This window comes from Gulosibacter chungangensis (assembly GCF_008831155.1).
GTDB classification, from domain to species: Bacteria; Actinomycetota; Actinomycetes; order Actinomycetales; family Microbacteriaceae; genus Gulosibacter; species Gulosibacter chungangensis.
The window spans coordinates 287,008-344,678 of sequence record NZ_WBKB01000001.1 but is presented as its reverse complement, the minus strand read 5'-3'; the positions used below and the strand labels follow the sequence as shown (position 1 = coordinate 344,678).

Sequence of the window (57,671 nt, the reverse complement as noted above, 5' to 3'; positions counted from 1 at the left end):
ATGTCGGGGATGCGACCGGTCGTTGAGATGCAGTTTGACGCGTTCAGCTATCCGGCGCTGGAGCAGGTGTTTTCGCACCTCGCGAAGATGCGTAACCGTACGCGGGGGCGCGTGGAGCTGCCGCTGGTGATCCGGATTCCGTATGGCGGTGGGATCGGCGGGGTCGAGCACCACTCCGACTCTTCGGAAGCGTACTGGGCGCACACTCCGGGGCTCACGGTGGTTACGCCCTCGAACGCACAGGATGCGTACCACCTGATGCGCGGGGCGATCGATTCGGATGACCCGGTGATCGTGTTTGAACCCAAGCGTCGCTACTGGGCCAAGTGCGAGGTGGATCGTGCGGAAGCTGCGGCTCCGATGAACCGGGCCCGCGTGCTGGTCGAAGGGACCGACGCGACGCTGCTCGCCTATGGCCCGACCGTGGATGTCGCGCTTGAAGCTGCTCAGCTCGGTGCCGAAGAAGAGCTCTCGCTCGAGGTGATTGACCTGCGCACACTCTCGCCCTTTGACGATGAGACGGTGTCGGAATCGGTGCGGAAGACTTCGCGTGCGGCCGTGATTCACGAGGCGCAGCAGTTCGGTGGCTACGGCGCCGAGGTCGCCGCGCGGGTGACCGAGCGGAACTTCTACTACCTGGATGCGCCGATTCTACGCGTGACCGGCTTCGATGTGCCCTATCCGGCACCGAAGCTCGAAGAGTATTTCTTGCCGACCGCCGAGCGTGTGCTCGCGGCGATGGATCGATGGGAGTGGTGATGGCCGAGGTACAAGAGTTCATCCTGCCCGACCTCGGGGAAGGCCTCGTGGAGGCCACCATCGTCGAGTGGAAGGTTGCCGTCGGCGACGAGGTCGCGATCGACCAGCTCGTGGTTGAGGTGGAATCGGCGAAGTCGGTCGTGGAGCTCCCGACCCCGTACGCGGGGCGCGTGGTCTCGCTCGGCGCTTCCGAAGGGGAAGTGCTGCATGCAGGGCAAGTGCTACTGGGGGTTGCGCCGGTTGGTGCTGAGGTGCCTGCTGAGGCTGTCACTTCGTCGGCTGAGCCCGCTACCTCATCGGCTGAGCCTGTCGAAGCCCCCGCCGGAGCATCCGGTGCCGTGCTGATCGGCTACGGCACCCAAGAATCGACTGCTCGCCTGCGTCGCCCCGAGGGAGGCCGTTTCAAACAGCGCCGCAAACAACATGCTGCCGAGACTCGCACTGAAATTCGCGATGCAGGCCTGCAAACCCCAGTCGCCGCGAGCGTGGCGCTCATCGATGAGCGCCGCAACTCACCGGTGATGTCGCCGCTCGTGCGCCGTGAAGCGCAGGCGGCAGGCTTTGACGCCCGACACCTGCGGGGGAGTGGTCCCGGCGGACTCGTTTTGCGCGCCGATGTGCAGCAAGCTGCGGCGACGCTACAGGGCACTCGTGCACTCGCAACGCAGTCCGGCTCTATCGTTGCGCCGGTCACACAGATTGGCAGCACGCGGACCGCGAAACCTGGGGCGACCGGCTCGGGTGCGGCCGCCGGGGGTGCCAATGCCCCCGGAACACAAACCGCCGCCGAACCATCGAGCCGAGCCGTGCATCCGGCTGGCCAAGGAGCCGACTTGGGCGTTGGCCCGACAAGCGGCCAAGCGACCGCCAGCGAGACTGCCACCGACCAAGCTGCTGCCGACCGGCGTATCCCCGTCGAAGGAATGCGTGGAATCGTCGCCGAGCATATGGCGCAGTCGCACGCGCAGGTGCCGAAGGCGACCATCTGGCTCGATGTCGATGTGACGCCGCTGCTCGACCTGCGCGCTCAACTGCAGGCGAGCACCGGCGAGCGGTTTAGCCTCACCACGCTCATCGCGCGGATCGTGGTGGCGGGGCTGCAGCAGCATCCGCGACTGAACGCATCCTTTGACGCGGCGACAAATGAGATTGTCGAATACGGGCGCGTGAATCTCGGGATCGCGGCGCAGACCCCGCGCGGCCTGTCCGTGCCGGTGGTGCACGGCGCGAGCGAAATGAATCTGCGGCAGCTGCGTGACGGTATCGGTGAACTCGTGGCGGAAGCGCCGCGCGGCAAATACTCGCCGAGCCAGCTGCAGGGCGGCACCTTCACGCTAAATAACTACGGTGCCTTCGGCGTCGATGGCTCGAGCCCGATCATCAACCTGCCGCAGGCGGCGATGCTGGGGATCGGTCGGCTGAAGGAACGCCCGTGGGTGGTCGATGGTGAACTCGCAGTGCGCACCGTGATGACGGTCAGCTTCGTGTTCGACCACCGGGTTTGCGATGGCGATGCGGCCAGCGCATTCCTGACCTACGTCACCGATCGCATGGAGAAACCGGCACTGCTCTTCGCCGACCTCTAATTGCTGTGCAGTTTCGGCCCCGGGCTGAGTCCCCGGGGCCGAAATGCGGCGCAGAGCGCGGCACCGATCGCGCTGCTTTTACCGTTCCATGCATTTCCGAGGCCTCGAGGTCCTTATTAGCGGTCCGGCCCTCAAATTCTGCATGGAAACGTAAAAACCTCGAGTCTTCACCGACTCTGATAGTCACTCATTTGGCACCTTCGCTGCGCAATGAAGCGCGGAGTACCCTCATAGGGTGCCAATTACGCGGGCAAAACCCGCTCTGGAAGGAGCGCGATGACACAAACATCGCAGCAACAAGTAACTGAAATCACCCAAGCCGAGGGCCTCAAGCGCTCACTTACTGGCCGACAGCTCTCAATGATCGGCCTCGGCGGCGCAATCGGCGCGGGCCTATTCGTCGGCTCCGGCGAAGCCATCGCGGTTGCTGGTCCGGCGGTGCTGATTTCGTTCATCGTCGCCGGCATCATCGTCATCTTCCTGATGTGGATGCTCGGCGAACTCGTCGCGGAGGACCCGCAGTCCGGTGCGTTCTCGGTCTTCGCTGCGAAGGCGTTCGGCCCGGTCACCGGCGGCACTGTCGGCGTGCTCTATTGGTTCCAACTGGTCGTCGTGATCGCAGCCGAAGCTACCGCGGCTGCCGCCATCGCCTGGTCGTGGATCCCGCAGGTACACCAGGGCGTCTGGGCGCTCGGCTTCCTCGTCGTGCTCACCGCGGTGAACCTCTTCGGCGTGCGCAACTACGGCCGCTTCGAATACTGGTTCGCGATCATCAAGGTCGCGGCGATCATCATCTTCCTCGGCGTTGGGTTCGCGTTCCTCGTCGGCTGGTTCCCGGACATCCAGTCCCCGGGCCTTGCGAACTGGACTGAGAACGACGGCTTCCTCCCCGGCGGACTGACCGGTATCTCGGCAGCCCTACTGATCGTGATTTTCTCCTTTGGCGGCACCGAGGTCGTCGCGATCGCAGCCGCCGAGAGCGAGAACCCGGCCAAGAACATCCGCAAGGCCGTGCGCTCGGTGATGTGGCGCATCCTCGTGTTCTACATCGGTTCGGTGTTCGTGATCATCTCGATCCTGCCGTGGAACGCGGAAGGTGTGGCCGATGGCCCCTTCGTGAGCGTGCTGCAGCACCTGCGCATCCCGGGTGCGGATGTGCTGATGTCGATCCTCATTGTGATTGCGCTGCTCTCGGCTCTCAACGCGAACCTCTACGGTTCTTCCCGCATGGCCTTCTCGCTTGCCGAGCGCGGCTTCGCCCCGAAGCAGCTGCTGCGGCTCTCGGGGAACGGCGTACCTCGCTGGGCTGTGCTCGCGTCGGTCGCGGTCGGTTTCATCACCGTGGTCTTCAACTTCATCGCGGCGGATGCGGTGCTCCCGATCCTGCTCAACCTCGTCGGCTCCACGGTGCTGATGGTCTGGTTGTCGGTGCTCGCCTCGTATTACATGCTGCGGGTGCGCGGCCGAGGCGCGCGGGATGCGTCGGGTCAGCTCGAGCTGCGGCCCGCGATCCTGACGCTCAGTGCGGCGGTGTTGCTTGGTGCTGTGTTTGTGCTGGCGCTCTTGACACCCGGCCCGCGCGAGCAGCTGCTCGCCACGGTCGGCCTTACCGTCGCAATCGCGGTCGGCCTCTGGATCGCGCAGCGACGCCGGTCGCGAATCAGCAAGTAGCTGCCCATCCCGCTCCGCCCATCCCGCTCCGCGAGTAGCGTCCCCTCACGCTCCCCGAGTAGCGGAGCGTATCGAGGGGCACCGGCTGCCTGCTTCCAAAATTGTGCACGCGATTACCGGCTAGCCGCGGAATTCCGTGGATTCTGCGCCAACTGACGGCGTGTTGCCGAAATCCATGCACAATTTTGACCACCGGGGACGGGGACGGGGACGGGGCAGGGATGAGGATGAGGTTGGTGGCTTAGCCCGGGGTACAGCGGCCGGTACCCTCGACTGGGTGAACACTTCATCCATCGACCAGACGCGCACAGGCAGCCGCCGCGCGACGAAGCCGCGCTGGCTGGCGAGGGAAGAACCCCGGCAGTGGATTGCGACTTTGCCGGGGTTCGCCGCGATCATCTGGGCGCTGACCTGGAGCGTGGACCAGGATGGCGAGCGGGACTGGTCCGTGCTGTTCTCCGAAAAGTCGGTGCAACTGATCGTGTTGCTGGGCGTCATGCTGCTGTTGAACGCGCTGCTGTACTTTGTGCTGACGGCCTACGCATTTCGTGGGGCGAAGGGTAAAGACCTGGCCTTCATCGCCAGAGCGTCTGCGCCGCGCACCCGCGCAGAAGCGAAGCGGCTCAAGCAGAACGGGCTTGACGAGGTGTACGTAGCGATCGGCGCGGGAGCGCTTTCGCTCGCGACGCTGGTACTGCTGCTGACCGGACCCGGGGTGCGGGACTCACCCGCCGCAACTCTCGGCACCCTCGCCGCGGTGATCGGTGCGTGGCTGTTGATCATTCTCGGATTTGCGGTGCGATACCTCCGCGAATGGGCGGTTCGCGGGGCGATCTCGTTCCCGGACAACCTCGATCCTCCGACGCTGAGCGACTTCGGGCTGGTGGCCGTGCAAATGTCCACCGCCTACGGATTCGGACACGCAACGATGCGAGCATCGTCCGTGCGCCGTGCTGCACTTACCCACAATGTGCTCGGCTACGTCTTCAACACCGTGATCATCGCGCTCGTGATCTCGGTCGCGCTGCCGGCCGTCTTCTAGTACTCGACCACGGGGCTCCCGCGCCGGGTCCATAACGCAGCGAACCGGGTCCTCAACGCAGCGAGCCGGGGTCCGTAACGCGCCGAGCCGGGGCTTTAACGCAGCGAGCCGTGGTCGTAAGGCACCGAACCGGGGTCGCAACACAGCGAGTCGGGGTCGTAAGGCAGCGAGCCGTGGTGGTTGCTCTGAGACAGGGTGGTTAAACACCCCGGCTCAGCGCAACCACCACGGCTCGGTGAAGTGGGCTGCCCTACGGCTGCAGGCGGTTGGGGCCGCGGAACAGGTAGGTGACCTCGCGCAGGTTCGGCTGGTGCAGCATCAGCATCAACATGCGCGACAGGCCCATGCCGAAGCCGCCGTGCGGGGGAGCGCCGTAGCGGAAGAAGTCGAGGTAGAAGTCGAGCGCCTTCGCATCCATTCCCTTGTCAGCGATCTGCGCGGTGAGTTGCTCGATGCGGTGCTCACGCTGGGCACCGGTGGAGATCTCGACACCGTTCCAGACGAGGTCGTAGGACTTCGTGAGCGACGCGTCGTTCTCGTGACGCATGTGATAGAACGGGCGGATCGACGCGGGGTAGTCGGTGAGGAACACGAACTCGCTGCCGTGTTCTTCCAGCGCCCAGCGGCCGATTTCGCGCTCGCCCTCAGGATCCATGTCGAGGTCCTGGCGCTCAAACTTGTGACCGCGTGACTCGACGATTTCGCGAGCCTCGAGCAGCGGCACCCGCGGGAACGGGTTCTCGGGCAGGTTGATCTCCACGTCGAAGACGCGCTTGATGTCCTCGCCGAAGCGCTCCTTCACTGCGCCCAGCGCGGTGCGGATGAGTTCTTCCTGCATGTCCATGACGTCGGCGTGCGATTCAATCCACGAAATCTCAGCATCCACCGAGGTGAATTCGGTCGCGTGGCGCGAGGTGAACGAGGGATCGGCACGGAAAGCCGGGCCGATTTCGAAGGCCTTACCGAAACCAGCCGACTGCGCCATCTGCTTGAAGAACTGCGGCGACTGCGCGAGGTAGGCGACACCGTCGAAGTACTCGACCTTGAACAGCTCCGCGTTCGACTCCGAGGCGGTGGCCATGAACTTCGGGGTGAAGATTTCGATGTAGTCGCGGTCGTACCAGTAGTTGCGCATCGCGTGCGTCATGGTGGTCTGGGCGCGGAACATCAGGTTGTTGCGCTCGGTGCGCAGATCGAGGAAGCGCCAGTCGAGGCGCTTGTCGATCGAGGAGTCGTCGGCGATCGGGGTCTCGGGGTTGGCCTCCGACTCGACCTTGATCGAGGAAATCTTGACCTCAAGGCCGCCGAGCTTGACCCGCTCATCCATCTTGAGGTCACCCTCGATGGTGAGCATCGTGCCCTGCGCGAGGTTGGAGATGGTGTCGCTGATTTCTTCGCGACCCTCGCTGCGTGGATTCACGAGCTGGCAGGCGCCAGTCTCATCGCGAAGCACGACGAACTGCACCTTCTTCTGGTCACGGACGGTGTCGACCCATCCCTGGATCTTGACGGGGCCGTTTTCGAGAGCGGCGAGTGCGTTAATAAGGGTACGTTCAGTCACCCGACTACCTTAGCCGCAGGAGCAAGCCTCTCGCGAGATCGACGACGCCCATTCAGCCCGGCAAACGTAGACTTGAGTGCATGATGACCCAGCGTATTCACCTCGTTCGTCACGGCGAAGTGTTCAACCCCGATGGGGTGCTGTACGGCCGCCTCCCGAACTTCGGTCTCAGCGAGAAGGGTCACCGCATGGCGAAGCTCGCGGCGGATGACCTGGCCGAGCGCCAGGTGCCGGCCACGAGGCTCGTGGTCTCGCCGCTGCAGCGCACGCGCGAGTCGGCGCAGCCGATTGCGGATGCGCTGGGCCTGGAGATGATCATCGACGAGCGGGTGATCGAGCCGTGGAATGACTTTGAGGGGCATCGGATGCGCGGCAAGGATTCGGTCTTGAAGCGTCCCTCGAGCTGGCCGCTGTTTTTGCGCCCCTGGGTTCCGAGCTGGGGGGAGCCGTTCAGCGAGATTGTGGCGCGGATGCGCGAGGCACTTCTTGAGCACGCGCTGGCCGCAAAGGAAGAGGCAACTTCAACCGCGACAAAATCAGACGCTGGGAGGATTGACGGCGAGCATTCGCATCCAGGTGCGGATGTTATTGTGGTGTCTCATCAGCTGCCGATCTGGATGGTGCATCGGGCGGTTACCCATCAACCGCTGCCGCATAACCCGGCGAAGCGCCGCTGCTCGCTTTCGAGCATTACGGCGCTCGAGTACCACCCCGCAACCGGTTTCACCGAGGCCGCGTACCGCGAACCGGCGCTGAGTGAACTCGCTTCTGCGACCGATCAGGGAGCCGTGTGACCAACCTCATTCGCCGCCACCGCCGTGGCCTTGCCGCCACATTAAGCATCGCAGCGGCATTCGCGCTTTCAGGCTGCGCGAACGACAGTTTTGCCGAGCAGTACGCCGCCGACGCCGAACAGGGCTATGTCGCCGGCGACGGTTCTTGGGAAGTGTTCTCTCCCTCCGAGCGTGCCGAACCCGTGAGCTACGAGGGCGAAATCGAATCCGGCGACACCGTCTCCAGCGCTGACTATGCGGGCGAAGTCGTCGTGATGAACTTCTGGTACGCGGCGTGCCCGCCGTGCCGCATCGAAGCTCCGGACCTCGAGCAGGTCAATCAGGACTTCGCCGATGAGGGTGTCAACTTCCTCGGCGTGAACGTCTACGACCAGGCACCGACAGCCGAGTCCTTCAACGCCGAGTTCGGCATCACCTATCCGTCGATTCTTGACGTGGACAGCGCATCCGTCCGCCTCGCGTTCTCCGACAACGTGCCGCCGCAGGCGATCCCCTCGACCCTCGTGATCGACCAGAACGGTTCGGTGGCTGCGGTGATCCGCGGCATCGCGGACCCTTCGGTACTCACGGAAATGATTAATACGGTCCTCGAAGAGCAGGCCGCGTGATCGAGCCCTTCCTTGCCAGCGCGACGCTAGCGGCGAGTCAAACCCTCGCCGCCACGCAGACGCTCGCGGCGAGCCCCGGCGAAACGATCATGACCGGGCAGCTGCTCGTCGCGATGCCGCTGGCGCTCCTCGCAGGCTTCGTCTCCTTCGCATCCCCCTGCGTGCTGCCGGTCATTCCCGGGTATGTGGGGATGCTCGGCTCGGTATCGGCGCCCGCGGCCGGTCAGAAGACGACCGGCTCGAAAACGGTGGTGGATGCATCCACAGCCGACTCTCCCGCCACGGGGGCCAGTACCCTCACCAAGACTCAAGCTCCCGCGCGCGGTCGCGTGGCACTCGGGGCGACCCTGTTCGTCCTCGGCTTCTCGGTGATTTACGTCCTCACCGGCGCCGTGTTTGGCCAACTCGGCGTGTGGTTCATGCGCTTTCAGGACCCAATTATTCGAGTGCTCGGGATTGTGGTCATCCTGATGGGGCTGATTTTTGTGGGCCTTTCGGGGCCCTGGCAGCGCACCATGAAATTCAAGAATGCACCCGTGGGGCTCGTCGGTGCGCCGGTCCTCGGTGCGATTTTCGCGCTCGGATGGGCCCCGTGTCTGGGCCCCACGCTCGTGGCGATCCAGACGCTGTCCTTTGACACTGCATCCCCCGGCCGGGGTGCCCTGTTGGCCTTTATCTACTGCCTTGGCCTCGGCATCCCGTTCATTATTGCCGCGGTTGGGTGGAATGCCGCGACGAACTGGGTGGGCTGGCTCAAGCGCAATATCCGCACCATCAACCTGATCGGTGGCGGCATCATCATCCTCATCGGACTGCTCATGGTGCTCGGCATCTGGCAGCAGTTCCTCTCGACGATCGCAGCAACGCTCCCCGGATATGTCTCGCCCATCTGATCACATTGACGCCGGCAAACCGGGATTCGAAGACCGCGACAATCGGCCGAAACCAAAAAAGCCAGGCGCGAAGAAAAAGACCAACCCCGTAGTGACCGCACTGCGGGGCCTTTGGGCGTGGCTGACGAGCATGCGCACCGCGATCATCCTGTTGCTGATGCTCGCGCTCGCCGCGGTGCCCGGGTCGCTCTTTCCACAGCGCTCGAGTGACCCGAACGGCGTCACGATCTACTTCAACGAGAACCCGGACCTCGCGCCGACGCTCGACGACTGGGGCCTGTTCGACGTCTATTCGACGTGGTGGTTCTCATCGATCTACATCTTGCTGTTCATCTCGCTGGTCGGCTGCATCCTGCCCCGCACGGCGCACCATCTGAAGGCGCTTCGCTCCAAGCCGCCGCGCACGCCCGCGCGTCTTTCTCGATTGGATGCATACGCCAAGCTGCAGCTCGACGACAAGTGGGTCGGCCGCGAGGGCGAGATCATCGACAGCGCCCGCGAGACGCTGCGAAAGAGCCGCTATCGGACCGAAATTTACGATGGCGGCAAGCGCGGCGGGCTCTCGGTCTCGGCTGAGCGCGGTTACCTGCGCGAGACCGGCAACCTGATCTTCCACATCGCGATGCTCGGCGTGATTCTCTCGGTGGGTTTCCTCTCGGGGTTCAACTGGCACGGCCAGCGCGTCCTCGTCGAAGGCCAGACCTTCGTGAACGGCCTCGTGAGCTACTCATCCTTCAACCCGGGGCGGTTTTTCACGCCCGACCAGCTGCCGCCGTACTCGATGCAGCTGACCGACCTTGATGTCACCTACGAGACCGAAAACCCGAACGCGATCGGTATCCCGCTCGACTATTCGGCGCACGTCACGGTGCAGCATCCTGGTGACGAACCCTTCGACAAAACCGTGCGGGTGAACGACCCGCTGCGTCTCGACGGCACCGACACGTACCTCCTTGCGAACGGTTACGCCCCGACCGTCACGGTGCGGGATGCGGAGGGCAACGAAGTCTTCCGAGACTCGGTCGCCTTCATCCCGCAGGACAATTACCTCACCTCGACCGGTGTCGTGAAGGTTCCGGATGGGCTCGATGAGCAGGTCGGCTTCCTCGGCTTCTTCTATCCGACCGCGGTGCAACTGGAATCGGGTGCGCTCACCTCCGGCCACCAGGATCTGCAAAACCCGGTGCTGAGCTTCAACGTCTACGTCGGCGACCTCGGCCTCGACACCGGCATGCCCGTGTCGGTGTACAGCCTCGACACCACCGATCTCACGCAGATCGCCGGTGGCGACACTGACAATGATGCGCTGATCCTTGCGCCCGGCGACACGCTGGAACTCCCGAACGGCCTCGGCACGATCTCGCTGGATAAAGATATCCCGCGGTATGCATCCTTCGACGTGCACCGCGACTACACGCGCGTGCCGGTCGCGACCTTCGTCTTCCTCGCCATCGCGGGACTCGTGGTGTCGCTGCTGGTGCCGCGCCGCCGCGTGTGGATCAAGGTGACGAAGCAGGAAGACGGCCTGCTGCTCGAATTCGCGGGGCTCGCCCGCGGGGAGGACCCACAGCTGGCGCGCGCAGTCAATGAACTGGTCGACACGCAGACCCAGAAGCTCGTATCGTTGAGGGCAACCCCGGCATCCGCCGGAGACGCCGGAAACGGAAAGTCAGGACAATGACCGAAACGCTCTCGAACTGGTCGAATACCTCGCTGTACATCGCGATTGTGATCTACGCAGCGGCGTTCATTTTCTTCACCTTCGACCTCGCTACCCGCGGCACGAAGAAGCAGGATGCGGTGGCCAAGTCATCCGCGGCCGGCTCGACTTCGCGTTCGAAGCAGCTGGTCGGCGCCGGTGGCGTCGAGGCCGGCGCGGGGGACGGCGTTGCCGGTTCGGCAGCGGATGCGGGGATTGTCTCGTCGAGCTCGGCCGCGAGTTCCGGGTCGGGTGGTGTTACCGGTAAGGCGAAGAAGCACGAGCCCCGCTGGCGTGACCAGCGGGCGACTGTGTCGCTGAAGATTGCGATGGTACTGACCGTGGTGGCCTTCGCCGGCCATCTTTTGGCGACCGTCCTGCGCGGTATCGCCGCGGAACGAGTGCCCTGGTCGAATATGTTCGAGTACTCGATGACCTCCTCGCTGCTGATCGTGGCGGTGTTCCTCGGGGTGCAGTTCTGGAATGACCTGCGCTTCCTCGGTACCTTCATTGCGGGTTTCACGGTGCTCACGCTCGGGATCGCGACCATCGGGTTCTATGTCGACGTCGTGCCGCTGCAGCCGGCGCTGCAGTCCTGGTGGCTGGTGATCCACGTGTTCGTGGCCTCGCTCGGTACCGGCTTCCTGGCGCTTGGCTTCGGGCTGTCGCTGCTGCAGCTGTTGCAGCAGGGCCGCGAAACGAAGATTCGCGCGGGCGAAGCGAAACGCGGCGGCTGGCTAGCCGCGATGCCCAACTCGGAGCGCCTCGAAGATCTCGCCTTCCGCGTCAACGTGATCGGCTTCATTTTCTGGACCTTCACCCTCGTTGCCGGTGCCATCTGGGCCGAGCGCGCCTGGGGTCGCTACTGGGGCTGGGACACCAAGGAAGTCTGGACCTTCATCATTTGGGTGGTCTACGCCGGCTACCTGCACGCCCGCGGCACCCGCGGCTGGCGCGGTGCGCCTTCGGCTTGGCTGTCGATGGTGGGTTTCGCGACGGTGATCTTCAACTTCGGCATCGTCAACGTCTTCTTCGACGGTCTCCACGCCTACTCCGGCCTCTAACCCGAATCGCTCCCTGAGTAGCTAAGCGTATCGAAGGGCACCGGACCGTCAAGAGTAGCCAACATCCAAATATCCGGCCTCATCATGTGACTGTAGCGATATCGGACGTGCACGCAGCTCGGTTTTAAGCCAGACTGCAAACCTCCGATGCGTCGACGCTTCGGATCGGATGCACATCCGGCTCCAGCTCGCCGACGACTGTACATATTGAAAGGCGCCATGACTCAGAACCCCACTGGTAGCACCCCTGCGAGCCCCGTTCAGATTGGGCTTGACGAAATCTTCAACTCGCACCTGGGTGGCAAGCTCTCGGTCACGGTCGACCGACCACTTGAAACCAAGCGAGACCTTTCCATCGCATACACCCCCGGCGTTGCTCAGGTGAGCCGCGCGATCGCGCAGGATGTCACTGCTGCTGAGGACTACACCTGGTCCTCGCGACTGGTTGCGGTGATCTCCGACGGCAGCGCGGTTCTCGGCCTCGGCAATATCGGTGCGAAGGCATCGCTGCCGGTCATGGAAGGCAAGAGTGCGCTGTTCAAGAAGTTTGCCGGGCTGAACTCGATTCCGATTGTCCTCGACACCGGCGACGTGGACGAAATGATCGAGACGATCATCCGCATTGCACCGACCTTCGGGGCCGTGAACCTCGAAGATATTTCGGCACCGCGCTGCTTTGAAATCGAGGACCGCCTCATCGAGGCGCTCGACATGCCCGTGATGCACGACGACCAGCACGGTACTGCGGTGGTGACGCTGGCTGCGCTCAAGAACGCTGCGAAGGTGGTGGGTAAGGACCTCGCTGATCTGCGAATCGTCATCACGGGTGCCGGTGCGGCGGGCGTTGCCGTGACGAGAATTTTGCTGGCTGCGGGCGTGACCGACATCATCATCACCGACTCGCGCGGCATCATCTACGAGGGCCGGGATGCTGTGACCGGCAAGAAGCTCGAACTTGCGAAGGTCACGAACCCGCGGGGTCTCACCGGCGGTACTGGCGAAGCCCTCGAAGGCGCGGATGTGTTCATCGGTGTTTCGGCCGCCAAGATTCCCGAAGAGGAAGTTGCCGCGATGGCTGACGGCGCGATCGTGTTTGCGCTGTCGAACCCCGACCCGGAGATCCTCCCCGAGGTGGCAGCACGCCACGCCAAGGTCGTGGCAACCGGACGTAGTGACTTCCCGAACCAGATCAACAACGTGCTCGCATTCCCCGGAATCTTCCGCGGTGCGCTCGACGCGGATGCGAAGAAGATCACGGAAGCGATGAAGCTCGCCGCTGCCGATGCGATCGCCGACCTCGTTGGCGACCAGCTCGCCGCCGACTACATCGTGCCCAGCGCACTCGACCCCCGCGTCGGCCCCGCCGTTGCAGCGGCTGTTGCCGCCGCGGTCACCGAGTAGCTTTCCCGAGAATGCAGCACCCGTTCCCCGAGTAGGCCGTAGGCCGTATCGAGGGCGTTCCCTGAGCAGGCGTAGCCGTATCGAGGGCGTTCCCTGAGCAGGCGTAGCCGTATCGAAGGGCACCTACCCCGCGCGTGCCACGAGAATTTCGTGGCACGCGCGGATGCGTTCGTGCCACCAGGCTTCTCGCTCGGCGGACGCTCGATGCTCTCGCAGCAGCGACTCACGGGGTAGCGCCGGTTCGAGCGAAACCTCACCGTTCTTCGGCCTGCGCGGCTCGATCACCACATCCGCCGCAAACAACGACACCGTGCCGAGCCCCGCCGCGAAGCGCGGCTCCGGAAGCCTGGCGGCAAGCTGCGCGCCCATGACAATCCCGACCGAGGTATCAAGCGCGCTCGACACGGTCGCCGTGAGCCCCGCATCCTGCACGACCTGCAGGGCATTGCGGATGCCCCCGAGCGGCTGCACCTTCACGATCACGTGATCGGCGGCGCCGGCCCGCGCGACTTCGAGCGGATCGGTGGCCTTGCGAACCGACTCGTCGGCCGCGATCGGTGTGCCGAGGTCACGGATGCGCTGCCGCAGTTCCGCAAGTTCCGGCACGGTAGGAACCGGCTGTTCCGCATATTCGAGCTGGATGCCAAGTTTTGCGATCTCGCGGAGTGCGGTTTCAGCCTCCTCCAGTTGCCAGCCAGCGTTCGCGTCAATGCGAATCGCGGCCCCGGGGGCTGTCGCGACGACCGCTTCGAGGCGAGCGAGATCATCCGCGAGCGTCTGCCCGCGCTCGGCAACCTTCACCTTGATGGTGCGACAGCCATCAAACCGAGCGAGGACCCCCGGAACTTCCTCGGGACGAACCGCGGGGACCGTCGCGTTGACTGCCACCGAACCGTGACAAACACGTTCCAGTAGCGGGTCAAAGCCGTATTCGAGTGCGGCCGCGAGCCACTGTGAGGCTTCTTCGGGCTCGTATTCGAGGAAGGGTGAGAACTCGGTCCAAGCCTCCGGACCTTCGATGATCGCTGCCTCGCGCGTGGTCACCCCGCGAAACTTTGTGTTCAGCGGGAGCGAGACAATGCGAGTGCGCTCGAGGATGTCTGACAGCGAGGGAAGCATGACTTCCATGATGCCCGACGCGAATCTGTGCCCGACTGGAGGCCCTCGCATTTGCGCGACTCCTGCGCTGTGGATAACCCCAACTCGCGTTTGCAGAATCGGTTAGGTTCTCGACATTGGCCGAGAATTGCCGCGATTGCGGCAGATGGGGAGGCAGGATGCGCGGGATGCGTGGAGTACGCAGGCTGCAGCGGATGGACGCGACGCCCGGAGCGCACAGGACGCAGAAGCTGTCCAGGATGCCGAGGACGGGTCGCGGAGCGTTGAGCGCGCTGGGCATCGTGTTATTGGGCGGGATGCTCGCCGGCTGCACAGACGGTGGCGCGGATCCGGCGCTGACCGAGATCGCCACCGATGCCGCGACGTCGAACGAGACGCCCGTCGAAACGGCACCTGAGCTAACCGACGAAGAAGCGCTGCAAATCGCGGTGGAGACGTATGAGGAGTACTTGGCCGCGACAGGAAAACTGCTCGATACGAATGGCGAATCGTTCGATGAAGTTCAAGCCATAACCACTCCCAATATGGCCAAGATCAACCAAGACTCCCTCGAACTCGCGCAGCAAGGAAACTACACCACCGACGGCACGATGCCAGTTGTGAAAAGTCAAATCCAACTGGTGGACGGAGACTCCATAGACGCCTATGTTTGTGTGGATTTTTCGCAGTCACAAACTTTTGATGAAGACGGCAATCCTGTTGGAGGTAGTCGTGACGGAATTCAACGTGCTTATGAAATTCGAGTCGTAAAAGACCAGGGCATTTTTAAAGTCGATCGGAGTGAGTTGTGGGCGGATTCAAGTTTCTGCTCGGAGTAACAGCATTGGTGGGGTCGCTGCTTTTTCCCAGCGTCGGACCTGTCACTGCTGCAGCTGGACCTTGCGAAGGATCAGGGGCTTGGCTCAGTGAATGCGTCGACAACAACGGCTCCTCGGTGTCAGTGGAGTACAGCGAAACGTACGAGTATCCGTCGAACAGCGGAGGCGGAGGCGGGAACGGTGGGGGTTCAACCAGCGGTTCCAACACGGGAGGCAGCGCCGACGGCTGCACGATCGTCAGTGGCGTCAACCAGGACCGTTGCCAGGGATATCTCTATCGCCCTGGTGACCCAAGCACCGGCGGACCTTCGGGCGTGGTGCTTCCCGCATCCTTCTCGGTGAGCGACATCCTCGAAATCTCGCCACAGACGCCCGTCCTCCACATGGAACCCAACGGTTGGGGCGTCCTCGGGCAGCCGGTGAACTTCTGGGTGGACGCGACCACGCACCGACAGGACGGCACCCTCCTCGGCCAACCGGTGCAAATTCAGTTCACACCCGCCTCCGTCCGCTGGGACTTTGGTGACGGCAACGCCTGGACCACCCAATCCCTCGGCTCGAGCTGGGCAGCACAGGGGCTACCGGAGCTCTCCGACACCGCCACCAGCCATCGCTATACCGAACGTGGGCAAGTCACGGTCACCGCAACCGTCTCGTATTCGGCGGTCGTATTTATCGCCGGAACGAGCATCCCCGTCACCGGCTACGTCGCAGCCACATCCGCCGGATTGACCTTCGAACTATACGAACAATCGACAGTTCTCGTACCGAATCCCTAATATCCACTGATCAGTGCGCCAGGACAAGTCGACTCGAGCGTGGCTAGACTGTGTGGATGCAGCGCCGCTGCACGACCAACCACTGAAGGACAAACGCGACTGATGACGACTGAGAGCCTCTCGCGCCACAACAAGGCCCCGCAGTATCGCCATGCCAGCGATATCCCGGTGCCCGTGTCCGAACAGATGCTGAGCCCCTTCAATTGGAAGGTTGGGCACTGGGCTTTCTTCGGCGCTGTGCTCACGCTGATTGCCGACATCATGGTGTTCCTCTACATCTTCAACATGTTCGGCATCGAGCGACAGTTCGAAATCGAAATGTGGATTCTGATCGCGGGCATCCTCGGCTTCGCGAGCATCACCGCATCCCTTTACGCGATCTTCTTCAAATCCGGTCGCGGGATCGGCATCCTCGCGCTCATCTGCTCCTTTATCGTCGGAGCTCCCCCCGCGTGGCTGTTTTGGAACACGATCATTCAGTTGATCATCAACGGTGGCACCCTGCCGGACGCACCAATCAACTGGTAGCCGTCGCGCACGCGCGAGATCTGTTCGAGAAGATTCTTAGGCGACTGCGACGCGGCCAAATCACCGCGTCGACGCGCTAGCGTTAGGCGCATGAGCAACGAGACCGTTTCAGACACTTTCGACCCCACGCGCTGGCGCGAAGTCGAAGGCTTCAACTTCGAAGACATCACGTACCACCTCGACACCACGGGCCGCATCGCCCGCGTCGCCTTCGACCGGCCCGAGGTCCGCAATGCCTTCCGCCCGCAAACGGTCGATGAACTCTATCGTGCACTCGACAACGCCCGCCAAAACTCCAAAGTCGGCGTCGTCCTCCTCACCGGCAACGGCCCCAGCCCGAAGGACGGCGGCTACGCCTTCTGCTCGGGAGGCGACCAGCGCATTCGCGGTCGCGACGGCTACAAGTACGCCGAAGGCGAGACCGCCGAAACCGTCGACCCGGCACGCTCCGGCAGGCTCCACATCCTCGAAGTGCAGCGGCTGATCCGCTTCATGCCGAAGGTCGTCATCTCACTCGTTAACGGCTGGGCAGCGGGCGGCGGACACTCGCTCTACGTAGTCACCGACCTCTCGGTCGCCTCGAAAGAGCACGCAAAGTTCAAGCAGACGGATGCTGATGTCGGGTCCTTCGACGCTGGCTACGGGTCCGCGTACTTCGCCAAGCAGGTCGGCCAGAAGTTCGCACGCGAGGCTTTCTTCCTCGCCGAAACTTACGATGCGCAGCGGGCCTATGAGATGGGCGCGGTTAACCGCGTCGTACCCCACGCCGAACTCGAAGCCGAGGGCATTCGGATGGCCGAGACCATTCTCGGTAAGTCACCCACGGCGATCCGAATGCTGAAGTTCGCCTTCAACGCGGTGGATGATGGACTTGTCGGCCAGCAAATCTTCGCGGGCGAAGCGACCCGCCTTGCCTACGGCACGGATGAAGCCGTGGAAGGGCGCGACTCCTTCCTCGAGAAGCGCGACCCGAACTGGTCCGCCTTCCCGTATCACTACTAGGCCGAATGATGCGCAGTGCGTCGGTGCAAAGCAATTGGAAGGGGCAGCAATGGCTCGGGAACTGATTTCGATTTCGGCGGATGACCCGCTCGCCGTCATGCGTGCCCTCGACGAGGCCATGGCGAACGACGGCCCGGCGATCCTCCCGGTGCCGGACGAGGTCGCGGCCGAACACATCCAGCTGCCCGCCCTGCCGGATAACGCGCCCCAAGACGTCGTCGCGGTGATCGAAACCAGCGGCTCCACCGCCAAACCCAAGCGCGTGATGCTCACTGCCCGAGCACTGCGTGCATCCGCCGCGGCCACCTACGAACGGCTCGACCAACTCGCCGCCGAGCGTGGCATCAACGTTGACGAGCAGTTCCCGACCCGGCAGTGGTTACTGTGCCTGCCTGCGCACTACGTTGCGGGGTTGCAGGTGCTCGCGCGCTCACTGCAGGCGGGCACCCGCCCCGACCTCTACATGGCCGATCACTTCGACGTGCGCTATTTCGAGGAGATGGCCGCGAAGATGGACGGCGAGCGGCGCTATGTTTCGCTCGTGCCGGTGCAACTGCAGCGACTCGTCGAGGCAGTCACGAACCACGAGGACTTCAGCTTCGCCGAGCGCGAGCGCATCTCGGCACGGATGGGCCGTTTCGACGCCATCCTCGTGGGCGGGCAAGCGGTGCCGCCGCACATCGTGAAGACCGCGCGCGAGTTCGGTTGGGCGGTCGTCCTCACCTACGGCTCGAGCGAAACCGCGGGCGGATGCGTGTACAACGGCATTCCGCTGAGGGGCGTTTCGGCGCGGGTTGAGCAGGGGGAAATCTGGCTTGCGGGGCCCATGCTTGCGGCTGGCTACCTTGACGACCCAGAACGCACGGCGGCAGCCTTCGCAGAAGCGGACGGCCAACGCTGGTATCGCACGAATGATGCCGGCGAGGTCGAACCACCCTTTGACCCGACCGCACCCCGCGGCGGCGAGAGCGGGCAGCGAGTTTCCGTGACCGGTCGTCTCGACAACGTCATCAACTCCGGCGGCATTAAGGTCAACCTCGACGAGGTCGAACGAGAACTGCACCAGCTGCCCGGCTTCGAGAATGCTGTTGCGGTTTCGCTCCCGAGCGATGAGTGGGGAGAATCGGTCGCGCTCGTGCTCCCGAATCGGGATGCGCAGGAAGCGGAGTTGCTCATCCAGGCCACCGAGCAGCTCGCGAAACTCGGCCCGGCCGCCCGGCCCGTGCGATGCATCCAACTCGACCAACTGCCGCGACTGGCAAGCGGCAAGCCCGATCGGGTGCAGATCCGGCGCTTGGTGATCGACTCGACTGCTTAGCGCCTCCTCGCGACCCTCGTGCCGAGCGAGCGCATACAATCTGACTCGTGGCTAAGCAGAAGTCTAAGAATCCGTCCCAGCGTCCGCAGAAGCGCGAGGCGGCGCGCAGAGCAACCGTCGGCGACTGGATCGAGGGAGCACGGTTACGGACCCTGCCGCTCGCGATTGTTCCGATTATTCTCGGCACCGCGGCTGCGGTTGCCGCTGTGCCGGGCGAATTTCACTGGCTGCGTGCGCTCGGGGCGCTCGCGGTGGCACTCGCGTTGCAGATCGGCGTGAACTACTCGAATGACTACTCGGACGGCATTCGTGGCACCGATGACTTCCGCGTGGGGCCGCCGCGACTAACCGGATCGGGGCGAGTGAACCCAAAGGTCGTACGCAATGTCGCCTTTGCATTCTTCGGAATCGCAGGGCTCGCGGGCCTCGCGCTCACGATTGTCACCCAGCAGTGGTGGCTCATCGCAGTTGGTGTGGTGGCCATCCTCGCGGCCTGGTTCTACACCGGCGGCAAGCGGCCATACGGATATGCGGGCCTCGGCGAGGTCTTCGTGTTCATCTTCTTCGGCCTCGTCGCGACCGCCGGAACGACCTTCGTACAGATCCTGACGGTACCGATGAACTCATGGGTGCTCGCGGTTGCTGCCGGACTGTTCTCCTGCGCGGTGCTTATGGTCAACAACATCCGTGACCGCGAAACCGACACCCTCGCAGGCAAGAAGACCCTCGCCGTGAAGCTCGGCCTGAGCGGCTCCCGGATCACCTTCGGCCTCTTCGCGCTACTGCCGTTCATCGCCACGATCCTCTTCGGCTTGTTCTATCCGAATGCCTTCTTCGCCTTCTTCGCACTACTGCTGATCGGCCCGGCCGTGGTTATTACAGCCACCTCGAAGACCGCGAAAGACCTTATCCTCGCGCTGAAACTGACCTCGATCGGTGCGCTCGTGTGGGCCATCTTGATGGGCCTGGGGATGTGGTTGTCGCTGTACACGTAGTCAGCGGAATGATCTCGGTTACTGGCCGGAGTGATTTGCTGGCCGGAGTCATTTGCAGGGAAGAGCTGGGTGTGTCGGAACACTGGTGAGCAAACGCCCGTTGGGAAGGGGACCGGTAGTCTGCTTGACGATTCGCAAATGCAAACAAAGAGGGTGTGGTGTCCTGCAGGACACCGCACCCTCTTCATATTGCTACTCGTCGCCCGGTACCCCATAGGATGGCGCCAGATCAGGGTTTATTCCCCGCAGCTTGTAGTCGTCCCGTTCTTTCATCCACAGATCGAGGATGCTCGCCATCTTCTGAATCGGTTGGTCTGCCTCGTCGACGCGAATATCGGTGACTCGCCAGCCCACGTCGTGAACGACGGCGAGACCGCAAGAACGAACTTCGCCGAGCTCGCCGCCGGTGGCTTCACCTTGTGCAAGAGCGCCTTGAAGACGGTGCTCCAATTCGCCAGAACTCAGTTCGAACGAGCGAATCATGTCTTCTGGGACTTGCTCAGTTGAAAGCAGATTCCCTGCGGCAATAGCGTTCTCGCCAACGACGACGCGGTTTGTCCCCAGGGTGCCGCTGCCACTGTGGTGCGCCGAGCCGCCACGGTTATCGAGGACTGTAATTTGCCGATATCGGGCGGTTTCGTAGCCATCAAGTACCGCCGCAAGCGCCTCTTCTGCTGTTGCACCCGCCTGAATGCGGTCCAGTATTGCAGGGCCCAAGCGAGGGTCAGTAACGTTTTGCGAAGCAACGACGCCGACGTTACTGCGTAGGTGCATGCAACGTGCCCCGACGCAGGGAGATGATGACGTAACAGCGATGCCGAAAGCTCCGGTTTCTGGATCGCGCGCGATGATAGAGAAAGTCATCCTTATGACTCCTGATCTGAAATAACCGCGGTCGCGTCGATTTCAACGACCCACTCTGGCTTTGCGAATCCGGAAACCACAATTCCGGTCGACGCCGGGTGTACACCCTTTAGCCACTTGCCCATTTCGCGGTACACCGGTTCGCGGTACCTGATGTCGGTCATGTATACAACGAGCTTCACGATGTCGTTCAAAGAACTGCCGGCCTCTTCGAGCAACATCTTGATGTTACGCATCGCCTGTTCAGTTTGCTTCTCAACGTCGCCGACGCCCACGACTTCGCTGGTATCGAGGTTTTGGCCGATTTGGCCTCGCATATAAACAACGCCGTTCGCGACAACCGCCTGAGCAAGGTCATTGTCGAGACTTTGCTCCGGGTAAGTGTCCTTCGTGTTGAAGGGGCGGATTCGTTTGTGGGTGGTCTGGGTGGTTTGAGCGGTCATTAGATACTCCTTTTGGTAGTGGTTTGGTCCTCGGAAAAACTGGACTGACTGGAATCTGAAGACGACTTCGTCTCGCTGGGCTCGGCGGCCATCTCGGCGGGTTCAATACCTTCTGGCACGTGGTCACTCGGCTGAATAGCGAATCGTGCGGTGTGGGAGCGCGGCATCGGTTTCGTAAGGCCGGTGACGGCCACGAACACAATGATGTTTGCTGCAAAGCCCCACAGACCTGGGCCAATGCCGAACGGTGAATCCACAAAGTATGTGAACAGCACCGATACACCCAGACCCGTGATCAGCCCGGAAAGTGCGCCGGGGAGATTCGCTCGTCGCCAGTACAGGGCTGCCAGGGTTAGCGGCAAAAATTGGATCACAATGCCGTAGGCCGAGAGGAACAGCTGGACGATCGAACTGGAATTTGTGATTGCAAATAGGTATGAAATTGCAGAGATCACGATCACCGCAATCCGAGTCCACATCAAGGCCTTCTGATCAGAGAATGGCTTGCGGGCAACCACCGAGATGAAGTCACGAATAAAGATCGTTGCGGCGGCATGCGCTAGGTTGGCGCCCGTCGACATGGCTGCTGCGACGGCCCCCGCGAGCATCAGCCCAATTATCCAAGCCGGCAGATCGAGGACGAATACGATCAACTGCAACAGCGCGGAGTCAGCGCGCTCTAGCGGTGCGTCTGAAAACACCATGATGGCTGCGAAGCCAGCAAGAACGATCGGGACGACCAACAGCGCGTATAGCGGATAGAACACTACGGTTCGCTTGATCGATCGGTTGCTCCCTGAACTGTAGGACTTCATGAACACGTGTGGCCACATGACGAAGCCGAGCACACTCAAGATGATTGCTGAGGAATAGGCAGTCCAGGTCCAGGAGCCGTCACCACCAGGGAGTGTGAGGAATTCAGGCTTCGAGAGCTGAATTTGAGTGAACATTTCCCCGAGCGTGCCAAAGGGCTGTGCAACAGCCGCGATCCCGACTGCCCACGCGACGACGAACATGAGGATTCCCTGCAGCAGGTTGGTCCAACCAATGCCTTTGAGGCCGCTGACGTATACATACGCGGTGGTGACACCGAATGCTGCTAACGATCCCAACCAGAACGGAAGATTTCCTTCCGTGGCAAATTCAAAGAGGAGACCAGCGCCCGTAATCTGGATGGTGAGATAAGGCACCAACGCTACGACACTCGAAATAGCGACGATGACGGTAAGTGCTTTGCTCTTAAAACGATCGCGGAAGAGATCGGCCTGAGTAATGTAGCCGTATCGACGTCCCAGGGTTGCAATTTTTGGTCCGAGTACGTACCAAAGCACTAATGCAAGTGACAAGTACGCGAGAATGTACATGGCTGGTGCGCCTGAGCGATACGCTTCGCCCGGAGCGCCAAGGAACGTGAACGCAGAAAATATTTCGGCACCCAAGATGAAGAACAAGACGATCATGCTGATGTCTCGACTGCCAGTCGTGTAGCCCTCGAGTGAATTCTTCTGTCCTCGACCGGCAGCGAGGCCCACCAGCAGGATTGCGACAAGGTATATGCCGGTGATCGCTGAAATGATTATCCAGTTAGGCATTATCAGCCTCCCGTGTTGAGCTCACTATTTGTGAGCGGCGGCCGTCGGTGAGGCGGGTATCCCAGATGTACATGCCCACACAGCCGATGAAGATAATTACAACGACGATGAGGTTCCATGCAAAGAAGAAAGGCACACCAAGAATTTTTGGTTCGATGGTGTTGGCTATTGTCGCGAGCGGCCAAATGAATGCAAGTGTGCAGAGGGTGAAATAAATCCCTGAGACTGTTTGGAAAATTCTCCGTTGAACTTTCATTAGTGCTTCCTGTCGATTGAGTTTTCACTCGGTGAGATGTTTAGGTGACTTCGCGCTCGTTTGTTCTGCAAAATCAATCGCGGTCCAAGCAAGCGCAATCGCACCATCGCGAATCGCCGCATTGGCGGCATCTCCGATGCAATGCGCGGCAAACTCAAATTGGTGATTAGAAATGGGGTAGGAGTTAAGGCCGATATAGGGATGGATTGCCGGTACGAGGTGTGAAACGTTTGCCATGTCCGTAGACGCGCTACTCATTCGAGCTTCAGGACCCTCAGTGATGGGTGATCGACCAAGCGCCCGAATATTCGTGTCGTAGAGCTGTTCCAATGCCTCCACGTTGTGGAAATCTGAATATGGCTGGGAATCTGGCGTAATTTCTAGAGTGCAACCAGTCGCCAACGCACCGGCTTCAAAGCATCGACGGACTCGCACTTCAGTCTCTTCGAGTTCCTGCAAGTCCTTAGCGCGGACATACCATCGCCCGACGGTCTGCTCAGCGATCGCGTTGGGTGCTTCACCACCGCGGGTCACGACTCCGTGAACGCGAACGGTTGCCGGCAGCTGCTGCCGGAGCAGGCCGATAGCTACCTGCGCGATGACCATTGCATCCGCAGCATTGATGCCTTCGGTAGGGAAGGCTGCAGCGTGGGCAGCCTTCCCCGTAAAGGTCATCGTGCTGTGTGAGACCGCATAGGGGACCGCTCGCGTTACATCGGCAGGTGCCGGGTGAGCCATCATCGCGAAGTCAAGTTCGGTGAACGCGCCACGATCGATCATTTCAATCTTGCCGCCACCGCCTTCTTCGGCGGGGGTGCCATAGACGGTGACCGTGATACCGAGCTGGTCTGCAATTGCCGCAAGTGCAGTTGCAGCCCCGACCGCGATGGCGCTGATGATGTTGTGTCCGCAAGCATGCCCCAAGCCTGGAAGCGCGTCATACTCCGCGATCACACCGATGTTGATATCGCCTGAACCGTAGGTTGCGCGGAAGGCTGTCGGGAATTCCAGATAGTTTTGGACTACATCGAATCCGCGAGTACGCAGAATCTCAGCCAATCGCTTAGCAGAATTGTGTTCTTCCCAAGCAATCTCTGGATTCGCGTGGAGCCAATCAGCCAGGCTGATGAGTGAATCCAACTCTGCATTCACGCGATCGAAGGCTTCGGTTTTCAATGCGTGATTGATTGCGACCACACCCACGGTGGACCTCCTTCTTTGTGGCCGACGCCAGATCAGTATTTCTTGCTGCTACACGCTGACCTTCTCCGATGGCTCCTTCTCAACCCGGGCGAGGTTTTCCTCATTAGAAATGTTGGTGGATTCCGACATGCCCGCAGCCTCGCGAACGAGTTCAGCGGCGCCTCGGAAGTCGTAGTTGTTGTACACCGCAAGTTGGTGCGAGAACGGTGGTGACTGCGCAAAGAGCTGGAACGTAAGCCGGTGAGTCGCGTAGTCAGAGTTGAGCAGATCGCGCGTGAATGCGAGGAGCTTGAAGCGATCGTCAGCCGAAACCGTGTCCACGGCGAAGTACTTGTTTAGGTACTCCGCGGCCTCCGGGTTATCGAACGTCGACGCGCTTGGGAGCAGACTCTGCTGGCATCCCGAAATGTCACGTACTGTGTGGACCATCTCGGGCAGCATCTTGCTTGCGAGGGCACGGCCCGAAAAGAGAATTTGTTGATTTGGCATCAGGAAGCCTTCGGGGCTTGTCTGTGCGGTTTCGATCGCAGCGGTGAGGTGCGCGCTCACCATTTCTCGATAGTTTGCGACCTTGGCGATGTTCTCACGCACGCCCTGGTGCATCTTGACACCGGTTTGCTGGGCACTTAGGTATGCGGTACCAAGCAGCAAGTCCGCCCATCGCTCGTAGCGCTGCAGATAAGGGAAAGCACTGTATCGGTGCAGCGTCGCACGAATGAATGCCGCAGCCTTCGTGTGGCGGTAGAAAAGAACGTCTTCCCATGGGATGAGGACATCATCAAAAATAATCATGGTGTCGACTTCGTCGAATCGCGACGACAGGGGGAAATCCCGCGCATCCTTTTGTGCAAAGCCGGAACGGCAAATGAACTTAAGGCCCTTTGCGTTCATGTTCGCGATGAACCCGACAGCATATTCGGAAGTGGGGGCGTTGCCCCAGTCAGCGATTGTAGGTTTGACGAATGCCTGGTTCGCGTAGGCTGCAGCGGTTTCAAACTTTGCACCGCGCACGATGATGCCGGAGTCAGTCTCCTTTACAACACGCAGGAGGACATCCGGGTCCTGCTCCGTAGGCCACTTCGCACGATTGCCTTTCGCGTCAGTGTTGGCTGAGACATGGAAGGGGTCTTCGATCCGAGTGCGTTCGACATGACGCCGGATATTCTCCGAGAACTGGGGATCAATTTCATTGAGGACTTGTTGGCCATCAAAGAGGGACCACATTTCGCCGGTGGTTTCATCGCCGACGCGAGTGACGACTCCACCAACATCGCTGAGTACCGCATCAACAGAGTCACGCTTCTGCTGCCAGTCTGCTTTGGAGGTCGGTGGCTTGGAGCCGATCGCACAGCGCTCGCCGGTGGCGGCATCCGTGTAAGTCATTACATCGGCAGTCTTTTTCTCGTATGCAAGATCGTAGATGCGGGCACGAATATCGACAATGGGCTTGAACATGGGGTGTGAGGGGACATCCTCAACCTTTTCCCCGTCGATCCAGACTTGTCGACCATCTCGGATCGAGTCAATGTACTCAGCGCCTGAGCGAAGCATTGGGCCACCTTCTTCCTTGAAGCGGATCCGTCACCGTTGATCGGATGCCGTTACAAGAAACCTAGAAGGCGAAGAGATGTCGCACCAGAAGTTATTTTAGCTAGTTGCGATCGGAAATACCTAAACCTGCAGAGTTCGGTACTAGGGCCTCGCAAGGACGCCGCGACATTCGCTGATGAATGCTTGCGCTCGTCGGCTTGGGAGGCGAGTGTCGGGGGTAAGTGAAATCACTTCGAGGCCTTTGTGCTGTGCCGACAGGTCGACCATGGTCAACGGCAAACCCTCGTAACTTTCGCCGATGACGGTGCGCTGCGAGAGTATGGAATAGCCGAGACCGCGGGCTACGAGACCTCGAACTAGTTCGAAATCACGCGATCGGTATTGGATGCGCGGCTCGACACCCTCGGATGCGAATAGCGAAAGGAAATATTCAGCACCAGGGGCGAGATCGAAGAGGATAAAAGGATCGTCCACGAGGTCGGCCAGATCAATTACGTGGGCAGATGCAAGAGGATGTTCCGAGTGCAGAAGGACATAGGGGCGGCTGCGTGTGAGGGGCGTTGACTGAAGATTGAGTTCAGTGAAACTGCCCTCACGGAGGAAGTCATACAGTATCGCCAGGTCGCACTCACCATGCTGTACCTGCTCAATGATTTGGTCAGAATGACCCACGGTGAAGTCGACGTGTACCTGCGGGTGCTTAGTCGCAAACGCGGCGAGAGACGGCGGGAGAATCGGGGAAGCGAGAGTTGTGTAACACCCCACGATGAGTGATCCGGATAGTACTTCTGAGCGGTCGGCGGCGTACTGTTCGAGCCCCTCGGCGCCGAGAAGAATCTTCCGTGACTCGTCGAGAATTTCATGCCCTTCCCGTGTGGGTGACAAGCCTCGGGCATGGCGGATGAATATCTGAATGCCGATGGTGCGTTCAAGATCCGCAATCGAGGCAGATATGGCGGACTGGGCCACATGAAGTTGCTTGGAAGCTGCAGTTACCGATCCCAGTTCCGCTACAGAAATGATGTATTCAAGTTGCCTAAGCGTCAGGTTTGCCATCTGCATCGCCTTCATCGGCCGGGCCCGATGCATCCTGTTCGCCCGCCCCCTCAACCTGAGCGTCGATGTCCGCATCCTCTTCCACATCGATCGGGCGGCGCTGGTCCTTCTGCGCGGCCCGAGACTCAGCACGCTCCTGCAGGCTCTCGGCAACGGCGAAGCGTTCGCGATAAAGGAAGATCTGCGAAATCGCGAGGCTCACAATCGCGCCAACGATGACGCCGACGAGCCAGTTCCACTGCCAGGTCGGCAGCACCAGCATGACGATGCCGAACGGGACAATGAATGCCAGAACACGAACAAGAATGTAAATGGTCCAGGCGCGGGAAGTTTTCATCCCTCCAGTCTACGAAAATGGTTTGTCGGCTGCCGTCAGGTCAAGCCGACTAGACTTAGCGTCTATGTCCCGTGCACTCATTCTTGGCATCGTCGTCGCAGTCGCGCTCACCGTCTACGCCGTCGTCGACTGCGCCATGTTTGACTCCAAACGCACGAAGGTGATGCAAAAACCGATCTGGTTGGTCGTCATCCTGCTGATCCCGGTGATCGGCCCGCTGCTGTGGATGTTCATCGGTAAAGGCTCTGGCGATTCAGTGATGCAGACGACGGTCGGCACGCAGATCATCCCGGACGACATCAACTACATCAGCGACCCGAAATCGGAGCGTGAACACGACGCGCGTATCGCGGAGCTTGAGGAACAAATGCGTCTGCTTGACGAAGAAATCGAGCGTGACCGTCAGAGCACAATGCGCAACCACCCCTCGAACCACAACACCGGCGCGATTCCCACGGTCGAGGGCGAAGACCTCGACGAGGATGACACCTCGAAAACAAACGGTGACAAAAACGGGAACGACGACGAGGGCCGACGCCAGTGAGCGCCGAGCGACCCAGCTCGGTAGCTAATTCAGAAGTGAATGCAGAAGCCCTGCGTTCCCCGGCCCTAGCTGCCGCGATTGAACTGCTCGTCGCGGCCGTCGGAGGGGGAGTGCGCGATATTGTCGTGTGCCCCGGTTCGCGGTCACAGTCGCTGGCGCTCGTCGCCGCCGAATTCGAACGAATCGGCGCGGTGCGGTTACACGTGCGTATCGACGAACGTTCCGCAGGCTTCTTCGCGCTCGGCATCGCCCGCGAATCCGGCCGCCCGGTCCCGGTGATCACTACCTCCGGCACTGCGGTCGCAAACCTCGCTCCCGCGATGCTCGAAGCTCACCACGCGGGCGTCCCGCTGGTCGCCCTCACTGCCGACCGCCCCGCCGAGCTCATGGGTACCGGCGCGAACCAAACCACCCGTCAACCGGGTCTCTTCGGTCAGCTGGTGCCCTGCGTGACGCTCCCCGCTCCCGATGGCAGCGAGGCCTCGCTGAGTCTCGCCCGTGAGGCGGGTTTGGCGCTGGCGGATGCGCAGGTCGCCTGGCATCTCAACGTCGCCTACCGCGAACCGCTCTCGGATGCCGTGCCTGATTTGTCGGAACGCGTGACGGTACGAGTGACCGGCGCTGCCCTGGCGGATGCTGAGGTCAGCGGGGTCTCAGAAGAAGTCGCCGCGGCCTGGCCGGGAGATGATGGGGACCGTCGCTTCCGCGAGGGTCCGGGGCCTGCCGGGCGAGGGCTGAACGCCGCCCTCGCCGCGGCGATCGCGAACGATCTTGCAGCGCACGCAAGCGATAATTCTCGTTCGAGCAGTGCCGCGGGGGGTGCCTCATCGGCAAACGTCTCCTCCACGCACGCAACTGTCGCCCGCAACCTTGATGAAAGCCTTGCTGCCTACGGGACCTGGCCTGAAGCATCCAGCGTGAACGGTTCATCCATCGCAACCCAGAAAAAGCGCGTCGAGCTGGTCGACCCTGCCGAGTGGCCGAATGCGCTCGTCGTGGCGGGCGACCGTGCCGGACGCATCGGCGAGCAACTTGCGCACAAGGGCGGTTGGCCGCTAGTCGCAGAAGTCTCCAGCGGCTCCCGCTACGGCAGGAATCTCCTCGCGAACTACCGCGATCTGCTCGGGGAGAACAGCTCGATTGCGGCGCTGCGCGATGCGATTGAACTCGTCATTGTCGTCGGGCATCCGACCCTCAGCCGCGAGGTACCGGCGCTGCTGAAGCGCCCGGGTCTGCGAGTCATCGTGATTGACCAGCCCGGAGTCCCGCAGTACCGACCCATCGAATCGGTCGAGGCGGTGGACGAGGTGAAGGTGCTCGCCTTCGGCTCCACGATGCTCTCGAATGCCGATGAGCAGTACCTGCTTCGCAAAGAAGCCAAACGCTGGCTCACCGATTGGACCAACGCCGATCTCGCACTGCGACAGGAGCGCGACTCCGACCCAGAAGCCCCGAACGTGGCCGCATCCCGCAGCCAAGATTTTCGCGAACGTGCCCGCTTTGGTCGCACCGAACTCGCAGTGTCGCGCGAACGCGTGACCCGCGAAATCCTTGCCGACAGCATGTGGCGGTTGACTTGGCCGCACGACCGGCTCGTGCTCGCCGCATCCCGCCTGATTCGTGACCTTGACTCGCGGGTGCCAGGTAAGCGCATCCACGTGCACTCCAATCGCGGGCTCGCTGGCATCGATGGCACAATCGCGACCGGACTCGGTGTTGCCGAAGCGTCGCAGCACGGTGACGACCTCGCGGCGCACGGCGGGCAGACTCGTGTGCTCGTCGGTGATGTTGCGTTCCTGCACGATGTTGGGTCGCTCCTGATTCGGCAGGGTGGGGAGGATGCGCCGCGCATCCAGATCGTGGTTGGGAACGACGGCGGTGGGACGATTTTCGATTCACTCGAGGTCGCGAAGACCGCGGATACGGCATCCTTCGACCGCGTGCAGTACACCGCCACGAACGTCCACATTCAGGCACTCGCTGCTGCGTACGGTTGGGCCTACCGTCGCGCAGAAACCCGCGGCAGTCTCGAAGAAGCGCTCACCGACCGCACCGAACTGCGGATGATCATCGAAGTCCCCCTCGACCGGTAGTTTCTTCCGGCGGTGTTCGTTGGCCGCATCCTGGTCCGCAGCTTTGGGCCGTAGCTTCTGGGTCACGCTGCCGGATAGTACTGTCGGACCGCACTTTCGGCCGCTCTTCAAGTAGCCGCAAGTAGACTCCTGGCGCATGGGGAAAAAGAAGGTCAAGGTCAGCGCGTCCGATGCCCGCGAAGTGCTGCTCGTTCGCGAAGGATTTCAGCTCGCCGATATCGATCCCGACTCCACTCCGGGGCTCGAGGGCGATAACGGCGACGTCAAAGAGGTGGGCCGGGAGCTATTCACCGAGCGGGACGAAGAGCTCGCCGACCTGCAGGAACGCATGTACGCGCAGGCTCGCGCCGGGAACCCGGATGCGCCGAGCCTTCTGGTGGTACTCCAGGGGATGGATGCATCGGGCAAGGGTGGCGTGGTCCGGCACGTCTTCGGTTCGGTCGACCCGCAGGGTCTGCAGATCACCTCATTCAAAGCGCCCACCAAGGAAGAGCTCGCGCATGACTTCTTGTGGCGCGTCGAACCGCACGCCCCGAAGCCCGGGTTTATCGGGGTCTTTGACCGATCGCACTATGAGGATGTGCTGATTCAGCGGGTGCGGGAGTTCGCGCCGCCGGAAGAGATCGAGCGACGTTACGGCGCGATCGTGGATTTCGAGCAGCGGCTGGTTGCTTCAGGAACTCGTGTTTTGAAGTTCATGCTGCACGTCGGTCCGGAGGAACAGGCCGAGCGGCTTTTGGAACGCATCGACCGCGACGACAAACACTGGAAGTACAACACGGGTGACCTGGACGAACGGGCGCTGTGGGGCGAGTACGCCGAGGCATACCAGATCGCGCTCGAACGCACTTCGACGGAGGATGCACCATGGTGGGTGATCCCGGCGAATAAGAAGTGGTACGCGCGCCTCGCTGTGAAAGCGGTATTGCTGCGAACGCTGCGCGACATGAACCTCGAATGGCCCGAAGTCGAGCTCGACCAGGACGCGGAGCGCGAGCGCCTCGAGGAACCCACCCGCCTCCTCAAAGAATCACTCAAGCGCGCCGCCGACCGCTAAGCGTTACCGCTCGCTGAGTGAATCGCGGAGTGATTTGTATCGAAGCGCGCCTGCGTGTGCGGTGTTTCGATACGCTGCGCTACTCAGCCAACGAACTGCTGGTCGCTGAGTGAATCGCGGAGTGATTTGTATCGAAGCGCGCCTGCGTGTGCGGTGTTTCGATACGCTGCGCTACTCAGCGAGCGTGGACGCTACTCGGCGAGCGGCTTGAGCGCCTCGGTGATGGGGCGGAATTTTGGGCCGGTTTCGGCAAACTCGTCGGCGGCTTCGGAGCCGGCGACAATGCCACCGCCGGCGAACGCCGTCACGGAACCATCCGCATCCACTTCGGCACCGCGCAACGCCACCACCCACTCGCCGTCGCCCGAAGCCGAAAGCCAGCCCGCGGGCCCGGCATAACGGCGGCGATCAAAGGGTTCGAGCTCATCGATCACCGGCATCGCCTTCTTCCGCGGGGTGCCGCCCACCGCCGCTGTCGGATGCAGCGCCTCCACGAGATCGAGCACGCTTGAGCCCTGCGGCAAGGTCCCGCGAATGTCGCTCGCGAGGTGCCAGACATTGGGGAGCCCGAGCAGGAACGGTTCGGGGGATGCGGTGAGCCCGGTATCCGGGTCATCATGCGTATCGAGGCGGCGCAGCGACTCGATTGCGGAGTCAATCGCGAATTTGTGCTCGACGCGGTTCTTCGCAGAGTCTGCGAGTGCGCGCTTCGCTGCGGCGTCGTCAGCCTCATTGGCGCCGCGGGGGAGCGTACCTGCGAGCACACGCGCGGTGACCGAACGTCCTAACACCCGCACCAACATCTCGGGGCTCGCGCCGATTAACCCATCCACCGCATAGGTCCAAGTCTCGGGGTAGGTGTTCGCGAGTCGGCGCACAATGTGGCGACGGTCCGCATCCGGCTCGATCTTGCCGTGTTGATCGCGCGAGATGACGATCTTCGTGAACTCACCCTGTTCGATTCGCGACAGGGCGCACTCGACCGCTTCGCGGTGGCGCTCCTGGGTCATCTCGCCGGGCTCGAGATCGGTGACCGCCTCCGGACCGTCGGGGATGATCAGCGGCAGCCGCACCGGCACCGTCGGCACCGGGCCAGAACCCACAGTCGAGTCGGTGACAAACAGTTCCGTCAAGAAAGATTTGCCATCCATCCGCCCGATGATGAACTGCGGAATTTGCAACACGCTGGCGTAGCCGGAAGACGCTGCGAAGGTGAATGCCCCAAATGCAACCAAGCCGGAACCCGGCACACGCACGGCATCCTCGACCCGCGCCTGCGCGAGGATCGCATCCCAAACCTCGCGAGCATCCCGAATCCGCGATTCGCCCTGAAATTCACCCCGCCAGAGGCAACCGCCGCCGACGATGCCATCGCCGCGGCGCAACCACACCGCAGGGTCCTGCGGTTCAGCGAAGCGCAGTAGATCACCCGGGTCGGAGATCGGGCGGGTGCGGGCGCGGAGCCGGGGGAGTGCGGAATCAGACAGCTTGGTATTCACTGCCCTCCAGATTACCCGCGCGCAGGTGTAGGGCGGACGACAGATAAACGTACGCACGGTTCAGGCACTGCACGAACATCGTCCTGTACAGCAACTTCCGGCCCTCATGTGGATGCATCATCGCGGTCTCAGTAGGCGGGACAAAAGTTTGTGAGCGGCGTGCGGCCGGGCTACATTTCCGAGCTACCTAAGAATCACAGACGCGCCCAACGGTGGGCCGTGTGGTCGCGCGCAATGCTGGCGCGCACCGGTCGAGGTGGTGATGACGCGTGGATACACATAGCGATTGGGGCGAGGCTTCGGATGCGGTATCCGAACTGTACTTCTCGCACCAGTTGACGCCGCTGGAGCGGCGCTCAAACGCGGAACGAGTGCATGCGGATGGTCGTGACCTCGGGCCGGTGCGAATCGCGAAGGTGTCTTGGGGATCTCCGGTGCGCCTGCAGTCCTCCCACCCGGGGGCCTTCGCAGTAAACCTGCCGGTGCACGGCAGCCTGACCTCGCGAATTGGCAGCACTGAGCTAGTAGCGACACCAAATGAAGCCACGGTGTACCCGCCCGATACGCCCGCGCACATCATCGAGTGGGACGCGAATGTGAGCATCATTGGGGTGCGCATCGAGGCCGATTACCTCCGGCAGGAAGCCAGCAAACTCTTCGGTTCCATGCCCGAGATGCCGCCGTCCATCCGGCTTGGCGCGGATCAGGACTCCGATTGGGCCGATTTGGTGAATACCATTGCGCAAAATCGGCACGGACATCCCCTCGTGCGCGAACAACTCGCCGGGGCACTGACCACCGCCATCTTGCTTGCCGCAAAACCCGTGGAAGACGACACGCTCGCGGCCTGCCCGAAGATTGTGCGCTCGGTCGTGGAACGCCTCCGCGCGGAACCGGCCCGTGCCTGGACCGCGGCCGATATGGCGCAGGTGGCTGGTGTGAGCATCCGCCGACTCCAACAAGGCTTCCGAGATCACCTCGACACCACCCCAACCGACTACCTTCGCTTGGTGCGACTCGAACGAGTTCGGCAGGAGCTGTTGGCAGCGGCTCCCGGTGATTCGGTGACCGATATTGCGCTCGCCAATGGTGTCGTGCATTTGGGGCGATTCGCGGCGGCATATCGGCGCACCTACGGCGAGCGGCCCTCTGATACCTTGCGTCGGGTGCTGGGTATGACCTGAGCGAACAGGGCGGAAAGCCTCGCTCAGTGATACCAAAACCAGGATTTCCGCGTGATCCGGATGGCGGCGCGCGAAGTGGATAGTCGGAAGTCTTGCGGCTTCATAACGTGGTCCTCACATCCAGCAACTCAATGAGGAGGATCACGATGTCTACTCAGCAAACACTTCTTGAAACCGCACCCGTAGGGCGACTCGACGGTCGGCAGCTGCGCAACACCTTCGGCAAATTTGCCAGCGGTGTCACAGTGGTTACCTGCCGCAATGAACAGGGCGATCCGCACGGCGCAACGATCTCGTCGTTCACCTCAATCTCGCTCGAACCGGCCCTGCTGCAGGTCACACTCATCCGCGAGAACAAGATCGCATCGCTCATCAAGGATGCACCCTTCACCGTCAATGTGCTCGGCAGCCACCAGCAGGATCTCGCGATGCACTTCGCCGGGCGCCCGCAGGAGCTCGCACCGGAATGGGTTGAGGGGGCCACGGCGCCGGCGCTCGCGGGAGTCTGTGCGACCTTCGCCTGCCGGCCCTGGGCGGAATATGACGGCGGCGACCACGTCATCGTGATCGGCGAAATCGTCGAGGCCAGCCACGAAGAAATCGACCCGCTGCTCTTCCACAGCGGCAAATTCCACCGCCTCGGTGAGCTCTCCGCCGCGTAGCGCGCATCCGGGCCCGAGTAGCGACCACAACACTTCTCAACCTCAACAACCCAAAGAATTGAAAGGAACCCGCAATGACAACGACGCAGGCGGTTACCGAAACTGAAACCACGCGAGTAACCAAGCCCATGACGGGCGATGAGTACATCGAGTCCCTCCGCGACGGTCGCGAAGTGTGGCTGCACGGCGAGCGTGTCGATGACGTCACCACGCACCCGGCCTTCCGCAACTCGGTGCGCTCGGTGGCTCGACTCTACGACTCGATGCACACCGGCGATGAAGTGGATGTCGTCACCGCCCCCACCGATACCGGCAGCGACGGTGTTACCTTCCCCTTCTTCCGCACCCCCACTTCGAGCGAAGACCTGCTCAAAGAACGCGACGCGATTGCCTCCTGGGCACGCCTAACCTATGGCTGGATGGGCCGCAGCCCCGACTACAAGGCCAGCTTCCTCGGCACCTTGCACGCAAACCGCGAGTTCTACGGCGAGTACGGCGAGAATGCTGAGCGCTGGTATAAGGAATCGCAAGAGAAAGTTCTCTACTGGAACCACGCGATCGTGAACCCGCCGATTGACCGTCACCTGCCGCCAGACGAGGTGGGCGATGTGTTCATGAAGGTTGAAAAGGAGACCGACTCGGGATTGATCGTTTCGGGCGCGAAGGTCGTCGCGACCGGCTCGGCGATCACCAACTACAACTTCATCGCGCACTACGGGCTGCCGATCAAGAAGAAGGAATTTGCGCTCATCTGCACGGTCCCGATGGACCAGCCCGGGGTGAAGCTCATTTCCCGCGCTTCCTACGCGCAGAACGCCGCGATCACCGGCAATCCCTTCGACTATCCGCTCTCGAGCCGCTTCGACGAAAACGATGCGATCCTCGTCTTCGACAAGGTGCTCATCCCCTGGGAGAACGTCTTCTCCTATGGCGATGTGGAGGCGATCAACGCTTTCCTACCTGCATCCGGCTTCATGCCCCGCTTCACCTTCCAGGGTGTCACGCGCTTCGCGGTGAAGCTCGACTTCATTGCTGGGCTGCTGCTGAAATCCCTCGAAACTACCGGGTCGAAAGACTTCCGCGGCGTACAGCAGCGCGTCGGTGAGGTCATCGGTTGGCGCGACATGTTCTGGTCGCTGTCGACCTCGATGGCCACTGACCCGGAACCGTGGGTGGGAGACTCGGTCATTCCGAAGGTCGAATATGGCCTCGTCTACCGCCAGTTGATGAGCGTGGCGTACGCACAGATCAAGGGCATCATCGAGCAGGATGTGGCCTCGGGGCTCATCTATCTGCCCTCCGGCGCCGATGACTTCAATAGCCAGGAAGTGCGTCCGTACCTCGACAAGTACGTGCGCGGCTCGAATGGGGTTGAAGCGGTCGATCGCGTCAAAATCCTCAAGGCGCTGTGGGATGCGGTGGGTACCGAATTCGGCGGTCGCCACGAACTCTACGAGCGCAACTACGCCGGTACGTACGAAAATGTGCGCATCGAGACGCTGAAGTTCGCCGAGCAGCGCGGCGGTACCGACCGGATGATCGGGCTCGCCGACAAGTTCCTCTCCGAATACGACCTCAACGGTTGGACCGTGCCCGACCTCATCGGCAACGATGACGTGAAGCTCTTCGGACGCCGCTAGCCCAAGCCCGCCGCAAACCCGCGGCAAACAGATCTCTGCACCATCACGCGCAGAGTCCTCACCACGGCCCGCCACATGGAATATTCCATCGGCGGGCCGTGCTTCTGCGCCGCCGGATAGATTCCGGCTCTTCCCTCCGCGAACAGGGGAGGCAGCGGGCATTCGATGCGACGTAGGATGGAAGGCGTGACTTCTGCCGATCTCGAAAAACGCCCCGCCGACGTGTCGAGGATGTTCGACCGCGTTTCGGGCCACTATGACCTCACGAACGACGTGCTCTCCGTCGGCGTGACGCCATACTGGCGATACCAAACGCGTCGCGAGATCAATCCGTACCCCGGCCAGAAAGTCCTTGACGTTGCCTGCGGCACCGGCACCGTCTCGCGCATCCTCGCCGATCACGGCTCGACCGTGACCGGCCTCGATTTTTCGCAGGGGATGATCAACCAGGCCATCGAACGCCACGGGGACCACCCGAACATCACCTTCCAGCAGGGGGATGCGACGGAGCTGCCCTTCGAGGACGACACCTTTGACGTCACCACGGTCAGCTTCGGGATTCGCAATGTGCAGGAACCGCGGAAGGCACTCGCGGAGATGTTCCGCGTCACTAAGCCCGGTGGGCGCATCCTCGTGTGCGAGTTCTCGCATCCCACGAATGGCCTCGTGAACTGGGGCTACGACACGTATATGAACGTCGCGATGCCCTCGATCGTGAAACTCGTGTCCTCGGATCCGGAAGCCTATAACTACCTCTTCCAGTCGATTCAGGCTTGGCCCGAACAGAAGACCTTCGCGAGCTGGTTGCGGGAAGCGGGCTACCAGCAGGTGGCCTATCGGAACCTCACCTACGGCATCGTCGCACTGCACCGAGGCACTAAGCCCGCCACACCCACGGCCCGACAGGAGAACCAGTGACCTCCCAGTCTTCGGCAACACGCAGGCCCTCGCACGGAAACGTCGGGTCTGCGTTTGCAAAGGAGCTGTTTGGCCGCCCGGCCGAACGCAAGCTCAAGGCCACCCTCGATAAGGGGCTTGATCGCGTTGAAGCGGTGCTGAGTGAACAGGTGCAGTACGCCGACAAGGTGGCTCAGGTCACCACTACGTATCTGCTCGGTGCTGGCGGTAAGCGGCTACGCCCAATGCTGGTGCTGCTGAGCGCGCAACTGGGGCCGAAGTCGGACAGCGAAGGTGTGCTCACCGCCGCGGCCGCAACCGAGATCACGCACCTTGCCTCGCTCTACCACGACGATGTGATGGATGACGCTACCCTGCGCCGCGGGGTGACCGCCGCGCACTTGCGGTGGACCAACTCGATGGCGATTCTCGCGGGCGACTTACTGTTCGCACGAGCCTCACAAATGTTCTCGCATCTCGGGGCAGAGGCGATCCGCCTGCAGGCCACGGTGTTCGAACGCCTCGTGCTCGGCCAGATGCACGAAACCATCGGTCCCGCCGAGGGTGAAGACCGCATCGACCACTATCTGCGGGTGCTCGCCGACAAGACCGGTTCGCTCATTGGTGCCGCGGCGGAATACGGGGTGCTGCTCTCGGGGGCACCTGAGGCCTACCGCCAACCATTGGCCACCTTCGGCGAGGGCATTGGTACCGCTTTCCAGATCGTGGATGACGTCATTGATCTGTCGCCGAGCTCGGATAAGACCGGCAAGCTCGCGGGCACCGACCTGCGTGCCGGGGTGGAAACCCTGCCGGTGCTGTTACTAGAGCGTCGCGCGCTGGCCGGTGACGAAAAGGCTGCCGACCTGCTCGAACGCATCCGGACGCGGGTTGCCGGTACTGCACCCGGCAGCCAGGATGCGAGTTTCGCTCGCGAAGAATCTCGCGGTTCCAGCGATCCCGCAGAAGTGGATGCGATTATCACCGAGTTGCGTGAGCACGAGGTTTCGCAGGAGACGCTCGAGGCGGCAGAAACGCACGTTCGGCACGCGCTTGAGGCACTCGACCCGCTGCCGAGCGGCGTCGTGAAGGCCGCCTTGCAGGAATTCGCTGACCGACTGATTAATCGCGACTTTTAGCTGAGGAACGCGCATCCGCGCGTTCAATCCTGCGCCTTTCGGCCATGAAACGAGCGTGGGAAAGAGCAATGTCTGGGCGGATCGCCCAAGTATTGGAGGAACTATGTCGACACTGCGCGTTGCCGTTGTGGGTGCTGGTCCGGCGGGCATTTACGCCTCGGACATTTTGCGGAACGAGGCCGAAGGGAAATACGAGGTCGAAATCGATCTCTTTGACCGGCTGCCCGCCCCCTACGGTCTCGTGCGGTACGGCGTCGCCCCGGACCACCCGCGGATCAAGGGCGTGGTGCGTGCGCTGCGCGATGTACTCGATAAGGGCGGCATCCGCGTTTTCGGTAACGTTGACTTTGGCACCGACATCACCATCGAGGACCTGCGGAAGCGCTACAACGCGGTGATTTTTGCCACCGGCGCGATTCGCGATGCGGACCTGAACATTCCGGGGATTGACGCCGAAGGTTCCTACGGTGCGGCAGACTTCGTGAACTGGTACGACGCGCACCCGGATGTTCCGCGTGAGTGGCCGCTGGATGTGACCGCGGCGGCCGTGGTCGGTAACGGGAATGTGGCGCTCGATGTCACCCGCGTGCTCGCCAAGCAGGCCGATGACATGCTGCCCACCGAGATTCCCGACAATGTCTATGCGGGGCTCAAAGACTCGAAGATCACCGATGTGCACGTGTTCGGTCGTCGCGGCCCGCTGCAGGTGAAGTTCACGCCGCTGGAGCTGCGGGAACTCGGCGAGGTGCCGCAGTCACAGATCGTGCTCGATGAAGACGACTTTGATGTCGACCCGGCAGCGGATGAAGAGGCGAAGAAGAGTAAGCAGCTGCTCGTGATCAGCCGCATCTTCAATAAGTGGCGCGAAACCGAGCCGAACCCGGAGGTGAAGCGTCGCATCCACCTGCACTTCTGGTCGCGACCCGACGCCGTCCTCAAGGACGAGCAGGGGCGTGTGCGGGCGCTGCGTGTGGAACGCACCGAACCGGATGGTTCCGGTGGCGTGCACGGTACCGGTGAGATGCGTGAGTACCCGGTGGGTCAGGTCTACCGTGCCGTGGGTTACTTCGGCTCGCCGCTCGAGCGGGTGCCCTTCGACCCCAAGTACGGTGTGATTCCGAATGACGGTGGCCGCGTGCTGGACGCGGACGGCGAACCGGTTCCGGGCATGTTTGCCACCGGTTGGATTAAGCGCGGCCCGGTCGGACTGATCGGTCACACGAAGTCGGATGCGAAGGAAACGATCGAGCACCTGCTCGCCTCGGAAGCGACCTGGTGGAAGCCTTCGATCACTGAAACCGATGAGGTCGTTTCGCTCCTCGAAGAGCGCGGCGTGAAGTTCACCGACCTCGACGGCTGGCACAACTTGGATGCGCACGAGATTTCGCTGGGCGAGCCCCACGAGCGCGAACGCATCAAGGTTGGTGACCGCGAAGAGATGCTGCGCATCTCCCTCGGCGAAGACTAGACGCGCTGTCGCCGCGCGCCGTCGTCGTGCGCGCGTAGAGTTGTCGAGTTGTCGGCCGTACCCATTGGCGTTAGCTGCAACCATTGCCGGTGTAGCGGCCGGGGTTAGCGATAACGGCAACGGGTACGCGTACACCCATTGCCGTTTTCGCCGCGCCCGCCGCTACTGCACGACGGACGTCAGCCGGCACAGATCGTCGAGGGCGAAAGCGAGGCGCGAGCGCGACATCCATTCCTCAAGGGTGAGCTCGCGGGAATTCACTCGGTAGGAGTGCTCGACCCACTCGAATCGGCGCGCGAAGTCGCGACCGTAAACGATCAGCATGACCTCGGCGTTGAGCGTGAACGAACGCATATCCATGTTCGAGGAGCCGAGGATCGTGACCTCATCGTCCACGGTCATGTGCTTTGCGTGCAGGATGTAGGGTGTGCGATAGAGCCAGATCCGCACGCCCGCGCGCAGCAACTCCTCGTAGTAGGACTGCTGCGCGTGCTGGGTGAAGAACTGGTCGCCGTGCTCTGAAACGTGCAGGTGCACCTCAACACCACGCTGCACCGCGGTGGTGATCGCGTAGCGCATGGAATCGTCCGGCGCGAAATACGGGGATGCGATCACTACGCGGTGGCGCGCCATGTACAGCAGCTGGGTGAAGATCCGGAGGTTATTTTCGTGTTCGTACCCCGGCCCCGAGGGCACCAATTGGCAGTCGTAGCGGGTGTAGTCCACGGAAGTGTCGGCGCCCTCGTCCTCACTTGCTGCGAGCTCCTGCTCGTAGTGCCGGGCGTAGTCCTGCAGCGTCGGGTCGTCACCGTCATCGGCCAACTCGCCAGTTTCGACGTACCAATCCGAGCGGAACACGGCATCCAAACCGAGGGCCATGGGGCCGGCGACACGCACCATGAGGTCTTGCCACTGCAGGGAGCCGAACCTACGAGTGGGTTTGCGGTGGTAATCGCGCGAGATCAGGTTCTGTGAGCCCATCCAGCCGACGCGACCGTCGACCACGAGCAGCTTGCGGTGATTGCGCAGGTCAATGCGCTGCCAGCCGCCCTCCCACGGCCAAATCGAGTAGAGCCGGTGCCAATCGCAGCCGATCTCGTTCAGGCGCCGCTTGAGCTTGCGGTAACCCGGGTATCGGAAGGAACCGACCTGGTCGTAGAGCACGCGCACGCGCACCCCTCGCTCCACCGCCCGCTCGAGCGCGTCGAAGAACCCTTCGGTGACACCGTCATACCCCATCGCATAGAAGGTGAGGTGCACATAGCTGTGCGCGCGGTCTATCTCCGCACTCATCTCATCGATGGTGTCGTTATAAATATCGTGAATTTGGATGCGGTTGCCCGGCAGGTGCGGGATCGAAGTCAGCTCGTGCGCGAGCGCGGAGATCGGCTGATATTGCTCGGGCACCGGGGTGAGCCCGAGGGAGTCCTGCACCTCGTCGGTGGCCTGCCGGATGATCTTGTCGAACTCTGCCTGCCGATTGCGGCGAAACTTCGGCAGTCGGTTCGTACCGAACAGTAGGAAGAGCAGCAGCCCGACATATGGGATGAGCGAGATCGCGAGCAACCAGGCGACCGCCGTCGTGGGCCGACGGTTATTGCCGATCGTAAAGAGCGTCACGACGACGATCGCGAGGTTGACGATGTACAGGCTCGCCACCACGAAATAACTCGGATTGGACGAGAGCAGGGTGAATGGGCCGATCATGGATGCAAGAGTGGGGTAAGCGTCGTCACAGCCGGGAGAGGTCCTAACGGAAGTTAATGAACTGGAGGTCGAGTTCGACGTCGGCGCCCTTGAGCAGCTGAATCGTCGCCTGCAGGTCGTCGCGGCTCTTGGACGAGACGCGAAGCTCGTCACCCTGAATCTGCGACTTGACCGACTTCGGAGCCTCATCACGGATCAGCTTCGAGAGCTTCTTCGCGTTCGGCTGGTCGATCCCTTCCTTAATGGTGGCCTCGAGGCGGTATTCCTTCCCGGAGGGGTAGGGGTCGCCGGTTTCGAGCGACTTCAGCGAAATGCCGCGACGGATGAGCTTGGACTGCAGCACATCGAGCACCGCGTTCACGCGGTCCTCGCTCGCGGCGCGCAGCATCAGCTTGGCGTCGCTGAGGTCGATGGATGCACCGGCATCCTTAAAGTCGTATCGCTGCGCGATTTCCTTGGTCGCCTGGTTGACCGCGTTGGCAACCTCCTGGTGGTCTACCTTGCTTACGACATCAAATGAAGAATCAGCCATGGGGTCATGGTACGTGTTGCCTCCGACGTTTTGTGTCGGCCTGCCGACGCTCGCACGCACAAGGCCCTAAAGTGGCTTGGGTAAACCGCCTGATCAGCGAATGGAGGAACGATGTCTGATGTGTTGTTCGCGTTCCTATTGACGCTGCTCGCCGGGCTTTCCACCGCAATCGGTGCGGCGCTCGGGGTTTTTGGAAAAGGGACCTCGACCAAGACCCTTTCGCTCGGGCTCGGTTTCTCGGCTGGGGTGATGATTTATGTCTCGCTGATGGAATTGCTGCCCGAGGGGATCCGCGCGCTCACCGAGGCTTATGGGGAAATAAACGGGAACTGGGCTGGTATCGCGGCCTTCTTCGGCGGGATTGCCGTGATCGCAGTGATTGACAAGCTGGTGCCTGATTCGGTGAATCCGCACGAGCCGTCCTCGATCGATCATCCGGCCAGGAAACACGCGCTGATGCGCACGGGGCTGTTCACCGCCGGCGCCCTTGCGATTCACAACTTTCCGGAGGGATTCGCGACCTTCATCGCGGCACTCCAAGAACCGCAGGTGGCGATCGCGGTGGCCGTCGCAATCGCGATCCACAACATTCCCGAGGGGCTCGCGGTAGCGATTCCGGTCTATCAGGCCACGGGCTCTCGTCGAAAGGGCTTCACGCTTGCCGCACTTTCGGGCCTGGCCGAGCCCGCCGGCGCGCTGATCGGCTACCTCATCCTGATGCCGTTCATCTCCGACACCCTCTTCGGCATTGTCTTCGCCGCGATCGCCGGCATCATGGTGTTCATCTCACTCGACGAACTGCTTCCCGCGGCGCACGAGTTCGGCGAGCATCACCTCACGGTCTACGGCCTCATCGGCGGTATGGCTGTGATGGCGGTGAGCCTCGTGCTGTTTATCTAACCCGACTATCCAGCGCACTTGTCCGGTCAGCGGACTTCGGTCGCAAGCCCACGGAGGTACTCGAGGCTTTGCCGTACCCCATTGATCGGCCCGGTACCCGGTGCGGGCACCGCCTGCAACATGGCGTCCTGCTCGAGCACGACCCAGCCTTCGTAGGCTGCCCGCTCCAGAGTGCGAAGGATCGCAGGAATATCGAGGTCGCCCGTGCCGAGCGAGCAGAACAGCCCCTCGCGAATCGCTGCGAGGAAGTCGATCACCCCAGCCTGAAAACGGCTCGCGATATCAGCATCCGCATCCTTTAAATGCACCAAGGCGATGCGATCACCGACCCGGTCGAAGAGCGCGGGTACGTCGATGCCGGCGGCGAAGCTGTGGCCGGTGTCGAGGCAGAAACGGATGCGGCTGCCGCGCAATGCCCAGTCGATTTCAGCTTCGGTCTCGATGAGGCTTCCCAAGTGTGGATGCACGGCAAGGGCGATCCCCAACTCGCTTTCGAGGTCGGCAATTTCGTTGAGCGCGTCGAGGATGCGGTCGCGCTCTTCGGCGCCCAGACCGGGATCGCCTGAGTAATCTCCGGGTGCGGGGAGCACCGCGAAGACCAAGACCGAACCACCCAGTCGCTTGACCGGCTCAGCGGCCGCGAGCAGCGCATCCCGCCAGCCGTCTTGATGCAAAACGAAGCCGTCGTAGCTGCCGACCGCGCGCATCCCGACCCGCTCGAGCGAGTCGCGGGCGGCGTCGGGATTGGCCGGGAGGAAACCGAGGGGACCGGTTTCGGTTGCGGTGATGCCGAGTTCGCGCATCTCGGCAAGGACTCGATCGGCGTCAAGCTGGATACCCCAGTTCGGGACATCGCAGATTCCCCAAGAAATCGGTGCCGCGGCGATGGAAAACATCCTGCTCCTCGTTGAGTAATCGGTGTAGAAAATTCTCTCAGCTATTCCGGACGATGTGTCCGCCTCCTGATATAGCCTAACAATGCAACATGGCACTACGCAGCGTCGCGTGAAACCCCCGATTGGGTGCACGCGAGCACAACTCTGGAGGCAGGCACAATGACGGCAGCGAAGCCCGTGATTTCGACGAAACCCACGCTCGGTATCGGGATCGTTGGGAGCGGTTTGATGGCGAAGGCCCACACGATGGCCTGGCGAAACTTGCAGGCGGTCTACGGCGAGATCCCCTTTGACATCAAGCTGGTGATTCTTGCGGATGCGACCGAAGACCTGGCCCGCGCCGGGGCGGAACAGTTCGGGTATGCCGAGTACACCGACTCGTGGGAAGACGTCGTAAACCACCCCGAGGTGGATCTCGTCGATATCGTCACCCCGAACTGGCTGCACCGTGACATTGCGATTGCTGCGGCACAGAACGGCAAGCACGTCTGGTGCGAAAAGCCACTTGCCCTGACCGCGACGGATGCCGCGAAGATGGCAGAAGCGGCCGAAGCTGCGGATGTGGTGACGCTCGTCGGCTTTAGCTACCTGCGCAACCCCGCGGTCGTCCACGCGCAGCGGCTCATCGAAGCCGGTGAGATTGGCACCCCGGTATCGTTCACCGGTGTCTTCGCAATTGACGCCATGACGGACCCCGACACACCAATCACCTGGCGTCAGCGTCGCGAAGAAGCCGGTAGCGGTGCGCTCGGAGACCTCGGCGCGCACGTGATCGCGATGGCCCGCGCGCTCGTCGGCGAATTCGACAGCGTCGCAGCACTCAACAAGATCACCGTGGCCGACCGGCCCGAACCCGCGGGCAACTTTGGCTACGGCGAACGAGCGGCCGATGACGCACCCCGGCAGGCAGTCGAAAACGACGACGTCACCATGGTGCTCGCAGCCTTCGACTCGGGTGCCATCGGCACGCTCGAAGCGAGCCGTGTCTCGGCCGGTCGTGCCTATGATCTCGGGTTCACCGTGACCGGCACCAAGGGTGCGATTCGTTTCGACCAGCAGCACATGTACGAGTTGCAGGTGCGCCTCGCATCCGACCCCGAGGGCTCGACCGGGTTCCGGCATCTGCCGGTGGGTCCGGCGCACGGTGACTTCGGCGTGCTGTGGCCGGTAGACGGTATCAACATCAGCATCCACGACCTTAAGTTCTTCGAGGCCTATGACCTCGTGATGGCCATCCACGAAGACCGCAAAGCCTGGCCCGACTTCCGGGACGGGCAGCGCGTGTGCGAGGTCATGGATGCGATCGAACAGGCGGCAGCAGAGGGCCAGACCGTTGCGCTGTCGGCAGCGGGAGAGGATGCGAAATGAAGCCCGTCATGAAAGCCCTTCGCACCCACGGCCATCAGGATCTCCGCCTCGACACCATTGCGGCCCCGGAGCTGGGCGATCTCGGCGCCAAGCAAGTACTCCTCAAGATTGCGTACTGCGGTATTTGCGGGAGCGACCTGCATGAGCACCTGCACGGGCCGCTCTACACGCCGGGGGAACCGCATCCGCAAACGGGCGTGACACGGCCGATCACGATGGGGCACGAGTTCTCCGGAACGGTGGAAGCGGTCGGTGAGGGTGTAGCGAGCGTACGCGTGGGCGACCGGGTTGCGGCGATGCCGCAACGATTCTGCGGGGAGTGCCGACAGTGCCTGCGTGGTCGGCAGCAGACCTGCGAACGGCTCGCCGCGGTCGGATACTCAACAGCCTGGGGCGGAATTGCCGAATACGGCATCTTCGACGAGGACCAGGTCTTCGCGCTCCCAGCGAACGTCTCGACCAAGGTCGGTGCGGTCGTAGAACCCACCGCGGTGGCCCTGCACGCGGTGGAAACTGCTCCGGTGCAGGCGGGAGACACCGTGGTGATCTCTGGTGGTGGGCCAATCGGCTTGCTGGTGGCCATGTGCGCGCACGCCGCGGGTGCCACAAAAATCTTCCTCTCGGAACCGCATGATGCTCGCCGAGCGCGAGCCGCAGCATCCGGGCTAGTGACCGCCGTCAACCCGTTGACCGAGGACCTCGTGGACCGCGTTTCGGATGCAACCGACGGGGAGGGCGCGGATGTCTGCTTTGAGTGCTCGGGCAGCCAACCGGCACTGCAGGGACTGTTCGACTCGGTCGGTTACGGTGGCACGATTGTGCAGACCGCGATGGCGGCTAAACCGATGAGCATTGACACTTCACCGCAACTGACGATGCGCGATGTCACCTATCGCGGTGTCTATTGCTATTCGGTGACGAGTTGGCCGCGGGTGATCGAACTCATCGCTTCGGGCCGGATCGATCCCGAACCTCTCATTACGAGTACGTTCTCTCTGGATGATGCAGCTTCTGCCTTTGACGCGTTGGTCGACCCCACGCGGGATGAGGTGAAGATTCTGATCGACTGCTCGGAGTAGTTGGAAAACGCTCTCAGTAATCGGAAAACGTAGTGGGGCCCCGTTCGTTTGAACGGGGCCCCACTACGTGGATGCTGTACCCATGAGACGCTGTACTGAAAGCCTAGAACTCTTCGTAGACGTTCGGGTCCTGATCCCAGATCGGGGTGCCCTTGTCGAGCGTGTTGATCGCGGCGATCTGGTCCTCGGTGAGCGAGAACGAGAACACATCGAAGTTCTCACGCTGACGGTCTGGGTTCTTCGACTTCGGGATCGGCACGATGCCCTGCTCGATGTGCCAGCGGAGGACAACCTGCCCGACCGATACGCCGAGTGATTCGGCGATCTCGACGAGCGTTGGTTCCTTGAGGAGGTCGCCGCCGCGGCCCAGCGGGCTCCACGCTTCGGTCACGATGCCGTGCTCGGCATGGAAGGCGCGCTGTTCGTGCTGTTGGAAGTACGGGTGCAACTCGATCTGGTTGACCGCGGGGGTGACCCCGGTTGCATCCTGCAGCCGACGAATGTGGTCGGGCGTGAAGTTCGAGACACCGATCGAACGAACGAGTCCCTCCTTCTGCAGATCCACCAGGGCCCGCCAGGTGTCGACGTACTTGTCGAGGCGCGGCAGCGGCCAGTGAATGAGCAGCAGATCGATGGTCTCGAGTCCCAGGGCCTTGGCGGATGCGGCGAAGGATTCGCGCGCTCCGTCGTAGCCGTGGTGGCGGCCAGGGACCTTCGTGGTCACGATTACTTCGTCACGAGAAACGGGGGAGCGGCGCAGGCCTTCGCCCACCTCTGCCTCGTTTTCGTAGCTCAGCGCCGTGTCGATCAGCCGATAGCCAACCTCGAGGGCGTGCTCGGTGTTGGCCGCCGAGTCGTCGCCATCGTGCGGGTACGTGCCGAATCCGATGGTCGGGATGCTCGTGCCGTCATTAAGTGCGATTGTCTGCGTCATTCACTGGCCTTTCTGGTGAGCCGGTAGCTGCCTATTCGGCAGCTACCGAGCCGGAACTACTTGACCTTCTTGTGTGCGGTGTAGATGGCACCGGTGGTGACATCTTCCTCGAGCGCCTCGAGGGTACGACCGCGGGTTTCGGGGACGCTCGTGATGATGAAGATCAGCGCCAGCACACCGATACCTGCGAAGAGGAAGAAGGTGCCGGTGATGCCGGTGGCTTCCACGAGGGTCGGGAAGTAGAGCGACAGGAAACCGTTAGCGATCCAGAGGAAGAAGATCGACACGCCGGTGCCGAGGCCACGCATGTGCAGCGGGAAGACCTCGGAGAGGTAGACCCAGGTGGCCACGTTCAGGAAGGTCTGCATCGAGCCCACGAAGGCGACGACGAGGAAGAGGATGATCCACGGGCGCAGCGGGTTGCCTTCTTCGAGCACCATCGACGAGATACCGATGAGCAGGTGGCAAATGGTGGTCAGTGAGTAACCGATGATGAAGGTCTTGCGACGGTCGAAACGGTCCATGTAGGTCAGGGCGATGAGGCCACCGATCACGGCGATAACACCGGGAGCGATGTTCGCGATGAGGGCCGCGCCCTCTTCGAAGCCGGACTCGATGAGCACGATCTGGCCGTAGTACATGATCGAGTTGATACCAGTGAACTGCTGGGCAACACCGAGGCCAATACCGACAAGCAGGATGCGGATGAGCCACTTGTTCGACAGGACGGCCTTGAGGCCAATCTGGTTGTCTTTCTTCTCCTCGAGCGCGGTCTGCGAGATCTCGGCGAACTCTGCCTCGGCACGGTCCTCTGGGCGAACCATTTTGAGGACCTTGAGGGCCTCTTCATTGTGGCCCTTTTCAATGAGCCAGCGCGGTGATTCTGGCATCCGCAGCATGCCGAAGAAGAGGCAGATGGCTGGGATCGCACAGACGGCGAACATGATGCGCCAGACACCGTCGAGGTGTCCGAGCACGTTGCCGAGAATCGCGTTCACGATGAAGGCCGAGAGCTGACCGATCACGATCGCCACTTCGTTACGGCCCGAGAGTGAACCGCGGATTTCGAAGGGGGCTAACTCCGCCAAGAACACGGGCACGACGGTGGATGCACCACCCACCGCGAAGCCGAGGAGGACACGGCCGACGATAAGGATCGCGAAGTTCGGGGTCAGCGTGACAAAGAGCGTACCGACGAAGAACAGGATCGCGAGCAGGATGATCGTCTTGCGGCGACCCCATGCGTCCGAGATGCGACCGCAGGCGAGCGCACCAATCGCGGCGGCGAACACGAGCGAGCTCGTGACGACACCTTCGGTGAACGCCTCGAGGCCGAGTTCTGCGGCCATTGGGCGAAGCGCACCGTTGATAACGCCGGTGTCATAACCGAATAGCAGACCACCGAAGCTTGCGATCACGGAGATCAGACCGAGTCGCTTGCGGCAAGGTCCGCCAGTCAGCGGCGGCAGTTTTATTGACGCCTGTCCATTTGAATTTGTATCAACCATTATTGGGCTTCCTTGCCATGATGTGCTGCAACGCACAGGGTGGGAATAATGTCCTCACAACATGACATAATTCTTGTCCAAAATCAACGCTTCTGTGATGGACATGACGCTGTGGGGCATTCTTGGTTGCCGCGACGGTGGCCCGAATCGGCGAGACCCCGATCTTGGGCCAGGCCTCGGCGATGGCTGCGGAGGTGAGAGTGCAGAAACGAAAGAAGGACCTGATTTTTATCAGGTCCTTCTTTAGTGTGGCGGGTACAAGATTCGAACTTGTGAAGGCAGTGCCGTCTGATTTACAGTCAGATCCCTTTGGCCGCTCGGGCAACCCGCCGGTTTGGCTCTTCACTGGTGAAGCGCACCGGGTTAGCTTACACAAATTCTGGTGCGCTTGCACCTTTCGGAAAAAGTGCCCGTGTTATCCACATTTTCCGCGCTTGTCGCGATGATTGGCGGCCCTGTGGACTCGCCACTTCGACTTCTTCCGGGGTTGCTACTGTCGCCAATCGTGACTGGAAATGAATTTGCCGCATCCGTAGACCGACACGAACTCCTTGAGATTACGACCAGCGTTGCCACCGAAGCGGCTGAGCTTGTGTCGCACCGTCGCCGCGAGGGAGTGCAAGTAGCGGCCACGAAATCCTCGCTTGTCGATGTCGTGACCGCTGCCGATATTGAGGCTGAGCACTTCATCCGGGAAGAACTGGCCAAGTTGCGTCCCGAGGATGGCTTCTTCGGCGAGGAGTCGGACGCGTCTCCCTCGCGTTCCGGCATCACTTGGGTCGTGGATCCAATTGATGGCACGGTCAACTACCTCTATGGCTCGCCGAACTATGCGGTCTCCATTGCCGCGGTAGTCGGTGATCCCTCGGCCAGGCCGACTGCATTTGAAGCGTTGGCCGGGGCAGTGGTGGCCCCGGATCTCGGCAAGACCTATGCCGCGGTGAAGGATGGTGGTGCCTTCGTGAATGGGCAGCGCATCCAGTTGGGCGAAGGGCCAAGTTCCTTGGCGCAGACTTTGGTGGCTTCCGGGTTCTCGTATTCCCCTGAGCGTCGGGTGCTGCAGGCGCAGGCCTGGTTGGGGATGGCGGACAAGGTGCGCGACCTGCGTCGAGTGGGCGCTGCCTCGCTGGATCTTTGTGCTGTCGCGGAAGGGCAGGTGGATGTGTACTACGAAATTGGCCTGAAGCCTTGGGACTGGGCGGCCGGTGTCTTGGTGGCACGAGAATCTGGCGCGCGGGTGGGTGGCAAACATTTGTCAGAGCGCGAGGGGCAGAGTATTCTTACTGCTGGTCATCCGGGCGTAATCGCGCCGTTCATTGATCTGTTACTTGAAGTGGCACCGCCGAAGTTGCTCGCATCAGGGAAAAATACGAAATCGTGATCAAAGCTTGGCTTTTTCGTAACACATTCGTTACACTTGCCAAGGTCCAATCACGAGGAGTTTTTGCTGCATGTCTTCCCCAATCGAGCAGTCCGCTGCGCCGTTATCGAGGCGCGAGCGTCGAGAGCTCGAGCGTGAAGCGGAACGCCGTGAGGCCTTGGCCAAGCTTGAGGCCAAGCGGGCGCAGGAAGCACGCGTAGAAGCTGAGCGTATAGCCGCTGCTGCTGAAGCTGCGATTGCCGAGATGGCTGCCAAGGAAGCGTCTGCCGCAGAGGTTTCCACTGAGCCGGTATTCATGTCGCGCCGTGAACGCCGCGAGGCTGAGCGCGCGGCAGCCGAGGCCGCCGCTGCGAAACGTAAGGCCGCCGTCGCGGAGGCAACCGCCAGTGACGCACCTGCCGCCGCTGCATCCCCGACTGTTGCCGAAGCTACGACCGATCACGAAGCGGCTCCTGCGTCCGAAGCGGCGAAGACGCAGGAAACTCCTGCCGCTCCGGTTGCCGCCGAGGCTCCCGCGGAGCCCGTGTTCATGTCGCGTCGCGAGCGTCGTGAAGCTGAGCGCCGCGCCGCGCTCGCTGCTGAGGCAAAGCTCGAGGCTGAGTCTGCCCGCGCCGCTGAAATCGCCGTCGCCAAGCATCCTGAGCTCTTCGCGAAGCCGGTCAAGACTGATGACGCAGAACTCGCCCCCGTTGCCGAGATCCAGCCGGCTGCGACCGAAGAAAAAGTATTCCTCCCAGAGACGGTTGACACCGCTGCAATTGAAACCCTCGACGTTCGACGCGAACCCGTTGTCCTGGCACCGGTTGTTTCGCTCGACGAGGTACGTGCGGCCCGCGCTGAAGCGGCCGACATCGTCCCGGCAGCTCCTGAGGATGAGCCAGAGGTTGAGGTTCCCGAATCCTTCCGTTCGAAGGACAAGACGGAGCGCGCCGATCGCATCAAGCGTTCGAACCGTGCCGCGTCTTCCGCAGGTCGCCTCAGCGGCAGCATGGTTGCCCTGAGCTTCGTCGCAGGCACCGTCGTGCTCGGCGCGGGCTCGGCCGCGGGACTTTCGCTGCTGAACTCGGGGGACAACTCGGCTGCTGAAGCTGAAGAAGCTGATGTGAGCGCACAGTCCTTCCAGGTGGACGCCAACGTGACTGACGCCGAGGCGGACACCCGTCTTGACGAGGTCACCGCGGTCACCTCGATCGGTACCGCCGCTGCAGCGAACCTCGCAACCGGTGTTGAACTGCCGGACAGCAACGCGTACACCAACGACATCACCGCGAACGTGCAGTGGCCGTTCCCGATGGGTGTGCAGATCTCGAGCGAATACGGTTACCGTGTTGCGCCGACTGCTGGCGCTTCCTCCTTCCACGGCGGCGTTGACCTCACTCCGGGCCTCGGTACCCCGGTCGGCGTTATTGCCGATGGTGTCGTGACGGATGTCGACCTCGTTGGCACTTCCGGCTCGGGTATCTACGTCGAGGTTGAGCACATGATCGAGGGTCAGCGGGTCACCACGGTTTACGCTCACCTCAAGCCGGAATCAGTTGTCGTTGAAGAGGGCCAGACTCTCTCGGTCGGCGATGAAATCGGCGAAGTTGGCAACACTGGGATCTCGACCGGCCCGCACCTGCACCTTGAGGTGCACGTGCAGGGCAAGTACGTTGACCCGATCTACTTCCTCACCAAGTTGAACGTCTCTGGCGTGAAGACTGAGGTCCCTTCTTCCGACGATGGCAAGTCAATTGCCCTCGGTGGGGACGAGAAACTGGCCGTCGAAGACAGCCACGCTCTCATCGACGAACTCTTCTCCGACCTCGGATAAAAAGTTTGTCGCAGGAGTTGCACATTCACACCGAATTAGTGCTAAGCTCTCCTGGTGCCCAACGCGAGGGAGACCTCGAGAAAAGGCCAAAACGCCCCGATAGCTCAGTGGTAGAGCACTTCCATGGTAAGGAAGGGGTCGCCAGTTCAATCCTGGCTCGGGGCTCGATCAGTTGCTAGACCGGTAGCTGAGCCCATGGCAGGGTAGCTCAGTTGGTGAGAGCGCACGACTCATAATCGTGAGGTCGCGGGTTCGAGCCCCGCTCCTGCTACTTTCGAAATGCCTCGGACATTCTGTCCGGGGCATTTTTCAATTGCACGCAGAGGGAATGCCAAATGCACTAAACCTGTGATCGGGATTCTCAGCGCGGGGGCGTTTGTACTCTCTCAAGACATGCCGTGACTTGAACATGTCGAAGCACGAACGACGCACGATAACCTCGACTTAGTCGGTGTCGACCGACGATGGATTCTCCCTCGGAATGTCTTTTCACGAATTGGCGGAGAGACTGAGCTGAATAAGTGCAAAAGGAGACGCATGAAGGGTTCCACCGCGAAGGCCGTACCCACAGCGGCTGATCGAAAGCATGTCATCCTTCTCGCGTTGAAGCTACTCGCCGGCCTGCTCATCATCGCCGCCCCAATACTGATCGCCTCGAACTGGTTACCCGGAGTCACTGAAGTGGCGTTCTTCGGGGTGCTGGCCGCGTCTTTCGGCTGGATCAGCGGCGGTCCGAAGATCGGTGCGGCCGTCGTTTCCTCCCTGGCCGTCCTGGGTGTGATCTCCATTTTGCTGCACGGCCAGACGTGGGCACTGGCATTGATCCTGGTCCTCCTCGGTATGGCGTACGGGTTCGCGGCCAGCCGCGGCATCGGCAAGGTTGTCCTGCAGCTTCCGATTCTGACGCCGTACTTCATGCGGAAACCCCCGGCCCTCTTCGAGAATCCCCCGAGGCTCGATACCGAGTACTTTATCGGCCTGGTCGCGGTGATGCTTGCCGTCGGGCTGTGGACGATCCTGATTCTGCATCTTGCGGTGGGGAAGCGCACGGTGACGCGGGTGGAGGTAAGCAATCGACGTATCCCGCTGATCTACGGTGCGATTCTCGGCCTGTTGTCTGCGATTGTCATGGTCATCGGTACCACCACCGATCTCGAGACGCACTGGGTCTGGATCACGCTCACCTTGTACGTGCTTGCCGATCCCCAGCAGCTCTACTCGCCTGCGAAGATGTGGGGCCGAGTGTTGGGAACGCTTGCAGGCTTCGCTGTCGTCTCGCTGATCTCTTTCACGGGCGTGCCCGACAGCGTCATGATCTACTTCGCCATCCCGGCCCTGTGGTTGTGTCTGGTCTTCATGCTTCTCAAGATGCCCTATTGGCAGTATGTCTTCCTCCTCACCATCGCCGTTGTGCTCATGGATACGTCGGATGTCAGTACCCTGTTGCTCGATGCGGAGCGGTTCGGGTTTACGATCGTCGGTGCCGGACTCTCAATGGTTGCTGCGCTGTTGCTGAACGTCATTGGTTACGGACGCGCTGGGTTACGCTCCCCACAGAACGAATGAGAGAAAGTGCGCAGGAGGAACGCCATGAGTACCAAACCCGTGATCGGTATTCTCGGTGCCGGCCGGCTCGGGCCCGTGCTGGCTAAGCTCGGAACGCAAGCTGGCTACGAGGTCTTGATCGCCGCATCCGGTGACCCGAAGCGAATCGCTAGCGGTATCGAGCAATTTGCCAAAGGTGCGATTGCCACAACTGTAAAGGATGCGACGGCGCGGGCCGAGGTGGTCATCCTCGCCCTGCCGCTGGGCAAGTATCAGAGCCTCGATGTCGATTCGCTGGCGGGCAAACTGGTGATCGACGCCATGAACTATTGGTGGACTACCGACGGCAACCGAAAAGAGTTCACGAACCCGCTCATCTCGAGTAGCGAGATCGTGCGCGACTTCCTGCCCGCATCCCGAGTGGTCAAGGCGTTCAACCACATGGGCTACGAAGAACTGGAAGAGCAGGCTCTGCCCGCTGGTGCACCGGACCGAAAAGCCATCGGCGTCGCGGGGGATGATTCGGCGGATGTTGCCCGGGTGGCTCGCATCGTCGACGACTTCGGCTTTGACCCGCTAATCATTGGGGATCTTGCCGAGGGGATGAAGCTGGAGCCTGATACCGAGGCGTTTGGGGCGGATGCGACGGTCGATGAATTGCGTGCGATGGTCGAGCGGTTCCCCAAGTCGCAACGCGGGCGGCGGGTAGCTCGAGCCCTGGAACAGCAGGCATCCGAGGGCCAGCGAGCGTCCGACTTCTAGCCGATATTCCCGCGGTGGGACACAACTTTCATGCGTCGTCGCAAATAATGGGGGCATGAATCAACCGCTTCCTGCGCTGAGCCGTGCCCGTTTCACTCCCGATGTCTACGGAGATTTTGGCGAGACCATCATGGCCCGCCTGGTTTTGGGGCACACACGGAATGATCTCGCTGAGATTCTCGACGATATCGTTCGTGCTGGCGACCTGCAGAGAGTTCTCCCGGGCATCCCGAATCCAACGAGACAAGACCTCGACAACTGGCTCGACGACATCATCCGCGAATACCAGCAGCTCGTGCCGAGCAGGTCTGCCGACGCAGCCAAGGTCGCGCAGGCGCAGTTCCGGCTGGAAGAACTGAGTATCGGTGTGGTATTCGGCGAACCCGCTTGGGATTCAGGTGAGGGTGCTCGACGCGGGTATGAGCGTGCCAAATTGCTGTCGGACGGTTTTGGCTATTCCTACACGCACGCGCAAGATATCTGTCGTTTGGCGGTGGGCGACTCGTTCTATGTCGGGTTTTGGGGGATGGATGGGAAGGACGAAAACGCGGCCCTCGAAGTTGGCAACTACGTCGTCGAGGAGTATCGCCGGGCGGGGCTGACCGTTGCGTGGAACGGCACCATCGACGATCGGATCGTAGTGACCGAGCTGTGCTGGGAGGTGCCACCGGTCGCGAAGCCGCTGTCCGGGCCTGCGCCAGCTGGGCCAACTGGACCAGCCCCAAGGGCGGGTGGCCAGGCCCCAGTGGCAGGTGGTGGCCTAGCTTCGGCTAGCCAAGCTCAAGGACGTCAGCCTCAGGCACCGGGCATCCCGCCCCGGGCTCAGGACCCCGAGCCCTCGGAAGGCCGCGGTTTCTTCGGCAGACTTTTCGGCCGACGCTAGCGAGTCCGAGAAACAGCCGACTCGGAGGTCGAAACATTCATGGCAGCCGAATACGGTCGCAGATGGGGCGTTGAGTTCGCTGCTCCAATACCTAAATTGCTGAAGCTGCGGGTGCGCAAATTCGTTGACGCCACAGCGTTCGTTGTCGCCGGAGTCGCCGCCGCCTGGTATGCCGTGGTGAGCGTCACGGAAGCGATTCACCTGCGCTGGTGGCTGATCCCGCTCGGGATTCTGTTTTGGGCCGCACTCGCGTACCTTGTGCTGCCAAGACTCAACCGCATCCTCACCGCCATTTACGTGCCTGGCTATTTCATTGGCCGCACGGTCACCAGCCACGGTCTGTTGGGGGATCCGGTCAATCTCGCGATCATGGGCGATGAGGAAGACATCGTTCGTGCCATGACGGATGCGGGATGGACGACAGCTGATCCGGTCACGTGGCGCTCGTCCTGGCAGATCGTGCTGGCGACGATCACCCGTCGCAGCTATTCTCACGCGCCGGTGAGCCCGCTGTTCCTATTTGAGCGAAAGCAGGATCTTGCTTTTGAGCAGGAAGTCGCCGGTAACCCAGCCCAGCGGCACCACATTAGGTTCTGGAAATGCCCACCCGGGTGGCCACTGCCCGGCGGGAAACGGGTCGATTGGCTCGCGGCTGCCACCTTCGACCGGCGCGTCGGGCTATCGCTTTTCACGCTGCAGGTGACGCACAAAGTGGCGAGTGACGCGGATGATGAACGCGATCACGTCGTGGACACGCTTCGGCCGCTGTCAGGGGTGACCGTGGAGGTGCTGCAGGACTATCTCACGGCCTATCGCGCCCGAAATGGTGGCGGCGATTCCTTCTATACCGACGGAGCCCTGCCGATGGTGGACCTGCGTGGGGTCTGCGATGCCGAACCGGCCGACCCTCAACCGCCCCAGGCCCAGTCGCCCCGTGCCCAGCCGTCCCGCGTCCAGCCGTCCCGCGTCCAGCCGGCGCATGCATCCGAATCCGCCAGTGTTGGCCAAACTGAGCATGAACCGGCGGAGGATGCTATCGATAAGGATCTTCGCCCGGCCCCGCGACCGGAAACGCTCGCTGGCGTCACACTGGTCGTGCTGCGAATGCTGGTCGGTGCGATTTGGCTCATCGTCTTCTTGGGCGAGGGAGCGGAGGCTGCGTACAGGTTCTCGTGGATATTCGAGGGGCTCGACCCGGACGAAATCGCAGCCTCGACCGCGGTGATCGCCTGGTCGGTCGCGGCGCTCCTATTAGTTGAAGCCCTGCTCGCGGCGCTGATGTGGCGGGGCAGCGAGTTTGCCCGGATGCTGCTGATGCTCGTGTCGACCGCGTGGATTCTGCTTGCCTTCGCGAGCTGGCTATCGCACGGTGGGGCGCTCGGAGTGCACTTCACGCTGGTCACGGTCGGTTTCGACCTCCTGCTGCTGCTTGCCCTCTCGAGCCGCGAAGCCGCTGCCTATACGACCGAAGTGCGGCAGTGGCGGGAAGCGCGTATTAGCCGATCTGCAGGATCGCTTGGGCGATGAGGAAGTACACGATCAGGCCGGATGCATCCACGAAGGTCGTGATGAACGGGTTCGAGAAGACCGCGGGGTCGACTCGCAGGGATCGCGCGATGATCGGCATGATGCCGCCGATTGCTGCAGCCATCGCACAAACGGCGATGAGCGTGAACCCGATCACGAAGCCAATGCGAGGTTCGTAGACTAGCCCCGTGAGCATCCCGCCGGCGATGCCGAGCAGCGTGCCGAGCATGACGCCGACGCCGAGTTCACGGAAGAGGACGCGGCCGAGGTCGCGGGGTTTGACATCGCCCAACGCGAGGGCGCGGGTCACGGTGGTGGCGGCCTGGTTTCCGGTGTTGCCGCCGGTGCCAATTAATAGAGGTACAAAAAGCGCCAGGACCGTGACCTGCTCGAGGGTGTCCTCGAACACGGACAGCACCTGCACCGTGAGCGTCGCGCCGATGGCGAGTACGAGCAGCCAAACGATACGCGAACTCACAAGAACGCGAATCGGCGTAGCCAAGTAAGGGCGTCGCAGCGGTTCCACACCACCCTGGCGGGCCGTGTCCTCGGCATCCTCGAACTCGAGAATCTTCACGGCGTCATCGATTGTCAGCATCCCGACAAGTCGATTCTCTTTGTCCACCACCGGGACTGCGAGATACCGCGCTCCGGTACAAATGCGGGCCGCGGATTCGGCATCCTGGTAGGCGGTTACGACCTTCGCGGGTTGGACGATGTCGGCAACGGAAGTCTCCTCCGTCGCTCGCATCAGATCGCGAAGGCTGACCACCCCCACCACGTGTCGATTGTCATCGAGTACGGGCAGCGTGTAGATGGTTTCGGCCTCGTCTAGTCGCGCTTGCACTCGCTGCATGGCCTCACCGACGGTGGCATCAACTCGCGTCGAAACATACTCCGGCGTCATGCGACGGCCGGCAGAGCCCTTCGGGTAACCGAGTACTCCGGCCGTGAGCGCTCGCTCTTTTTCAGACAGCCCGTGCAGCAGTTTGGGTGCGAGGGCAGCGGGAAGTTCATCGATAAGCCACACTCGATCGTCCGGGTCAAGGTCCGCAAAAATGGCCGCGACTTCGGAGTCTTGCAGCCCTCGAATCAGGTCGCTTTGCAGGCCTGGCGAAAGTCGCTCGAAAACGTCGATCGCGAGATCTTTGGGCAGCAACCGGTAGGCAACCGCGCGCTGCTTGAGTGGGAGACGTTCCAGAATCTCGGTGAGTTGCTCGACGGATGCGGTCTCGATGGTTTCCGAGACCGTGACGAGGTTGCCACCGTCGATTTGCGCCTGGATCTCCGCGAGGAGCGTCGCGACGTCAACGATTGGTGTGGTGTTCATGGCTCTGGCCTTTCAAATGAATGCGACCATGCCCGCTTGCACGAGATGTGTAGGGGCACGGGTGAACCGCCACGCCCGCAAGAGCTAAGAACTATGCCGAACGGCGAAGACTACGAAGCTGGGAAGGCGCGGTGCAAGATCGAGAACTAGAACTGTCGTTGTTCATGATCATCACCTCGCTCGGTCGTGCTCAATTTGGCCTACCTAGCAACGTTATCGGTTGGATGCGCAACCAGCAAGGGAATTCGACCCGGCGACACTTGTTGGGAAGTTCACATTGCATCCGGATCAATAACTGCTATTAATGTGCATGGATTCAGGGAATCCGCTCCGAGTGAGGAGTTTGTCTGTTCGACAGATCAAGGGAGATCTCAATGACGAAGA

At 61.8% G+C, this 57,671-nt stretch carries 52 protein-coding genes and 3 tRNA genes (2 of these 55 only partly in view); 37 read left to right on the top strand and 18 right to left on the bottom strand.

All coding sequences use genetic code 11. The annotated features are described in order from the left end of the window. The 4 genes from F8O05_RS01545 to F8O05_RS01530 all read left to right on the top strand — a co-directional run. Positions 1 to 759, top strand: partial view of an alpha-ketoacid dehydrogenase subunit beta gene (locus F8O05_RS01545; RefSeq protein ID WP_404811347.1) — the 3' portion only. Its footprint begins 324 nt before the window's first position; the window shows 759 of its 1,083 coding nt (coding positions 325-1,083); the start codon falls outside the window, past its left edge; it ends in the stop codon at positions 757 to 759. Then, the gene (locus F8O05_RS01540) at positions 759 to 2,345 is read left to right on the top strand and encodes a dihydrolipoamide acetyltransferase family protein (RefSeq protein WP_192496977.1); all 1,587 of its coding nucleotides are present in this window, start codon (positions 759 to 761) and stop codon (positions 2,343 to 2,345) included. Before F8O05_RS01545 ends, F8O05_RS01540 begins: the two co-directional genes overlap by 1 nt. Positions 2,346 to 2,621: 276 nt before the next feature. Beyond that, positions 2,622 to 4,016 (top strand): amino acid permease, encoded by a 1,395-nt coding sequence (locus F8O05_RS01535; protein WP_158050984.1) that lies wholly within the window; start codon positions 2,622 to 2,624, stop codon positions 4,014 to 4,016. A gap of 277 nt (positions 4,017 to 4,293) precedes the next feature. After that, positions 4,294 to 5,058 (top strand): DUF1345 domain-containing protein, encoded by a 765-nt coding sequence (locus tag F8O05_RS01530; RefSeq protein WP_192496976.1) that lies wholly within the window; start codon positions 4,294 to 4,296, stop codon positions 5,056 to 5,058. A 250-nt stretch (positions 5,059 to 5,308) separates the two neighbouring features. Here F8O05_RS01530 and aspS read toward each other — a convergent pair whose 3' ends face one another. Then, positions 5,309 to 6,619: an aspartate--tRNA(Asn) ligase gene (gene aspS, locus F8O05_RS01525; RefSeq protein ID WP_158050982.1), complete on the bottom strand. Its 1,311-nt coding sequence runs from the start codon at positions 6,617 to 6,619 to the stop codon at positions 5,309 to 5,311. A gap of 80 nt (positions 6,620 to 6,699) precedes the next feature. Between aspS and F8O05_RS01520 the strand changes: the two genes are divergently transcribed. The 6 genes from F8O05_RS01520 (at position 6,700) to F8O05_RS01495 (ending at position 13,078) form a co-directional block, all read left to right on the top strand. Next, the gene (locus F8O05_RS01520) at positions 6,700 to 7,413 is read left to right on the top strand and encodes a histidine phosphatase family protein (RefSeq protein WP_158050981.1); all 714 of its coding nucleotides are present in this window, start codon (positions 6,700 to 6,702) and stop codon (positions 7,411 to 7,413) included. Then, the gene (locus F8O05_RS01515) at positions 7,410 to 8,021 is read left to right on the top strand and encodes a TlpA family protein disulfide reductase (protein ID WP_158050980.1); all 612 of its coding nucleotides are present in this window, start codon (positions 7,410 to 7,412) and stop codon (positions 8,019 to 8,021) included. The genes F8O05_RS01520 and F8O05_RS01515 overlap by 4 nt, the downstream gene beginning before the upstream one ends. Next, positions 8,018 to 8,914 carry a cytochrome c biogenesis CcdA family protein gene (locus tag F8O05_RS01510; protein WP_225735668.1) on the top strand — a complete coding sequence of 299 codons (897 nt, stop codon included), beginning with the start codon at positions 8,018 to 8,020 and terminating at the stop codon, positions 8,912 to 8,914. The genes F8O05_RS01515 and F8O05_RS01510 overlap by 4 nt, the downstream gene beginning before the upstream one ends. Beyond that, positions 8,898 to 10,595, top strand: a complete 1,698-nt coding sequence (resB, locus tag F8O05_RS01505) for a cytochrome c biogenesis protein ResB (RefSeq protein ID WP_158050979.1) — start codon at positions 8,898 to 8,900, stop codon at positions 10,593 to 10,595. The genes F8O05_RS01510 and resB overlap by 17 nt, the downstream gene beginning before the upstream one ends. Further along, positions 10,592 to 11,677: a c-type cytochrome biogenesis protein CcsB gene (ccsB, locus tag F8O05_RS01500; protein ID WP_158050978.1), complete on the top strand. Its 1,086-nt coding sequence runs from the start codon at positions 10,592 to 10,594 to the stop codon at positions 11,675 to 11,677. The genes resB and ccsB overlap by 4 nt, the downstream gene beginning before the upstream one ends. Before the next feature lie 219 nt (positions 11,678 to 11,896). Further along, positions 11,897 to 13,078, top strand: a complete 1,182-nt coding sequence (locus F8O05_RS01495) for an NAD(P)-dependent malic enzyme (protein WP_158050977.1) — start codon at positions 11,897 to 11,899, stop codon at positions 13,076 to 13,078. Positions 13,079 to 13,201: 123 nt separating this feature from the next. Here F8O05_RS01495 and F8O05_RS01490 read toward each other — a convergent pair whose 3' ends face one another. Then, a complete protein-coding gene (locus F8O05_RS01490) occupies positions 13,202 to 14,197 on the bottom strand; it encodes an o-succinylbenzoate synthase (protein WP_158050976.1) in 996 nt (331 codons plus the stop codon). A 194-nt stretch (positions 14,198 to 14,391) separates the two neighbouring features. Here F8O05_RS01490 and F8O05_RS01485 point away from each other — a divergent pair, with 194 nt between their 5' ends. From F8O05_RS01485 to F8O05_RS01460, 6 genes are all read left to right on the top strand, one after another. Then, positions 14,392 to 15,015: a hypothetical protein gene (locus tag F8O05_RS01485; RefSeq protein WP_158050975.1), complete on the top strand. Its 624-nt coding sequence runs from the start codon at positions 14,392 to 14,394 to the stop codon at positions 15,013 to 15,015. A 122-nt stretch (positions 15,016 to 15,137) separates the two neighbouring features. After that, positions 15,138 to 15,794, top strand: a complete 657-nt coding sequence (locus F8O05_RS01480) for a hypothetical protein (RefSeq protein ID WP_158050974.1) — start codon at positions 15,138 to 15,140, stop codon at positions 15,792 to 15,794. 102 nt (positions 15,795 to 15,896) lie between these two features. Beyond that, complete coding sequence (locus F8O05_RS01475) at positions 15,897 to 16,322, top strand: hypothetical protein (protein WP_158050973.1); 426 nt, start codon at positions 15,897 to 15,899, stop codon at positions 16,320 to 16,322. Positions 16,323 to 16,412: 90 nt separating this feature from the next. Next, the gene (locus tag F8O05_RS01470; protein ID WP_158050972.1) at positions 16,413 to 17,324 is read left to right on the top strand and encodes a 1,4-dihydroxy-2-naphthoyl-CoA synthase; all 912 of its coding nucleotides are present in this window, start codon (positions 16,413 to 16,415) and stop codon (positions 17,322 to 17,324) included. Positions 17,325 to 17,373: 49 nt separating this feature from the next. Beyond that, positions 17,374 to 18,642 carry an AMP-binding protein gene (locus tag F8O05_RS01465; protein ID WP_225735667.1) on the top strand — a complete coding sequence of 423 codons (1,269 nt, stop codon included), beginning with the start codon at positions 17,374 to 17,376 and terminating at the stop codon, positions 18,640 to 18,642. 47 nt (positions 18,643 to 18,689) lie between these two features. Then, on the top strand, positions 18,690 to 19,637 hold the full coding sequence (locus tag F8O05_RS01460; protein ID WP_158050971.1) for a 1,4-dihydroxy-2-naphthoate polyprenyltransferase: 948 nt from the start codon (positions 18,690 to 18,692) through the stop codon (positions 19,635 to 19,637). Between the two features lie 192 nt (positions 19,638 to 19,829). On the opposite strand, the gene F8O05_RS01455 is transcribed toward F8O05_RS01460, so the two are convergent. The 8 genes from F8O05_RS01455 to F8O05_RS01420 form a co-directional block, all read right to left on the bottom strand. Beyond that, entirely contained in the window at positions 19,830 to 20,501 is a 672-nt protein-coding gene (locus F8O05_RS01455; protein WP_158050970.1) for a DUF1028 domain-containing protein, read from the bottom strand. Positions 20,502 to 20,503: 2 nt separating this feature from the next. Next, complete coding sequence (locus F8O05_RS01450) at positions 20,504 to 20,944, bottom strand: RidA family protein (RefSeq protein ID WP_158050969.1); 441 nt, start codon at positions 20,942 to 20,944, stop codon at positions 20,504 to 20,506. Then, positions 20,944 to 22,536 carry a sodium:solute symporter family protein gene (locus tag F8O05_RS01445; RefSeq protein WP_158050968.1) on the bottom strand — a complete coding sequence of 531 codons (1,593 nt, stop codon included), beginning with the start codon at positions 22,534 to 22,536 and terminating at the stop codon, positions 20,944 to 20,946. Before F8O05_RS01445 ends, F8O05_RS01450 begins: the two co-directional genes overlap by 1 nt. Then, positions 22,529 to 22,792 carry a hypothetical protein gene (locus F8O05_RS01440; protein WP_158050967.1) on the bottom strand — a complete coding sequence of 88 codons (264 nt, stop codon included), beginning with the start codon at positions 22,790 to 22,792 and terminating at the stop codon, positions 22,529 to 22,531. Before F8O05_RS01440 ends, F8O05_RS01445 begins: the two co-directional genes overlap by 8 nt. A gap of 24 nt (positions 22,793 to 22,816) precedes the next feature. Continuing rightward, positions 22,817 to 23,995, bottom strand: a complete 1,179-nt coding sequence (locus F8O05_RS01435; protein WP_225735666.1) for a M20 family metallopeptidase — start codon at positions 23,993 to 23,995, stop codon at positions 22,817 to 22,819. 48 nt (positions 23,996 to 24,043) lie between these two features. Further along, positions 24,044 to 25,546 (bottom strand): 4-hydroxyphenylacetate 3-hydroxylase family protein, encoded by a 1,503-nt coding sequence (locus F8O05_RS01430; RefSeq protein WP_158050966.1) that lies wholly within the window; start codon positions 25,544 to 25,546, stop codon positions 24,044 to 24,046. 141 nt (positions 25,547 to 25,687) lie between these two features. Beyond that, on the bottom strand, positions 25,688 to 26,602 hold the full coding sequence (locus F8O05_RS01425; protein WP_192496975.1) for a LysR family transcriptional regulator: 915 nt from the start codon (positions 26,600 to 26,602) through the stop codon (positions 25,688 to 25,690). Beyond that, a complete protein-coding gene (locus tag F8O05_RS01420; protein ID WP_158050964.1) occupies positions 26,583 to 26,939 on the bottom strand; it encodes a DUF4229 domain-containing protein in 357 nt (118 codons plus the stop codon). The genes F8O05_RS01425 and F8O05_RS01420 overlap by 20 nt, the downstream gene beginning before the upstream one ends. Before the next feature lie 64 nt (positions 26,940 to 27,003). Between F8O05_RS01420 and F8O05_RS01415 the strand changes: the two genes are divergently transcribed. From F8O05_RS01415 to F8O05_RS01405, 3 genes are all read left to right on the top strand, one after another. Beyond that, entirely contained in the window at positions 27,004 to 27,483 is a 480-nt protein-coding gene (locus F8O05_RS01415) for a PLD nuclease N-terminal domain-containing protein (protein WP_192496974.1), read from the top strand. A gap of 35 nt (positions 27,484 to 27,518) precedes the next feature. Further along, a complete protein-coding gene (locus F8O05_RS01410) occupies positions 27,519 to 29,576 on the top strand; it encodes a thiamine pyrophosphate-binding protein (protein WP_158050962.1) in 2,058 nt (685 codons plus the stop codon). A gap of 136 nt (positions 29,577 to 29,712) precedes the next feature. Next, positions 29,713 to 30,633: a PPK2 family polyphosphate kinase gene (locus F8O05_RS01405; RefSeq protein WP_158050961.1), complete on the top strand. Its 921-nt coding sequence runs from the start codon at positions 29,713 to 29,715 to the stop codon at positions 30,631 to 30,633. A 191-nt stretch (positions 30,634 to 30,824) separates the two neighbouring features. Here F8O05_RS01405 and F8O05_RS01400 read toward each other — a convergent pair whose 3' ends face one another. Further along, positions 30,825 to 32,132, bottom strand: coding sequence for an isochorismate synthase (locus F8O05_RS01400; RefSeq protein WP_225735665.1), 1,308 nt, complete (start codon positions 32,130 to 32,132; stop codon positions 30,825 to 30,827). Between the two features lie 269 nt (positions 32,133 to 32,401). Between F8O05_RS01400 and F8O05_RS01395 the strand changes: the two genes are divergently transcribed. The 6 genes from F8O05_RS01395 to F8O05_RS01370 all read left to right on the top strand — a co-directional run bounded on the left by F8O05_RS01395 (position 32,402) and on the right by F8O05_RS01370 (position 39,122). Beyond that, entirely contained in the window at positions 32,402 to 33,316 is a 915-nt protein-coding gene (locus F8O05_RS01395; RefSeq protein WP_158050960.1) for an AraC family transcriptional regulator, read from the top strand. Between the two features lie 146 nt (positions 33,317 to 33,462). Further along, positions 33,463 to 33,978 (top strand): flavin reductase family protein, encoded by a 516-nt coding sequence (locus F8O05_RS01390; protein ID WP_158050959.1) that lies wholly within the window; start codon positions 33,463 to 33,465, stop codon positions 33,976 to 33,978. A 74-nt stretch (positions 33,979 to 34,052) separates the two neighbouring features. Then, positions 34,053 to 35,618, top strand: coding sequence for a 4-hydroxyphenylacetate 3-hydroxylase N-terminal domain-containing protein (locus tag F8O05_RS01385; RefSeq protein ID WP_158050958.1), 1,566 nt, complete (start codon positions 34,053 to 34,055; stop codon positions 35,616 to 35,618). Between the two features lie 186 nt (positions 35,619 to 35,804). Then, positions 35,805 to 36,536, top strand: a complete 732-nt coding sequence (ubiE, locus tag F8O05_RS01380) for a bifunctional demethylmenaquinone methyltransferase/2-methoxy-6-polyprenyl-1,4-benzoquinol methylase UbiE (RefSeq protein WP_158050957.1) — start codon at positions 35,805 to 35,807, stop codon at positions 36,534 to 36,536. Further along, positions 36,533 to 37,654, top strand: a complete 1,122-nt coding sequence (locus F8O05_RS01375) for a polyprenyl synthetase family protein (protein WP_158050956.1) — start codon at positions 36,533 to 36,535, stop codon at positions 37,652 to 37,654. The genes ubiE and F8O05_RS01375 overlap by 4 nt, the downstream gene beginning before the upstream one ends. A 103-nt stretch (positions 37,655 to 37,757) precedes the next feature. After that, positions 37,758 to 39,122: an FAD-dependent oxidoreductase gene (locus F8O05_RS01370; protein ID WP_158050955.1), complete on the top strand. Its 1,365-nt coding sequence runs from the start codon at positions 37,758 to 37,760 to the stop codon at positions 39,120 to 39,122. A gap of 162 nt (positions 39,123 to 39,284) precedes the next feature. Here the strand turns inward: F8O05_RS01370 and F8O05_RS01365 are convergent, their stop codons facing one another. Continuing rightward, positions 39,285 to 40,829: a phospholipase D-like domain-containing protein gene (locus F8O05_RS01365; protein ID WP_158050954.1), complete on the bottom strand. Its 1,545-nt coding sequence runs from the start codon at positions 40,827 to 40,829 to the stop codon at positions 39,285 to 39,287. A gap of 43 nt (positions 40,830 to 40,872) precedes the next feature. Then, positions 40,873 to 41,361: a YajQ family cyclic di-GMP-binding protein gene (locus F8O05_RS01360; protein ID WP_158050953.1), complete on the bottom strand. Its 489-nt coding sequence runs from the start codon at positions 41,359 to 41,361 to the stop codon at positions 40,873 to 40,875. A gap of 111 nt (positions 41,362 to 41,472) precedes the next feature. Between F8O05_RS01360 and zupT the strand changes: the two genes are divergently transcribed. Continuing rightward, positions 41,473 to 42,261 carry a zinc transporter ZupT gene (gene zupT / locus F8O05_RS01355; RefSeq protein WP_158050952.1) on the top strand — a complete coding sequence of 263 codons (789 nt, stop codon included), beginning with the start codon at positions 41,473 to 41,475 and terminating at the stop codon, positions 42,259 to 42,261. A gap of 26 nt (positions 42,262 to 42,287) precedes the next feature. Here zupT and F8O05_RS01350 read toward each other — a convergent pair whose 3' ends face one another. After that, entirely contained in the window at positions 42,288 to 43,157 is an 870-nt protein-coding gene (locus F8O05_RS01350) for a sugar phosphate isomerase/epimerase family protein (protein ID WP_158050951.1), read from the bottom strand. Positions 43,158 to 43,316: 159 nt separating this feature from the next. Here F8O05_RS01350 and F8O05_RS01345 point away from each other — a divergent pair, with 159 nt between their 5' ends. Together F8O05_RS01345 and F8O05_RS01340 are read left to right on the top strand one after the other, a co-directional pair. Then, positions 43,317 to 44,525, top strand: coding sequence for a Gfo/Idh/MocA family protein (locus F8O05_RS01345; protein WP_158050950.1), 1,209 nt, complete (start codon positions 43,317 to 43,319; stop codon positions 44,523 to 44,525). Next, entirely contained in the window at positions 44,522 to 45,604 is a 1,083-nt protein-coding gene (locus F8O05_RS01340; protein ID WP_158050949.1) for a 2,3-butanediol dehydrogenase, read from the top strand. The genes F8O05_RS01345 and F8O05_RS01340 overlap by 4 nt, the downstream gene beginning before the upstream one ends. 103 nt (positions 45,605 to 45,707) lie before the next feature. Here the strand turns inward: F8O05_RS01340 and F8O05_RS01335 are convergent, their stop codons facing one another. From F8O05_RS01335 to F8O05_RS01325, 3 genes are all read right to left on the bottom strand, one after another. Then, a complete protein-coding gene (locus tag F8O05_RS01335; protein WP_158050948.1) occupies positions 45,708 to 46,538 on the bottom strand; it encodes an aldo/keto reductase in 831 nt (276 codons plus the stop codon). Between the two features lie 56 nt (positions 46,539 to 46,594). After that, a complete protein-coding gene (locus tag F8O05_RS01330) occupies positions 46,595 to 48,046 on the bottom strand; it encodes a sugar porter family MFS transporter (RefSeq protein WP_158050947.1) in 1,452 nt (483 codons plus the stop codon). A gap of 249 nt (positions 48,047 to 48,295) precedes the next feature. After that, a tRNA-Tyr gene (locus tag F8O05_RS01325) sits at positions 48,296 to 48,377 on the bottom strand. Between the two features lie 174 nt (positions 48,378 to 48,551). Here F8O05_RS01325 and F8O05_RS01320 point away from each other — a divergent pair. From F8O05_RS01320 to F8O05_RS01285, 8 genes are all read left to right on the top strand, one after another. Beyond that, positions 48,552 to 49,427 carry an inositol monophosphatase family protein gene (locus F8O05_RS01320; RefSeq protein ID WP_225735664.1) on the top strand — a complete coding sequence of 292 codons (876 nt, stop codon included), beginning with the start codon at positions 48,552 to 48,554 and terminating at the stop codon, positions 49,425 to 49,427. 70 nt (positions 49,428 to 49,497) lie between these two features. Next, complete coding sequence (locus F8O05_RS01315) at positions 49,498 to 51,240, top strand: M23 family metallopeptidase (RefSeq protein ID WP_158050946.1); 1,743 nt, start codon at positions 49,498 to 49,500, stop codon at positions 51,238 to 51,240. A gap of 93 nt (positions 51,241 to 51,333) precedes the next feature. After that, positions 51,334 to 51,405, top strand: a tRNA-Thr gene (locus tag F8O05_RS01310). 32 nt (positions 51,406 to 51,437) lie between these two features. Next, a tRNA-Met gene (locus F8O05_RS01305) sits at positions 51,438 to 51,511 on the top strand. 266 nt (positions 51,512 to 51,777) lie between these two features. After that, positions 51,778 to 52,806: an FUSC family protein gene (locus F8O05_RS01300; RefSeq protein WP_158050945.1), complete on the top strand. Its 1,029-nt coding sequence runs from the start codon at positions 51,778 to 51,780 to the stop codon at positions 52,804 to 52,806. A 24-nt stretch (positions 52,807 to 52,830) separates the two neighbouring features. Further along, entirely contained in the window at positions 52,831 to 53,547 is a 717-nt protein-coding gene (locus F8O05_RS01295; protein ID WP_158050944.1) for an NADPH-dependent F420 reductase, read from the top strand. Between the two features lie 55 nt (positions 53,548 to 53,602). Then, positions 53,603 to 54,430 carry a DUF6891 domain-containing protein gene (locus F8O05_RS01290; RefSeq protein ID WP_158050943.1) on the top strand — a complete coding sequence of 276 codons (828 nt, stop codon included), beginning with the start codon at positions 53,603 to 53,605 and terminating at the stop codon, positions 54,428 to 54,430. 96 nt (positions 54,431 to 54,526) lie between these two features. Next, a complete protein-coding gene (locus tag F8O05_RS01285; protein ID WP_225735663.1) occupies positions 54,527 to 55,957 on the top strand; it encodes an LssY C-terminal domain-containing protein in 1,431 nt (476 codons plus the stop codon). Here F8O05_RS01285 and mgtE read toward each other — a convergent pair. Beyond that, on the bottom strand, positions 55,926 to 57,287 hold the full coding sequence (gene mgtE / locus F8O05_RS01280; protein ID WP_158050941.1) for a magnesium transporter: 1,362 nt from the start codon (positions 57,285 to 57,287) through the stop codon (positions 55,926 to 55,928). The two genes, F8O05_RS01285 and mgtE, sit on opposite strands and share 32 nt — an antisense overlap. Positions 57,288 to 57,661: 374 nt before the next feature. Here mgtE and F8O05_RS01275 point away from each other — a divergent pair, with 374 nt between their 5' ends. After that, positions 57,662 to 57,671 carry the start of a GMC family oxidoreductase gene (locus F8O05_RS01275; RefSeq protein WP_158050940.1) on the top strand. Its footprint extends 1,562 nt past the window's final position, so 10 of the gene's 1,572 nt are visible here — the first part of the coding sequence; its start codon is at positions 57,662 to 57,664; the stop codon falls past the right edge of the window.

Excerpts from the sequence above, each read along its gene's own strand:
- F8O05_RS01330 (WP_158050947.1), bottom strand. The coding sequence starts at position 48,046 with ATGGTTGATACAAATTCAAATGGACAGGCGTCAATAAAACTGCCGCCG.
- resB (WP_158050979.1), top strand. The coding sequence starts at position 8,898 with ATGTCTCGCCCATCTGATCACATTGACGCCGGCAAACCGGGATTCGAA.
- ccsB (WP_158050978.1), top strand. The coding sequence starts at position 10,592 with ATGACCGAAACGCTCTCGAACTGGTCGAATACCTCGCTGTACATCGCG.
- F8O05_RS01335 (WP_158050948.1), bottom strand. The coding sequence starts at position 46,538 with ATGACGCAGACAATCGCACTTAATGACGGCACGAGCATCCCGACCATC.
- F8O05_RS01385 (WP_158050958.1), top strand. The coding sequence starts at position 34,053 with ATGACAACGACGCAGGCGGTTACCGAAACTGAAACCACGCGAGTAACC.
- F8O05_RS01450 (WP_158050969.1), bottom strand. The coding sequence starts at position 20,944 with ATGACCGCTCAAACCACCCAGACCACCCACAAACGAATCCGCCCCTTC.
- F8O05_RS01465 (WP_225735667.1), top strand. The coding sequence starts at position 17,374 with ATGGCTCGGGAACTGATTTCGATTTCGGCGGATGACCCGCTCGCCGTC.
- F8O05_RS01345 (WP_158050950.1), top strand. The coding sequence starts at position 43,317 with ATGACGGCAGCGAAGCCCGTGATTTCGACGAAACCCACGCTCGGTATC.
- F8O05_RS01475 (WP_158050973.1), top strand. The coding sequence starts at position 15,897 with ATGACGACTGAGAGCCTCTCGCGCCACAACAAGGCCCCGCAGTATCGC.
- F8O05_RS01350 (WP_158050951.1), bottom strand. The coding sequence starts at position 43,157 with ATGTTTTCCATCGCCGCGGCACCGATTTCTTGGGGAATCTGCGATGTC.
- F8O05_RS01430 (WP_158050966.1), bottom strand. The coding sequence starts at position 25,546 with ATGCTTCGCTCAGGCGCTGAGTACATTGACTCGATCCGAGATGGTCGA.
- F8O05_RS01440 (WP_158050967.1), bottom strand. The coding sequence starts at position 22,792 with ATGAAAGTTCAACGGAGAATTTTCCAAACAGTCTCAGGGATTTATTTC.
- F8O05_RS01360 (WP_158050953.1), bottom strand. The coding sequence starts at position 41,361 with ATGGCTGATTCTTCATTTGATGTCGTAAGCAAGGTAGACCACCAGGAG.
- F8O05_RS01445 (WP_158050968.1), bottom strand. The coding sequence starts at position 22,536 with ATGCCTAACTGGATAATCATTTCAGCGATCACCGGCATATACCTTGTC.
- F8O05_RS01415 (WP_192496974.1), top strand. The coding sequence starts at position 27,004 with ATGTCCCGTGCACTCATTCTTGGCATCGTCGTCGCAGTCGCGCTCACC.
- F8O05_RS01490 (WP_158050976.1), bottom strand. The coding sequence starts at position 14,197 with ATGCTTCCCTCGCTGTCAGACATCCTCGAGCGCACTCGCATTGTCTCG.
- F8O05_RS01540 (WP_192496977.1), top strand. The coding sequence starts at position 759 with ATGGCCGAGGTACAAGAGTTCATCCTGCCCGACCTCGGGGAAGGCCTC.
- F8O05_RS01470 (WP_158050972.1), top strand. The coding sequence starts at position 16,413 with ATGAGCAACGAGACCGTTTCAGACACTTTCGACCCCACGCGCTGGCGC.
- F8O05_RS01295 (WP_158050944.1), top strand. The coding sequence starts at position 52,831 with ATGAGTACCAAACCCGTGATCGGTATTCTCGGTGCCGGCCGGCTCGGG.
- F8O05_RS01300 (WP_158050945.1), top strand. The coding sequence starts at position 51,778 with ATGAAGGGTTCCACCGCGAAGGCCGTACCCACAGCGGCTGATCGAAAG.
- F8O05_RS01405 (WP_158050961.1), top strand. The coding sequence starts at position 29,713 with ATGGGGAAAAAGAAGGTCAAGGTCAGCGCGTCCGATGCCCGCGAAGTG.
- F8O05_RS01535 (WP_158050984.1), top strand. The coding sequence starts at position 2,622 with ATGACACAAACATCGCAGCAACAAGTAACTGAAATCACCCAAGCCGAG.
- F8O05_RS01520 (WP_158050981.1), top strand. The coding sequence starts at position 6,700 with ATGATGACCCAGCGTATTCACCTCGTTCGTCACGGCGAAGTGTTCAAC.
- F8O05_RS01485 (WP_158050975.1), top strand. The coding sequence starts at position 14,392 with ATGGACGCGACGCCCGGAGCGCACAGGACGCAGAAGCTGTCCAGGATG.
- F8O05_RS01390 (WP_158050959.1), top strand. The coding sequence starts at position 33,463 with ATGTCTACTCAGCAAACACTTCTTGAAACCGCACCCGTAGGGCGACTC.
- F8O05_RS01425 (WP_192496975.1), bottom strand. The coding sequence starts at position 26,602 with ATGGCAAACCTGACGCTTAGGCAACTTGAATACATCATTTCTGTAGCG.
- F8O05_RS01370 (WP_158050955.1), top strand. The coding sequence starts at position 37,758 with ATGTCGACACTGCGCGTTGCCGTTGTGGGTGCTGGTCCGGCGGGCATT.
- F8O05_RS01365 (WP_158050954.1), bottom strand. The coding sequence starts at position 40,829 with ATGATCGGCCCATTCACCCTGCTCTCGTCCAATCCGAGTTATTTCGTG.
- F8O05_RS01290 (WP_158050943.1), top strand. The coding sequence starts at position 53,603 with ATGAATCAACCGCTTCCTGCGCTGAGCCGTGCCCGTTTCACTCCCGAT.
- F8O05_RS01455 (WP_158050970.1), bottom strand. The coding sequence starts at position 20,501 with ATGACTTTCTCTATCATCGCGCGCGATCCAGAAACCGGAGCTTTCGGC.
- F8O05_RS01420 (WP_158050964.1), bottom strand. The coding sequence starts at position 26,939 with ATGAAAACTTCCCGCGCCTGGACCATTTACATTCTTGTTCGTGTTCTG.
- zupT (WP_158050952.1), top strand. The coding sequence starts at position 41,473 with ATGTCTGATGTGTTGTTCGCGTTCCTATTGACGCTGCTCGCCGGGCTT.
- F8O05_RS01495 (WP_158050977.1), top strand. The coding sequence starts at position 11,897 with ATGACTCAGAACCCCACTGGTAGCACCCCTGCGAGCCCCGTTCAGATT.
- mgtE (WP_158050941.1), bottom strand. The coding sequence starts at position 57,287 with ATGAACACCACACCAATCGTTGACGTCGCGACGCTCCTCGCGGAGATC.
- F8O05_RS01340 (WP_158050949.1), top strand. The coding sequence starts at position 44,522 with ATGAAGCCCGTCATGAAAGCCCTTCGCACCCACGGCCATCAGGATCTC.
- F8O05_RS01315 (WP_158050946.1), top strand. The coding sequence starts at position 49,498 with ATGTCTTCCCCAATCGAGCAGTCCGCTGCGCCGTTATCGAGGCGCGAG.